This window comes from Bacillus sp. FSL W8-0920, assembly GCF_038593215.1.
In the GTDB taxonomy this organism is placed as follows: domain Bacteria; phylum Bacillota; class Bacilli; order Bacillales; family Bacillaceae; genus Bacillus; species Bacillus pumilus.
The window spans coordinates 2,822,895-2,879,636 of sequence record NZ_CP151974.1 but is presented as its reverse complement, the minus strand read 5'-3'; the positions used below and the strand labels follow the sequence as shown (position 1 = coordinate 2,879,636).

Here is a 56,742-nt window from a genome sequence, read left to right as displayed (position 1 = left end):
ATTCTACTGGGTACATGTTCATCAATTTCCCAACGAAGTAACCAGAACCCACCATTCCAAGAACGACAGCGATACATACACAAACGAATGGAATAGAAATCACTGTTGCTACATCATCAAGTGGAATGTATAGAATCCCTAGACCGACCATAAGCGGCCATGTAAAGCTTCTTGATACAAACTTGTAGAACTGCTGTGAGCCATCTTGCAGATGCTGAGGCATCACGTTTAAGTATTTGATTAAAGCGGCAAGAACAATCATTAAGATTGGACCTGGAATATGAACAAAGCTTTCTAATAAACCACCAAAAATGAACGTTGTACAAGCCACGAGTACACCAGCACCCATTAACCCAAAATCAACTTTTGGATCCATATCAGGCTGTTCAAAAATTTCATTTGCCTCTTTAGATTTTACAAGACGACCATTCCCGTTTAGTTCAGGACGTTTTTCACCAAGCTTCTTCATTGCGCCAGCACAGATAATGGCAATGACGTTCCCAATGACGGCAGCAGGAATTAATTGAGAGATTAATGACTCTGCTGATACACCAAGAATTTGTGAATAAGCAATAGATAATGGCAAAATCCCTTCTCCAACACCACCAGCAATAATCGGAACAATAATAAAGAAGAACGAATGATGCGGTGTGTAACCAACTAAAAGACCAACAAGAATTCCGGCAGTCACAGCTGCAATTGTACCTGCAACAAGAGGAACAAACATACGAATAAGGCCTTGTACTAAAACAGTTCGCTGCATCCCAAGAATACTACCTACTACAAGAGCAGAAATATAGAAGTAAAGGAAGTTCGACGTCTTCATAAGAGACGTAACCGCTTCCAACGAGTTCGGATTCAGAACATGAAAAAAGACCAGGAACGATGGTACGAATAAAGAAAGAATCGCCGGTCCACCAATATCTTTTAATATCGGAATACGTTGTCCTATATCTCCAAGGAAAATCCCCAAAATCATAATAACAGCGAAACCACCAAGCATATTTGCTGGAATTTTATTAAAATAAGCGGCAGTTAAAATAATCGCTGCAAGTACTAAATACACAGGTAAGTCAATAACACCAATTTTCCAAGACATGATCTTACGGAAAACGCTTTTATTATTGTCAGAATCGTCTGTAATCGATTTCAATTGTTGTGTATTAGCCACATAAACACCCCCAAATGCTATTTGTCTCAATTGTAGAAGATTCTGTGACACTCATCTATTTATTAAACTAAATTAAGTGTAATAAAAGTAAAATAAACAGGAGTTTTTATGTTTTTATCATACAAAAATCCCCTGAAGGTAGTTTATCCTTCAGGGGATTGATCATACATCGTTATTATCGTTTTCCTTTTAAATAAGGTGTCCCAAGTGCTTTCGGTGCATCTGCTCGGCCGATGAAGCCAGTGAGTGCTAGGATGGTCAGCACATATGGTGCAATGAGCATATACACGTTCGGTATATCTTGGAAGAGCGGCAGGAGAGAGCCTATAATGCTTAAACTTTGAGCAAATCCAAAGAATAAAGCAGCGCCCATTGCGCCGAATGGGTGCCATTTACCGAAGACAAGTGCAGCTAGTGCGATGAATCCTTGTCCAGTTATGGTCGCATGTGAGAAATCAAGTGCGATGGTTGACGCATAAACAGCTCCGCCAAGACCACCAAACAGTCCACTAATAAAGACACCGATATAGCGCATCCGGTACACTTTGATTCCCATTGTATCAGCAGCCATTGGATGTTCTCCGACTGCACGAAGACGAAGACCAAACGGCATTTTAAATAAAACAAACCAAGCAACAACCGCAAGCGCTAATGCGAGTATGGACGTATAATAAACATCTTTAAAGAAGATATCGCCAATTATCGGAATGTCACTTAAAAGGGGAATATCCCCTTTATAGAAAGGCTCTGTAATTTTATCTGTTTGAGCTTTCCCGTAAATGAGTTTCACGACAAACAGCGTAGCGCCAAGTGCCAGCATGTTAATCGCAACACCACTGACCGTTTGATCTGCACGGAATGTAATGGTCGCAACTGCATGAATGAGAGAGAACAATCCGCCAATCGCCATTCCGACGAGGAGCCCAAGCCACGGGGTCAAGGCCCCGAATGTATCAGCAAAAAACAAGTTAAAGATAATACTGGAAAATGCTCCGACGACCATCAAACCTTCAAGACCGATATTCACAACACCTGATCTTTCTGAAAAGACGCCTCCAAGAGCGGTTAAAATAAGTGGTGCAGCATAGACAAGTGTTGCTGGGACGATGATTTCAAGAATTTGCAGAAATCCCACTTATTTTCCCCCCTTTTTCTTCATTTGGTTCATCACAAGACGGATAATATAGCTTGAGGCGACGAAAAGAATAATGATCGCAATGACAATATCAACGACCTCAGTTGGTACGCCAGATTCAAGTGGCATATTTAAAGCGCCGACCTTCAATCCACCAAGCAGCAGTGCAGCAAGAACAACACCAACAGCAGTATTTCCACCTAATAAAGCGACGGCGATTCCGTCAAAACCTACACCGGTAAACGAGCCTTTAATTGATGCATATTCAAATGTACCAAGACCTTCCATTGCGCCTGCAAGACCTGCAAAAGCACCTGAAATGAGCATCGCATAAATGATATTGCGGCGAACATTCATACCGGCATAATGGGATGCCTGCTGGTTCATTCCAACAGCCCGCAATTCAAAGCCTTTAGAGGTTTTTTGAATAATGACCCACATCACGACCGCAGCTATAATGGCAACAAAAATACCATTATGCATCCGGGAGAAATCGGTGATTTGTTCAAAGAAACCAGAGCGAAGCGAGGCAGTGGCATCGATTTTTTCTGTTTTATCTTTATTATTTGTTAAGACATTTGAAATCAAATAGTTCGTCACATGAAGGGCAATGTAGTTCATCATGATCGTGACAATCACTTCATGAACATAAAAACGAGCCTTTAAAAACCCAGGAATAAAGCCCCATAATGCACCAGCAGCAGCTGCGGTGATGAGTGCAAGTGGCAGATGGATGTACATAGGTGCATGGACAGTTGTACCGATCCATACAGCAGCTACCCAGCCAATGAGCATTTGACCTTCTACACCGATATTAAAGAGACCTGTCCGAAATGCAAAAGCAACAGCAAGCCCTGATAAAATGTAAGGTGTCACTTGTCTGATGGTTTCTCCCATATAATAGGTTTCACCGAAGACGCCATTCCAAAGGGCGCCATAGCCTTCGATGACACTATAACCGCTTGCCAGCATAATAATGGCCCCAACAAAAAGACCAAGTACAATGGCTATAAGCGGAATAAGCAGATTTGTTAAGCGATTAGACATTTGCTTCTTTCCCCACTTCCTGTTGCGTACTTCCAGCCATTAATAGACCAAGCTCTTGCTCTGTTGTTTCTTTTGGATCAACGATGGCAATAATGCTGCCTTCGAATATAACAGCAATCTTATCACTGACATTCATAATTTCATCAAGCTCAAATGAGATGAGGAGGACGGCTTTGCCTGTGTCCCTTTGCTCAATGAGGCGCTTATGAACAAATTCAATCGCACCAACATCAAGTCCACGTGTCGGCTGAGCGGCAATTAATAAATCGGGATTGCGGTCAACTTCACGGCCAATAATGGCTTTTTGCTGATTCCCGCCTGACAGGGCGCGTGCCTCTGTATATTCACTCGGTGTTCTTACGTCATACTCGGCAATGATTTGCTTTGCCTTTTGGTATATATTTTTCATATTCATCAAGCCAAATTTTGAGTATGGACGCTGGTAATACGTTTGTAACGAAATATTCTCTCCTATTGAAAAATCAAGCACTAGTCCGTGTTTATGACGGTCTTGAGGAATGTGTCCAATTCCAGATTCGGTCACCTTACGAGGCGGAAGATTTTGAATGGCTTTTCCGTTTAGCATGATCGTGCCAGATTCTGATTTTTTTAGACCGGTAATGGCTTCAATCAATTCAGATTGACCATTGCCATCGACTCCAGCAATACCAACAATTTCTCCAGCCTTTACTGAGAGGTTGAGATGTTTGACCGCTTCAATTCCTCGTGCGTCTTTTACCGTAAGATCCTGAATTTGAAGTACTTCCTCAGCAGGAGAGGCGTCTTTTTTGTCTGTCTTAAATGAAACTTCACGACCGACCATGAGGCTTGCAAGCTCATCTTTGTTTGTGCTTTCCACATCAAGTGTACGAATGCCTTGGCCTTTTCGGATAATGGTGACGCGGTGACATGCATCCATAATTTCTTTCAGCTTATGGGTAATTAAAATAATGGATTTGCCTTCATTGATTAAGTTTTTCATAATTTGTATGAGTTCTTTAATTTCTTGAGGTGTTAAGACGGCTGTTGGTTCGTCGAAGATCAAAATATCAGCGCCGCGGTAAAGAGTTTTTAAAATTTCTGCACGCTGCTGCATGCCGACAGAGATGTCAGATACTTTTGCGGCAGGGTCTATTTTTAAACCATAGCGGTCAGAAAGCTCTTGTACTTGTTGTATGGCTTGTTCTTTGTCGATCTTTCCAAATTTCTTGGGCTCTTTTCCTAAAATGATGTTTTCAGCGACGGTGAAGGTATCGACAAGCATAAAGTGCTGATGCACCATACCGATGCCTAAATCACTTGCATCATTCGGGCTAGAGATGGTCACAGGTTTTCCGTGAACCTTGATTTCACCTTTTTCAGGCTGGTACAGTCCGAAAAGCACGTTCATGAGCGTTGATTTTCCAGCGCCGTTTTCACCAAGCAGCGCATGAATTTCGCCCTTTTTTAGCTGCAGCGTAATGTTATCGTTTGCTACAATGCCAGGGAATTCTTTGCGTATATTCAACATTTCAATGACATAATCCACAGGTTTAACCGCTCCTTTTTTAGGGTGCTGATGAAGATAAAAACTAGCAAAAGAAAAGCTGCAAAACGAGGCTGCAGCTTTTCTTTTACCACCTTTTACGAATAAAGAGGAGGTAAAGGAGAAACAAGGGGATAAGGCGCGCTTATCCCGATGTTCAAATTAAGCTTTAAAATCTTTTAGTTCATCACGTGTTGCAGGGATTTTAATTTCGCCCTTGATGATTTTTTGTTTCCATTCTTCTACTTTCTTCAATACATCTTTATTAAGGTTGTCCTGAGATGGAGAAATGTCAAGAGCGCCTTCTTTCAGACCATATGTGATCACTTCGCCGCCAGGGAACTTACCTTCTTTTGCTTTCGTTGTTAAGTCTTGTACCGCTTTGTCTACTTTCTTAACCATAGAAGTAAGGGTGACACTTTGTTTTGTTCCAGGTACTTTTCCTTCGTCATACTGGTCTTTATCTACACCGATGACCCAAACTTTGCGGTTAGGATCCGCTTTTTTCAGGTTTTTCGCTTCTGTGAAAACACCAGTTCCAGTGCCGCCAGCAGCATGATAAATGATGTCGACGCCGGATTTGTACATGCTTTCAGCTGTTGCTTTCCCGATGTCTGCCTTATCGAATGCACCAGCATATTTCACTTCAACTTTTGCTTTCGGGTTAGCTGCTTCAACGCCTGCACGGAAACCAACTTCGAATTTTCTGACTAATTCAGAATCAACGCCGCCGACAAAACCAATTTTGTTTGATTTTGTAGAAAGAGCAGCCGCAACACCCACAAGGAATGATCCTTCATTTTCGTTGAACACAATGCTGGCTACGTTGTCTTTTTTCACGACAGCATCAACGATGGCAAAGTGGTTTTTCTTACGCTGATCTGCAATTTCACTAATAGAATCTTGCATTAAGAAACCAATTCCGTAAATCAGGTCGAATTTCTCACGAGCAAGTGTGTTTAAGTTTGTTGTATAGTCAGCGTCTGATTTAGATTGTAAGTAATCAAAGCCGTTTTTACCTTTTTTTAGATTGTTGTCTTTTCCAAATGCTTGTAAACCTTCCCAAGCTGATTGGTTAAACGATTTGTCATCGACACCACCGACATCAGTTACCATTGCAACAGTGAATTGATCTTTATCTTTTTTGCTTTCACCGCTGTTTGAGCCAGAGTTGCCGCATGCTCCAAGGATGGTTCCTGCTGCTACGACTAAGGACAATGCTAGTCCAATTTTGCGCTTCTTCAAAACATAACCCCCTATAAAATTTAAAAGTTTCAGAAAAGTCTCGCGAAAAAAGACCGACCTATCTCTTCTCAACCTTCTGAATAGGGTATTTTATCCTGCTTTCTCCTGAAACTTATGGAGGACAGGAGAGAAGATGTAAGACATCAGACTTATATCTCGTTGAACTAATCAATCATAATTTATCATTTCCAATCGAATAAATAAATAGAAATTTGTTTTATTTTAAAAAAAATGTTAAAAGGCTAAATTCGATGTCTTTTTATGTGCTGAAATATGATATAATGCCGCTTTTGTGATGTGATCTACTACAGTGGAACCACTGATATCAAGGGGTTTGTCACATCGTGTTCCAAAAAAAAACATCTGGCCTCTGTATAAGGTCAGATGTGTCAAATTATAGATATTGCTGAATTAAATTCATATTTGTTGTACTGAGTTTATATTGGAAAACAGGGCGTCCAATTGTCCCGTATGCCATTTCAACATCAACTACTTCGATGTCCTCAAGGAATTTCAAGTATTTTCTAATAGAGACTTGAGAGATTTCTGTATGATTCGCTAGGTCTTCGGTCGTGAAAGCCTGATGACCGAATGATTGAATACTTGTCCAGATGAGTTTGAGTGTGCTTTTGGTCAGGCCTTTTGGCAGAAGGACTTTTTCCGTCTCTGCTTTTTTATGAAAGAGCTTCGCATCTAAATCATTTTGCGAGATGCTGTTCATCGTTTGGTACAAGGCGTGTTTTCGTTTATATTCTGAGAGCGCTGATTGGAAACGTTCAAATTCAAACGGTTTGATCAAATAATCAACAGCCCCGTTTCGCATCGTTTGCTGGATCACGTCGACTTCATTGGCAGCTGAAATGACAATGACATCAACCGAATGATTTTGTTTGCGAATTTCTGATAATAATGCCAGGCCATTTTGTCCAGGCATATAAATATCGAGCAGTACAAGGTGAATGGCTTCTGTTTTTAAGATGTCCAGTGCCTGCTGAAAAGAGGTGGCAATCCCTTTTAATTCAAAGCCGTCGATTTGGGTCAGGTAGCGTTTGTTCAGCTCCCCAACCATTGGGTCGTCTTCTACTATTAACACATTAATCATGTGAATCCTCCTTTTGTTTATACGGAATACGGAGACTAAAGGTCGTTCCTTCTCCTTTTTCACTCGTGACAATCAGATGACCGTTCAATTTTTTGATGCTTTGATCAACGAAGTAGAGACCGAATCCTCTGTCTTCTCCTTTAGTTGAAAAGCCTTGATCAAACATGATGTCTTGTTCTTTTTTTGTGAGACCAACACCTGTGTCTGTAATTTCAATATGAAGCTGCTCCTGAACGTATCGGAATGAGATCGAGATGTTTTTCGTCTCAGTATGAGAAACAGCATCGAGTGCGTTATTTAACAGGTTGCCAATGACGGTAATGAGATCATGCGTCACTGCCGGGTCCTCTGAATTTGGGACTTGTGTGCTGCATATGACTTCTAAGGTCGCGCCTTGTTCCCTGATATAGCTTTGTTTTCCTAGTAAAAATCCTGCTAAAACAGAGTTTTTCACATGGTTGATGATTTCATTTGTTTCCGTCTGCTGATAGATCGCAATATCTTTGATATAAGTGCCAAGGTCATCGTAGTTTTTGAGCTGAACCAATCCTAAAATGACATGAAGCTTGTTCATAAATTCATGTGACTGGGCACGGAGGGCATTTGCATACATTTTGACTCCGCTCAGCTGCTCAGCCAAGTGTTTGACTTCTGTTTTGTCACGGAAGGTGGCGATTGCTCCAACGATCTCGCCCTTTACCGTAATCGGGACTTCGTTAAATACGAGCTCCAGTCCGTTCATTCTCACGTCGCGGTCAAGCAGCGGCTTGCGTGTTTCAATGACTTGCTTTAGACCGCTTGAAGGGAGGAGCACCTGAACATCTTGTTCTCTAGGATCAACCATAATGCCCATAATATGAAAGAGCCGTTTCGCTTCAGCATTGGCGAGCTTGATTTTACCGTGCTGATCGACGGCAAGAATCCCTTCTTTTGTTGATTCTAGCATGGCGCTTCGTTCTTTTAATAATGTAGCAATCTCATCTGGCTCTAGTCCAAACATAATTTTCTTCACTTTTCTTGCCACAATGAGTGCTCCAATGATACCAGAAAGAAGACTGAGCGATATGACGAAGTAGAGTGGAAGTAAGCTTTGATGAATAATCAAGTCAATTTCCTTTAATGTAATCCCTACTGCCACAGCCCCGAGCTGCTTCCCATTTTGATCATAAACCGGAACAAAAGCACGCATGGATCTGCCAAGTGTTCCAGAAGCCGTACTAATATGCTCTTTACCCTGTAATGCTAGTTTTTCATCACCGCCAGCAAACCGCTTCCCGATCTTCTGCGGATTTGGATGGGTTTTGCGAATGCCGTTCATATCCATCACGACAACGAATTCGGTTTTGGTGATTCGCTGAACACTTGTTGTATATTGACGGAGTGCTGAATACGATCGATTTTCTTCTAATGATTTCGCTGTGATCGGAGCCTCTGCGACCATTTTGGCAGTGGAGAGGGCGATGTCACGTTCCTGCTGATGAATGTTTTTAGCTGTTTCTGACCAGATCGTAAAGAAAGTGATACAAAGGGAGATCAGGACAACGATACAAACAAAAATCGTCAGTCGTGTTTGCAATCTTAATGTTTTTTTCACGAGTATACCCCTAACGCACGATTTTTTCGTAATAGTAATACTTTAACGGGAAAATGTAAGTTTGTGAAGGAATGTACGTGCAAAATCACAAATTTGATTTTGCTACCAGTTTACTTTGAAAGCATCTTGTCAATCCGTTTTAAGTGAGCCATAATAAATGTGAGCTTATGAGAAAGGATCTATTTATGAAAAATACATATTTGACTGGATATTTTCCGCTGATTTCGATTTTACTATTCAGCTCTGCTTTTTCGATTTTCACAGTAGGGATAATGACTGATTTCTTGACTCAAGCAGGTATTTTAAAAGGAATGCTGGAATTCTTCTCGGAACAGGGCATCCGGCTTGCTCTTTTTGCTGCTTTTGCACTTGTTTATTTTATGATTTTATCTGCCTTGAAACTGATTGCAGATACGGTGTTAGAGCTGGCGCTACTCTTTTTCGCGAAAGATCCTGAAGGAGAGAACTTAAAGAAAATTCGGATTGCATCCGTTGTTTATTTATTTGCCAGCTTGCTTGCATTTCTGCTGACGCAGCAGCTGATCTTGCTTGTCGGACTATTTGTTTTAGCAGGTCTTGTCTATTTTATCTGGGTTGTGGTCCGCATTTATCAATCGCTTTCTATGCTGAATTTAATTGGATTTATGATGTTTATTTTGCTGTTTTGGGCCACGTTTTTAATCGGCATTTTGTACTTATTTATTAAGCTTTATAACAGTGTTATGGCAAGTCTGCCTTCATAAACAGACAAAGAAAGCATCCTCCGATAGTGGAGGATGCTTTTTTTTATGATAGAAACCGTTTTTGAATATCAGGTGTAGGCATCATACAAGATGTTTTTTGACCGAACCATTTGTAGCGATTTTTCGCTATCCGCTCATAAAACCAATCACGGATAGGTCGCGGAATGGCAAGGAATAAATAACTCCATCTGTAGATTCCTTTTAAATGCCGCGTGGCTTTTAAGATGCCTGTCGACTTCGTATAAAGGGTGCCTTTTTCAATATAAATGAATGAATTAAACTCATCTAAAGGCAAACCGTTTTCTTTTAAAATGCGCTGCCCTGTCTCTGATTGTAATGAAGCAAACATCATTCGCTCATTTGGATCACGCTTAATCACAAACTGAACAGCGCCGCTGCACACGTTGCAGACACCATCAAATAAAATTAAATGGGATGGATGTGTTGAATGCATTGCAATCAAACCTCCTGTTTATCTGGCGTATTGCATCGTATTTTTCCAAATACGTAAGTGCGGACTTGAGCTGTAAATAGATTCAACCGTTCCTCTATCTCTTCCAACCCATACACCCATTGTATATTGATCTGTCAGTCCAACAAACCAAATGTCTTTGTAGTCATTGGATGTTCCTGTTTTACCACCAATGTAAGGGGAACTGAAATTCGCTTTTTTCCCTGTTCCGCTTTTTACAACGGAGGCAAGCAGTTTACGCATGGTGTCATTTGTCCGCTGAGAATACACTTGCTTCGGTGACTCTTTCCACTTGTAAAGTGTCTTGCCGTTTAAGTCTGTCACCTTCGTGATCGAATGATTTTGCGTGTAAGCACCTTGGTTGCCAAAGACGGTATACGCATCTGTTATTTCTAGCGGCGAGAAGCCCTTCGTAAATCCGCCAAGTGCAGAAGGAAGGCGGTAATCATCCGCTACGATATGCTCGAATGAGAATTTCTCTAAATAGCTAAAGCCCTTTTTGACACCGACTGTATCTAGCATTCGGATCGCAGGGGTATTGTAAGAGTTTTTAAAGGCTGTTTCAAGTGTGACGGTTCCATACGTTTTATGATTATAGTTCTGCGGACAGTATCCGCTGCTACAAAACTTGCCGGCACTAATTTTGCTTGAAGCTGTTGCACCGGTTTGGTCGATGTAAGGACCATAGTCTAAAAGCGGCTTAATCGCAGAACCAGGCTGTCTTTGCGCTTGATAGGCGTAGTTGAAATCAAACTTTTTATAGTTCTTCCCGCCAGCAAGTGCGACAATTTGATGCGTTTCATGATTAATGACCGCTGATCCGCCTTCTACACCTTGGTAAGGTAGCTGCGCATTGAGCTGATAGACGGCTCGTTGCTGTAAGGAAGGATCAAGTGCCGTATAAATTTTGACCCCATCCTGAAGCAGGGCACTGACCTTTTCAGATAATTCTTTTTGAATGGCTTTTTTTGCTCCATCTGTTTTCGCCTTCTTCAAGCGTTTTGTAAAGCCTTCCTGATCTGACACAAGATCGGTAAATTCCTCATTGGCGTATGTCACATAGTCAGGGTAAAGGTTTTTCTTTTCACTCAAGGACAGGCTGATTTTTTGTTTGACGGCTTTTTTGTATTGCTTTTTGGTGATGACGCCGTCTTTCTTTAAAATGCCAAGTAGTCGTTCTTGGCGTTTCTTTGTGTGTTTGAATTGCTTCAATGGGTCATACAGTGTTGGGTTGTTTGGAATCGCAGAGATAAATGCCATCTGTGCAAGCGTTAAAGAACTAAGTGGCTTATCAAAATAGTAATTAGCCGCAGAACCGACACCGTAAACACCATTACTGAAATAAATCGTATTTAAATAGCTTTCGAGTATTTCATCTTTCGAGAATTTCCGCTCTAATTCATAGGAATAGAGCAGCTCTGTAAACTTTCGGGTGAACGAACGTTCATGGCTTAAATATAAATTACGAGATAATTGCTGTGTGATCGTACTTGCGCCTTGGCTGATGCCATGGTTTTTCACATTTGAGGCAAGGGCACGAACAACTCCCATAAAGTCAATGCCTTTATGGTCATAAAAGTTACGGTCCTCTGAGCGGAGGAACAGCTCCTTCACATGATCAGGAATTTTATCATACGTGACGAACACTCGGTTTTCATCGTTTGAAACGATCTCTGAGATGAGAGAGCCATCCCGGTCATACATATAACTGTTTTGGGAAAAATCTATCTTTTCCAGCTTGATTTTTTGATCAAGCACTTCGTTCACAGGCTTCACACTTGCAGCTTCTTCCTTTGATAGATAAAAAGTCAGAACAAATAATGGAATGAGGGCAGCAAGTAATAACCAACCAATCATTGCACGAAACATGAGGTCACTCACTTTCTTCAATTTTCTAGCCATATCGTACCATTCTTTTGCGAATACGAGAAGGTTATTTTTAGAAAAGAATGGGCTTGAAGTCTAGTGAATAAGGCTTCTACACAAGAAAAAAGAGTATCTGATGCTGGATCAGACACTCCCTTCTTTTGCCTTCGACTGTGAGCGGACTGCCCATAAAAATAATGCGCCAAATAGAAAAATGCCGGCGGTGACATAAAAGACAGCTGGAATCCCGTAATGACTCGCCACAATGCCGCCAATCACCGGACCGACAACATTCCCAAGAAAACGGAAGCTGACATTGTATCCAAGCACTTCCCCTTGCATAGAGGCAGGTGCTTTGATCCGAATATACGCCGTCGTACATGGAATAATCCCGCCAAGTGCCATCCCGTATAGAAAACGGAAAAGTACTAACATCGCATAGGAATCCGCCATTGCTTGCGGGATGAATAAAATAGAGGAGAGGATGAGAAGGGCAAGCAGCACCTTGTCGTGACCAATTCGATCTCCCAGATCTCCCCATTTTCGTGTAAAGAGCAGGTTGCCAAGTCCAGTTGCAGAGAACGCAAGACCTGCATAAAATGCGAGATTAACAGGACCGTGTAAATCATGAATGTATAAAGCCAAAAGTGGCTGAATGCTAAAGTTCCCTACTTGTGTAATGAACGTTAAAAGCATCGTGACGACAAGCAAAGGCTGTTTGAAAATATGAACGAGCACATCCTTCCGTGAGTAAGAAACGCGCCTCGCTTCTTTTGAACGGATGGGATGTTCTTTCACTCCGAAAATAATCACAATTGCTGACACATAAATGACAGCCGCTGTGAGGAAAAACGTATAAATAAATCCGACGCTGTCTGCCATGAATCCGCCCATTAATGGACCAAACAATCCTCCGGCGACATTACTCATCTGCATCGTTCCAAGGGTTTTACCTGCAGTTGCCTTTTCCGTCTGTGCAGAGATGAGTGCCATTGAAGTCGAGATAAAACCTGTGACAAGCCCCATGAAGAGCCGCAGGGCGAATAGCTGATAAACGGTTTGCACAAGCCCCATTAATAGAATACTTGTTGCGATCCCAATCCCGTTAATGAGCAAAATCTTTTTATAGCCATGCCGATCTCCAATCCGTCCCCAAATCGGAGAAATCAGAAAGGCCGTTAAAAACGTGACGCCAAAGACATAGCCGCTCCATCTTTGGACAAATTCATTTGAATAACTGCTATCAAGAGATTCTATGTAAAGTGATAAAAAAGGGACGATCATTGTAATGCTGGCAGATACAAAAAAGTTCACAAACCACATGATGTACAAGTTTTTCTTCCTGTTTGTGATAGAGACCACCTTCTTTATTTATTTCGTGTTCCTTAATAATTATAAAGGAAACTAAACGATCTTTCATCTGATGAATAGGTTGGGCATAGTGAATCTGCATTATTTTCAAGAAAATGAAGTGATTTCAAGGTCCGTCTTAATATAATGGTATCAGAATGAAAAACTGATGAAAAAGTGAGGTGAGACTGGTGGAACAGAAGACGGTGCTTGTGGTCGATTTTGAATTTACGATGCCTGATGGAAAGTATCATCCGCAAAATTTTTTTCCTGAAATTATTGAAGCTGGGGTAGTGAAAGCGGCAAGTGAAACGATCATAGACACGTTCTCTAGCTACGTCAAACCGAAAAAGTTCCCGAAGCTGACGAAGCGCTGTAAATCGTTCCTCGGTATTACGCAGCAGGATGTAGAGAGCGGAATTTCCTTTGAGGCATTTATCGAGAAGCTTGTGTCGCTAGATGGGGGAGAGGATTGTGAAATTATTACATGGGGCAATATGGACATGAAAGTGCTGAAGCAAAACTGTATGCTCAATCACATTGCCTTTCCTTTTAAGGGGAAGCTGAGGGACCTTGCCTTTGAATATAAAACCTTTTTTGGTGATCGCACACTGACAGGGCTTCGCAAGGCGGCAAAGGAATACGGCAGTGAAGGAGCTGGTAAGCATCATAAAGCACTAGATGATGCCATGACGACTTATCAGCTGTTAACCCTTTTTGAAAAAGACAGAGCCTATGTGGAAAATCCGCAAACAACCAAAATTGGTGAGCTGATCGATTTCTCACATTTTTTTGATTCGGCTGATTAGCGGGCGTCTTCTGGAAAATAATCTTTTTCGAGAGAAGATAGGCATGCTCTTGATTTTTCCGCCCATTTGGATTCATCCGCATGGAGCGCTTGTTTTAATTTTTCTACAGCTTCTTTTAGTGATACTTGATAATCTGGTATAACGCCATCATAAGGCTTCACCATATGATGAGGGATATTCGTCTGTTCACGATAGGCCAAAGCCCGTCTTTCTTGGAAAAAAGGCACGTCTGCTTCTTTTGGGTGATGCAGGTCGCCTTGAGTGGGATGTGTCAGAACGGCTTTTACTTGAACGAGATAGGCCGATGGTTTCACTGCTGTCACTTCCCCAATGTAAACACCTGTTTTATAAAATCCTTTCACAACGTGTCCAATTTGAATGTCTGTCATGTGAAATTCCTCCATTTCCTTCTCGTAGGAAGGTATTTCATTTCTTTTAGCCAATATAGTGAAGTAAACGAGCAAAAGGGGGGAATGGCGAATGTTGTCGTTCATCGCACTCTTTCTACTGTATTTTCCTGAAGATAAAAGGGAGTACATCCCAGCGGCAATCACCACTGTGATTTTCTTTATGGCTGCATTTATTTGCTTTCGTCTGATCGTTCGTGCGTCTAAGAAGCAGGAGCGGATAGATGAAAAAAAGACAAAAAAAATGGATTGATCATTTTCTTCTTGTATCTTCAGGAAACTTCACGGTAACGGTTGTACCAGACTGCAGCGAGCTTTTGAAACGAATGGTTCCATGGTGATTTTCAATGATAGAAAATGTCACGGTCAGCCCAAGTCCAGTCCCTTTATTTTTCAATGTGTAATAGGGTTCGCCAAGCTTTTTCATTTGGCTTTCTGTCATTCCTACACCGTTATCCACGAAAAAAAGGCATATTTTATGATTTTCTTTTGAAGCATAAAGCTCAATTTTCCCTTCGTGTTCTGGGGCTGCTTCAATCGCATTTTTGATTAAATTAATCATGACTTGCTTGATCTTCGTTTCATCACCTTGAATGTATAAGTCAGGTTCAATGGATTGATGAATCGTGACCGATTTGAAATTCGCATAGGATGTCATCAGTGATGCACATTCCTCGAGTAATTTAGATAGGTTGAGAGATTCAATTTGATAATAATTTTGTTTCGCAATGTCAAGATAACTCGTAATAATATCCTGCGCCCTGTCTAACTCGGACAGAACGAGATTTTTATAATCTTTATTGGTTGATGTCTCTTTTGTATTGTCACTAGAAAAGAGCAATTGGATAAAGCCTCTCACCACTGTCAGCGGATTGCGTACTTCATGGGCAACGCTTGCAGCGAGTTCACTTACAATGGTCAGCTTTTCTGATTGGACGAGCTGTGTTCTCATTTGCGCATTTTCTTTCACGAATTCAATGGAATAGATACTTAGCACGAGAAAGAATATGTAGTAAAGAGTTGAGAAAAATAACTCAAGTAACTTCTGCTGCATAATAAAGGCCGGGCTGTATTCCATTAAGCTGACCGCAAATAGTCCAATGTAAATAAAGAATCCTTTGGATAAACCGATAAGCACTCCATACATCAGCTTTTTCAGCTTCGAATATTGACGCCATTTCCGGTAGAACAGAAATGGGATGAAAAAGTAAATCGGTACGACAATGAGTCCAACCCATAAAAAAGAGCCATACATCACGAATTTGACCATGGAACTTATCAAGATGGCGACGATCCCAGCTGTGTAGCCTCCGTATAAAATGGCAAGTACAAGAGGGATGGATTGAAGGCCAGTCTGCAAGTCTAAAATCGAACCAACTGGATACATAATACATAGTGCTGAAGAGATGGATGCGAATACTGTGATGAGCAGTTTATTCGTTTTTGGGAAATGAGCAGGGGTCCGGCTTAGCCATAGCGCGTGATATAAAAAGATTGGAAATAGAATAAAAGATACATGGAGCAGAAAATCCTTGAACATTTCCATTTAAATGCTCTCCTCGTAAATAATAGTAATTCCTCTCATTATATCATTTCATGTACAAAGTAGATATGATAAAAGGAGGGTTTTTTTCTTTAAAAAGAACACCCGTGAGGATGTTCTTTCGATCATATAGGTCTTAATCAGATGATTGCGTAAACGCTTGATGAAGGCGTTTCAATCCTTCTTTGACTGTTGAAGTAGGACAGCCGAGATTCATCCGAATAAAGCCGTCTCCTTCGAGTCCGTACACGTGACCAAGCTCTAGGATCACTTTGCCCTTTTTTAGCAAATTGCGTTTCAATTCCGCTTGACTGAATTGATAATCCCGAATGTCTAGCCACAATAAATAAGAAGCATCTGGTTTCATATAACGCATGTTTGGAAGATGTTCGTCAATATAGTCCATTGCCATTTTCATATTGCTTTCGAGATAAAGAACAAGTGCATCAAGCCACTCGTCGCCATGGCGGTAGGCTGCTTCCATCGCAGGGATCGCAAAAGCATTCAGTTTGGCCAGTCCGTTTCTTTGCATTTCATTGTTGAAAAGGGTTCTTTTTTCTTCATCGGAAATGATAATGGCAGATGCTTGGAGGCCAGCTAAATTAAATGTTTTACTTGGTGCAATGCACGTCACTGTGATATGTGCTATGTCGTCAGAAAGACTAGCAAATGGTACATGCTGCTTTCCGTATAGCATCAAATCAGAATGAATCTCATCTGAAACGACTGTGACACCGTGCTTGATACAGAGGTCTCCAACTTGCTTTAATTCCTCTTTTGACCACGCTCTTCCGGACGGATTATGCGGATGACAGAGGAACATGAGCTTCGCTTCTGGTCTGCTTAATTTTTTCTCTAAATCATCAAAATCCATGACATAGCGGTTGTTTTCTATTTTTAAAGGATTGGTTGAGACTGTTCGTCCATTTCGTTCAATCATTTGATAAAAAGGAGTATACACAGGGGATTGTATGACGACTTCGTCACTTGGTTCTGTATAGGCTTGGACTGCAAAACTAAGTGCCGTGACAATCCCAGGTGTGAAGGTGACAGCTTCTGTCTGGATCGACCATCCATGCCTTCTTTTGAGCCATTCAGCTACTGCCTGCTGCGTATCCTGATCTTGAAAAGCATAGCCAAATACACCGTGATCCAATCGCTTTTTTAATGCATCAAGGACGACCTGCGGCGCTTTAAAATCCATATCGGCTACCCACATTGGCAGCGCATCTGTTGTTAGGAATAAAGACTCTGCTTGATCCCATTTCACTGATTTTGAACCTTTACGTATGATCTGTTCGTCGAAATTCATGAAACCCACCTCTAGCCGTTTTTCAACCATTGTTGGTTGTGCTAAAATAAACATCACAAAATTTATTATAAGCGGTGATACCGATGAAAGATAGTCAAGCTGTAGAAGAGATGATTCAACTCATTAAGGCATGGGACCCTTTTCAATATGGGGAGGACTTTTATGAAACGGAGCCTGCTGACGTCATCAGTGCATTATACGACGCAGAAGACTCTTTATCTTTAGCAAAAGACATTCAAGCCATTTATCATCACTCATTTGAGCAGCTCCTGCCTTTTGAGAGCTGTCAACATATAGCGAATCAGCTTTTCGTCATACGAGACAGCAGCTCCTGCACACGCTAAGACAGGCTGAAATGTCCGATTTGATCAGACACAAAGACCGGATTTTCCTCAGGAACGAGGTGCCCGGTTTTTTTTAATGCGTGCAAGGTCGAGTTTGGCAGATCCTTGTGTAGCCTCTCTCCTATTTGGATGGGGACGATTCGATCTTCCTCACCCCAAATGAGCAGCACGGGTGTCTCCATTTTCTTTAGGACATCCGAGGTCAAATCCCCTTCCCGGTGCCGAATCAAGCGGAAAATCCCTCGGAAAATTTGATCATCAGAAAAAGGCTTTAAATATCCGTCCACCATCTCTTGATCAATGATGGAATGATCATGTACAACAGCCGTTAAATTTTTCATGATGCCTTGCTTCAAGAGCTTTCTTTTAAGATAGAGATAAAAATAAGGAATATATGTGCTGTAAACAACTGATCTCTTTGATTTATTTAAATATCCTGAGCTGCACAAAAGGACCGCCTTTTCAAATAGGTCTGGCCGTTCAGATGTGGCATATAAAGCAATTTGGCCGCCCATCGAATGACCCACAAGGTTCGCATGCTGAATCTGTAAGTAACCAGCTAGCTCGATAATGATCTTTGCCATGTTGCGATAGCTGTAAATAAACGTATTCGACTTCTCGGACTGTCCAAATGGCGGCAGATCGATCGCGATTAAATTGAAGTCTTGTTTCAGAAGCGGGATGAGCTTTCGATAGCTGAAGGTAGAAGAGAAAAGACCATGAATTAAGATCAATGTTTTCTTCCCCTGATTTGGATAGTGCTCGTAATAGATGTCTAAACCGAATTTACTTTTCATATAAGCTGGCTGAACAATGTCCATACTCATCACTCCGATACTTGATACTCTCTGTTAGGTGACTGTATTGTACCCTAAAAAGTGGATTTTAAGCTATGGTTAGCATCTTTTCCCTGCTTAGCATAATGGGAAAAACGTGCTATAATGTTCAGAAGATTTTTTAAAACTAGCTTTTTACAATCTGAGGTGTGAAATCAAATGAAACTAACAGAAAAAGAAACTGAAATATTAGAGATTTTAGATGAAAACAGCCGTGCCGATTTAAATACAATTGCAAAAATGGCAGGCGTGACAACAGAAGAAGCAGAAGCAATTATTCAAAAACTTGAAGATCAAAAAGTCATTATTGATTACTCAACCATGATTGACTGGCGTAAAGTAGATGGTCACGAAGGCGTCACAGCCATGATTGATGTCAAAGTGACACCAAAAAGAGGCGTCGGATTTGATGAAATTGCTGAACGTATTTATCGCTTTCAGGAAGTGGAGTCTGTCTATCTCATGTCAGGTGTTTACGATCTATCTGTTGTGATCCGCGGAAGATCTATGTCTGATATTGCCCGCTTCGTGTCTGAAAAATTATCGACACTTGATTCCGTTGTTTCAACAACTACCCACTTTATTTTGAAGAGATATAAACATGATGGGAAAGTGTTTGAAACAGGAGACGATGACAAAAGAATCGTGGTGTCACCTTAAATGAAAAAGTCTTATTTATCTGAAACGGTACAAAGCATTCAGCCGTCAGGTATTCGGAAATTCTTTGATTTGGCAGCCACAATGGAAGGGGTCATTTCCCTTGGTGTCGGCGAGCCAGATTTCGTGACAGCTTGGAATGTCAGAGAAGCAAGTATTATGTCATTAGAACAAGGGCTTACCTCTTATACGGCGAATGCAGGGTTATTATCTTTGCGAAAAGAATTGAGCAACTATTTATATAAGCGGTTTCACATTGAATACAGTCCTGAAGAAGAACTGATTATCACAGTTGGCGGAAGCCAGGCACTTGATTTGGCGTTTCGTGCGATTTTAAACAGCGGGGATGAAGTGATCATTCCAGAGCCTTGTTTCGTAGCATATGGGGCCCTTACGACACTTGCGGGCGGAGTACCTGTTTATTTAAGTACATCGGCTGAAAAAGATTTCAAAGCAGACTCTACGGATCTTCGCACGAAGCTGACGCCTAAGACAAAAGCGATCCTGCTTTGCTCACCGTCAAATCCAACTGGTTCTGTCTATTCAAAGGAAGAGCTTGAAGATATTGCTCAATTTGCAAAAGAGCATGACCTTCTCATTATCACAGATGAGATTTACGCAGAGCTGACGTACGATGAAGCTTTTACAAGCGTTGCGGCAATTCAAGATATGAAGGAAAGAACGATCCTCATTTCAGGCTTTTCAAAAGGGTTTGCTATGACTGGCTGGCGCTTAGGATATGTGGCAGCACCACCTGTACTGCGCGATGCCATGCTGAAAATACACCAATATTCTATGATGTGCGCGCCCTCAATGGCACAATATGCAGCAGAAGAAGCCTTGAAAAACGGGCTTGAAGATGTAGAGAAAATGAAGAAAAGCTACAGAAGGCGGCGAAATTTGTTTGTCGGCTCTTTGAATGAACTGGGGCTCACATGTCACCAGCCAAACGGCGCATTTTACGCTTTCCCGTCCATTAAAACGACGGGCATGACGTCAGAACAATTTGCTGAGGAGCTGCTCCTAAGTGAAAAAGTAGCCGTAGTCCCTGGTAATGTCTTCGGACCGAGTGGTGAAGGTCATATTCGTTGTTCATATGCTTCGTCTCTTGACCATCTTCAGGAATCACTTTCAAGAATCCAGCGCTTTTTGCAGGAACGACAAGTGAAAGAAGAAGCACCTGCCATCATCAAATAAAAAAAGGCATCAATCCATTAGGACTCATGCCTCTCAAATTAGGGGGGAATACTAGAAAGCATTCTTGTTTTCAGGTATTCCCCCTTTTGAACTGATCTAAACCCAATTAAAAAATATTTTGCGTAAAAGACCGTTCTGTGATATAGTTTTTAATTGCGTATAAACGAATATTAAAACATTTATTTAGGAGTTGTTATCATGGCGACAAAGTTTGAAGTAGGCAGTGTTTACACTGGTAAAGTAACAGGATTACAAGCGTATGGTGCGTTTGTTGCATTAGATGAAGAAACTCAAGGACTTGTGCATATTTCTGAAGTAACACATGGTTTCGTAAAAGACATCAACGAGCATCTTTCAATTGGTGACGAAGTTCAAGTGAAAGTTCTTTCTGTTGATGAAAAAGCTGGTAAAATCAGCCTTTCTATCCGTGCTACACAAGAAGCACCTGAAAGAAAAGAAAGCAAACCAAAGAAACAAAGACCACAGCAAGTGAAAGAAGAAGCTGCTACACCACAAGGTTTCAATACACTTAAAGATAAACTTGAAGAGTGGATTGAGCAATCTAACCGTAAAGATTTGATCAAGAAATAAAAAAAGCACCGCTTCAAACGGTGCCTTTGGCTGCCTCGTATAGGCGGCCTTTTTTATGTCTTTTTGTTTAGCGAACCTCTGGATTCGGCTCGTCACGGCGAACAGCTTCTTCGCTTGGCTTGAACAATAGACCAAGGTTAACAAGACCTGCAATTCCAACAAGACCATAAATAATACGTGATAATGCAGAGCCTTGTCCGCCAAAGATCGCTGCTACTAAGTCAAATTGAAAAAAGCCGATTAGTCCCCAGTTAATAGCACCGATAATCGTGAGCACGAGGGCAATACGCTGAATAGCACTCATCGTGATTCCTCCTTTCGCTACAGCATCAATACATTTATATTTTGCAGATTTTTAGCCAAACTATGCGTAAGAAAATGGATTAAAGCAAATTACTTTACTTTTGGAATGATTGAGGCGCATAATGTAGCGCGAGGAGGAGATCAAATGGATCGATTTACTTATTGGAACCCAACAAAATTAATATTTGGAAAGGGAGAAGTTTCAGCCCTTTCAGATGAACTCAAACACTACGGAAAAAACGTATTACTTGTATATGGTGGAGGCAGTATTAAACGAAACGGCCTTTATGACCAAGTTGTCAGCATCCTAAAAGAATCAGGAGCTGCAATCACTGAACTTGCTGGTGTTGAGCCAAACCCGCGCTTAACAACGGTAAGAAAAGGGGTTGAGCTTTGCAAAGAGAACAACGTTGACTTTATTTTGGCAGTTGGCGGCGGCAGTGTTATTGATGCAACGAAAGCGATCGCAGCCGGAGCCAAGTACGATGGAGATGCTTGGGATATCGTGACGCGTAAGCATGTCCCAATGGAAGCAATTCCGTTCGGTACGGTGTTAACCCTTGCTGCAACAGGTTCTGAAATGAACTCTGGATCAGTGATCACAAACTGGGAAACAAATGAGAAATATGGCTGGGGAAGTCCAGCAGTTTTCCCTAAATTCTCTATTCTTGATCCAGTGAACACGTTCACTGTGCCAAAAAACCATACGATTTATGGCATGGTTGATATGATGTCTCACGTGTTCGAACAATATTTCCATCACACGGAAAATACACCTTACCAAGACCGTATGTGTGAAGGGCTTCTTCGTACGGTCATTGAAACAGCTCCGAAGCTGATCAACGATCTTGAGAACTATGAGCTGCGTGAAACGATCTTATTCACTGGTACCATTGCGCTCAATGGTATGCTGTCAATGGGAGCACGCGGTGACTGGGCATCTCACAACATCGAGCATGCGGTATCTGCTATCTATGATATCCCTCATGCAGGCGGACTTGCGATCTTGTTCCCGAACTGGATGAAGCATGTCATTCAGGAAAACCCAGGCCGCTTTAAACAATTAGCGGTACGCGTATTCGATGTGGACCCTGCGGGCAAAACAGACGAAGAAGTAGGCTTAGAAGGAATCGACAAATTGTCAGCTTTCTGGACAAGTCTTGGCGCACCGAACCGTTTAGCGGACTATGATATCAACGATGAGAAAATTGATTTAATCGCAGATCGTGCAATGGCACGCGGTGAATTTGGTCAATTTAAAAAGCTAAACAAAGAAGATGTCCTAGCTATTTTGAATGCTTCTTTATAATCAAACAATGAAAAGATAATTGCTTTCGAGCAGTTATCTTTTTTTGAGTTCGACGTGTACATATGTTAAAGTAGTCTTTCATGTTTTTGGATATATACGCTGTAAGGAGATGTATCAACAGATGGAAAATTTTATTTATTATAATCCAACGAAATTAATGTTTGGAAAAGGACAACTAGACGGACTAAAAAGCGAACTCGCTCGTTATGGAAAACGAGTGTTACTTGTATATGGTGGAGGCAGCATTAAGAAAAATGGTCTTTATGATAATGTGATCAGCGCGTTAAATGAAGCAGAAGCTGACGTATTTGAGCTGTCAGGTGTTGAACCAAACCCGCGCCTCACCACAGTGAAAAAAGGAATCGACATCTGCCAAAATGAAAAAATTGATTTCCTATTAGCTGTTGGCGGCGGCAGTGTGATCGACTGTACAAAAGCGATTGCAGCCGGAGCGGAATATGACGGAGATGTGTGGGACATTATCTCAAAGAAAACAACCGCTCAAAAAGCATTGCCGTTTGGCACAGTGCTCACACTTGCGGCAACTGGTTCAGAAATGAATCCAGACTCTGTCATCACAAACTGGGAAACAAATGAAAAATATGTGTGGGGCAGTTCAGTCACTCATCCTGCTTTTTCAATTTTAGACCCTGAGCATACTTATTCAGTGCCAGAAAACCAGACGGTGTACGGCATGGTCGATATGATGAGCCACGTCTTCGAGCAATACTTCCATAATGTGAAAAACACGCCTTTACAGGATCGAATGTGTTTTGCTGTTCTTCAAACAGTCATTGAGACAGCACCAAAACTGCTTGAAGACTTACAAAACTATGAGCACCGTGAAACGATCCTTTACGCAGGAACGATCGCTTTAAATGGAACGCTGCAAATGGGTTACTTTGGCGACTGGGCGTCCCATACGATTGAGCATGCAGTATCGGCTGTCTATGACATTCCGCATGCAGGCGGACTTGCGATCCTCTTCCCAAATTGGATGCGTCATACACTCGATCACAATGTGGATCGCTTTAAAAATCTCATGCTAAACATGTTTGACATCGAGACAGAGGGAAAATCTGATCGTGATATCGCATTAGAAGGAATCGACAAGCTGTCAGCCTTCTGGACAAGCCTCGGTGCACCAAGCCGTCTAGCAGATTATGACATTGGTGAAGATCAGCTGGACAAAATTGCCGACATTGCGGCAAAAGAAATGGAATACGGTGGTTTTGGTAACTTTATGAAACTTGATCGTGATGACATTCTTTCTATTTTGAAAGCTTCTTTATAATCCTTCGTGCCGTTTCTCTCTATGAGAAACGGCTTTTTGCTATGGGAGTGACGATCACTTGATTTCAATAGCTAGTTCCGCTAAAGTGAAAGGGATAGAACTAACGTAATGGAGGGCTTACAAGCGATGACACATATTCAATTTGACTACTCAAAAGCGTTACCTTTCTTTCAAGAGCATGAGCTTACATATTTAAAAGATTTTGTGAAGGTGGCCCATCATAATATTCATGAACAAACGGGTACAGGCAGTGATTATTTAGGCTGGGTTGACTTGCCGAAGCAATATGATCGCGAAGAATTTGCCCGCATTAAAAAAAGTGCAGATAAAATTAAGTCAGACTCTGATGTCTTACTTGTTGTCGGAATCGGCGGTTCATATCTCGGCGCACGTGCGGCGATTGAATTTTTGAACCACTCTTTCTATAACACGCTGCCAAAAGGCAAACGCAAGACGCCGCAAATCATCTTTATTGGAAACAACATCAGTTCTTCTTATTTAACTGATGTGATGGATCTATTGGAAGATGCAGATTTCTCTATTAACGTCATTTCAAAATCTGGTACAACAACAGAGCCAGCGATTGCGTTCCGCATCTTTAAAAAGCTCCTCATTGAAAAATACGGTGCCGAAGAAGCAAAAAAACGTATTTATGCAACAACGGACAAGGCACGCGGTGCATTGAAAACATTAGCAACAGAAGAAGGCTACGAATCATTTATCATCCCTGATGATGTAGGTGGACGTTATTCAGTCTTAACAGCAGTGGGTCTATTGCCAATCGCTGTGAGCGGTGCAGACATTGATCAGATGATGGAAGGTGCGGCAAAAGCAAGCGAAGACTTCGCTTCATCTGAGCTTTCTGAGAATGCGGCATACCAATATGCTGTCGTCCGTAATGTCCTTTACAATAAAGGCAGAACGATTGAAATGCTGATTAACTATGAGCCAGGATTGCAATACTTTGCAGAATGGTGGAAACAATTATTCGGTGAAAGTGAAGGGAAAGATGAAAAAGGAATCTACCCTTCATCTGCGAACTTCTCAACAGATCTTCATTCACTTGGTCAATATGTTCAAGAAGGAAGAAGAGACTTGTTTGAAACAATCGTTAATGTAGACAAGCCTCGTCATGAGCTTGTCATCGAAGCAGAAGAACAAGACCTTGATGGCTTGAACTATCTAGCAGGAAAAACGGTTGATTTCGTTAATAAAAAAGCATTTGAAGGAACGATGCTTGCTCATACAGATGGAAAAGTACCGAATTTGATCGTTACAATTCCTGAGATGGATGCTTATACATTCGGATATCTCGTTTACTTCTTTGAGAAAGCATGCGCGATGTCTGGATATCTACTAGGCGTCAATCCATTTGACCAGCCTGGCGTAGAAGCTTATAAAGTGAATATGTTTGCTTTATTAGGAAAACCAGGCTTCGAAGAGAAAAAAGCCGAGCTTGAAAGCCGCCTGAAACAATCGTAAGAATGAAAAGCACACCTTTTAGCGTGATAGAAACCCTTTGAAGTCTAGGAAGGGCGAGCACTGGCGCGGAGCGAATTTAACATTCGTGAGCACCAAGCGCGCAGACCTGACAACGAATGCAAGGGTTTGTCTACACGCTGAGCACACCTTTGAAGGGTGTGCCTTTTTTATTTTCGCACGGTTCCTGTGCAAGCCTCCTTACGCTCTGTACATAGAATAATGAGTAGAGGAGGGTGAAACATGAGAACGAATCATATTTACATTCACGATATTTCTGGCCAGGCAATCGTCAACTTTGGCAATGTCGGACGCATTTGTCCTATGAGTGCTACGAAGGAAACATCAGGGTCCGGCAGTGCGAACGAGACGAATCAATCATCCAATCAAAGCTTATTTGATGCCACTTTTTCAAACAATGTACAAATCACGAGAGATAGATGTATGAATTCCTCTCTTTAACGAAACCTATTAGACAAAAAGGAGGGTTTCGTATGATTCATGTACCATCCAGGCTGACTGGTGAAAGCTTTTCACTTTACCATTTAGAAGAGACGATGAAGCCGCTCGGCTATGTCATTAATGGTAACTGGGATTACGATCACGGATACTTTGATTATAAAATTGATAATCGTGATGGCTATACCTTTCTCAGAGTTCCTTTTACAGCCGAAAAGGGCCAGTTGGATCAGCCAGGCGTTGTGGTGAAACTGGGAGATCCATTTCTCTTAAAGCATGTCTATCAAGATAAGTTAGATGATCATGCGATGGTTGGAAATGTGGGAGCATCCTTTAACCAATTCCAAGAACCAAAAGAGAAAGATGGAGATGTATCAAAAGCTTATACTGAGATTGGCTTTTCGCTCGTCAAGGAATTAGAAGACGCACTGCTTTAAAGGCTGATCAGTTCATCCTCAGGATGAAGCTCATAATCAAAGGGAGGATTCATCATGGGTCCTTCTTTTTTTTGTACACCGACAATGATCACATGATGCTCTAAAAAATGATGGAGCGCTGTTAAGAATGTTTCTCCGGCTAACGAAGCTGGAACCGGTATGATGGTGATCTGTTTATGCAAGGTCATATGACGTTTTTTCTTTAACGCTTTGAACTGTTCCTTTAAAAGAAAATGCTCGACCATTAAATGATTGACTGCATCAGAGGTATGAATGACTTGATTGGCGCCAGCCCGCTCGGCATTTTTCACGTAACGATCTGTTAAAATTTCAATTAAACAGTAGAGTGAAGGGTTTAATCCTTTTGCTGCAAGTAATGTTAAAACACTCTGCATATCAGCTGTCACCTCATTCTCGTGCTGATCTGCGGTAATCATCAGTGCATCTGCACCTGAAATATTGGCTTTGCGAAGTGTGCCATCTTCGGTGCCATGCCCTTTAATAAAATGAACATTCTCTAGAAGCGGCCCTTCCTTCAAGGAATCATCAATTAGAACAATCGGCATAGCTGGATCAATCGTTTGAAACGATTGAAGCAGTTTGTTCGTTTTTTCATTCCAGCCGACGATAATGAGATGTCCTTTTCCTTTAAACGCGACCTTCCCTTCTACATAATGGTGCTGCTTGCTGAACACAGCGGCAGCGAGTGTGGCAAAATAAGCCGTGACAAAGCTTGCCCCGATCAGAATCAGCGCCATACCTGCGATTTGCCCGGGCATGGTTTGCGGCACAAAATCACCGTAGCCGACCGTCGCGACTGTAATGAGAGCCCACCAGATCCCATCAAAGATCGTATGATACTGCTTCGGTTCAAGCAAGACGATTAATTGTCCAAAAAAAAGAAGCAAGAAACAGATGATGATGGCAATGCGAATATACAGTGGCCACCTTAGCCAAGCGATAAAGATACGGTTTGATTTCATCGGACTCTTCCTTTCAGGAGACTGCTAATGTCAGTATGCCCGATTGAGGAAACATTTTTTCATCTTCGTCATGTAGATCCCATATCTTAAAATAAGAGAGAAGAAGGAGGGAATGCGAATGTCGTTCGTTCAAAAGACCGTACTTCTTTTTATCGGCGCTCACTTTTTATCATCAGCTATGATCTTACTTGTGTTTGACTTAAATGCGGTGAATCATTTTATGAATGATTTTTCATGGCTGCACTTTTTTCAAAACCTATACGGAACGGTGACCTTTTATACAGCATGCTTAGGTGTGTTCTTCTTTTTCATTGGCGTAGTGATCCCCCTTAAAAAGACCTAGTGCTTTTTTCTGTACACGTTACATAAAAGTCATTAAAATTGTAAATAAATATATAAAATAAAAAGGAAGCTGATGAGCATGCTGTTTTTTTATTTTTTAACTTTTGCCGCATTGGGATTATCATTTTGGGCACAATTTAAAGTAAAGAATAATTTTGAAAAGTATTCAAAGGTTGAAGCATCCAGTATGAAAACAGGTGCGGAAACCGCTCGACATATTTTAGATCGCAACGGGTTATACGACGTGCCTGTTGAACCGGTAAGAGGAACTTTGACTGATCATTACGACCCGACGCAGCGTGTGGTTCGCTTATCTGAACCTGTGTACTACGGCCACTCCATTTCAGCCATTTCAGTCGCATCACACGAGGTTGGACATGCCTTGCAGCATCAGGAATCCTATGGTGCGCTTGTCTTGAGACATAAGATCTTTCCTGTCGTGAACTTTGCATCTGGTGTTGCCCCGCTTCTTTTCCTTGGTGGAATCTTACTTGGCAGCCTTAACTTAATCGGGCTTGGGATCATTTTGTTCTCAGCGGCTGTGTTCTTTCAGCTTGTGACATTGCCTGTCGAGTTTAATGCAAGTTCTCGTGCGAAAGATATCATTGTTTCAGAAGGAATCATTAGAAGCAGTGAAGAAAGAGGCGTGAACAAGGTGTTAAATGCTGCCGCTCTTACGTACGTCGCAGCAGCCCTTGTCTCCTTGTTTGAATTGCTCCGTTTTGTAATGATCTTCCTAAATGGCCGTAATGATTAATTGATGCCAGAGGAGGTGAGCCCTTACCGTTGTTAGGTAAGGGTTTTTTTGTATATTTTAAACGTATTTTTAGTCATATTACTCATTGCTGCGACAGCGTTTTTTGTTGTCACTGAATTTGCGATTGTGAAAATTAGAGGCTCTAAAATCAATCAGCTGATTGAAAGCGGTGATAAGAGAGCCATTCACGTACAAAAGCTCATATCAAATCTCGATGAATATTTATCCGCCTGTCAACTCGGTATTACCATTACCGCTTTAGGCTTAGGGTGGCTGGGCGAGCCGACGGTGGAGCATTTTCTGCATCCACTGTTTGAGGAGTTGGGGCTTCATTCCGCATTAACCGACATCCTATCGTTTATCATCGCATTTGTGATCATTACGTTTTTACATGTCGTTGTGGGAGAACTGGCGCCTAAAACGATTGCCATTCAAAAGGCAGAGGCGGTCAGCCTTGTGACAGCAAAGCCACTCATCTTTTTCTATAAAGTCATGTACCCGTTTATTAAAGCATTAAATGGATCTGCGCGAGGCATTGTGAAATTATTCGGTTTTCATTCTGTCAAAGAACATGAAGTGGCGATCAGTGAGGAAGAATTGCGTCTCATTTTATCTGAAAGCTATGAAAAGGGTGAGATTAACCAGTCTGAGTACAAATATGTGAATAAAATTTTTGAATTTGATAACCGAGTGGCGAGAGAGATCATGATTCCTCGTACAGAAATTTCAGCCATAGAGATTGAACAGACGCTTGAAGACGTGACACATTATATGTTGAACGAAAGATACACACGCTACCCCGTCATTAAAGAAGACAAAGATCATGTGATTGGTGTCATCAATAGCAAAGATGTGTTTAAGGCGAGCTTTTTAAATCAAGATGTGACGATTGAAGACTTAATGCGTCCAGTGATTCGGGTGATTGAAAGTACGCCTGTTCAAGAATTGCTCATTTTGATGCAAAAGGAGCGAATTCATATGTCTGTGCTCGTAGACGAATATGGAGGAACAGCCGGACTTGTCACAGTAGAGGACATATTAGAGGAAATCGTGGGCGAAATTCGAGATGAATATGATCAGGATGAAACACCTCATATCGTCAAAAAAGGTGACTTCCACTATGTAATGGATGGGAAAGCCTTGATTGATGAAGTAAATGATTTATTGGATTTAGCCATTGAGAATGATGATGTTGATACAATTGCTGGCTGGATGATGACACATAAATTTGATATTGAGATTGGAGATACGATTGAAGCAGAAGGCTGTGAATTTACCATCATAGATGCAGAAGACCATCATATTCGGACCATTGACATCAAAAAGGTCCACTTTTCCTAAAAACCTCGTAACACTTGACGAGGTTTTTTTACTTGGTAAACTTTAGGTGAGATAATGCCTTCTACCGATAAACAGTGATTGACTTCACATAAAAAGGGTATGGTTTGATAGAAATGACAAAAAGGAGCCGCTCATATGAAAAAAATTAATGTACAAACAAATAGACGCGATGAGATGATCGACGTGACGAATGAGGTCCATCAATATATCAAGGAAACAGGTATTCAAAACGGAACCGTCATTGTCTACTGTCCTCATACGACAGCAGGGATGACCATTAATGAAAATGCGGACCCAGATGTGAAACGAGATATGCTCCGCCGGCTTGACGAAGTCTTTCCGTGGGAACATCCGAAGGACCGCCATATGGAAGGAAATACAGCCGCACATATGAAAGCGAGCTTTATGGGTGCTACGCAGCATATTCTCATTAATCATGGTGATCCTGTCCTTGGCACATGGCAGGGAATTTATTTCTGTGAGTTTGACGGGCCGAGACATCGCCATTTTTATATACAGGTATCATCAAACGAGTAAGAGATGGGGGAAATAAATGGGGGATATCACGAAATTACTGCAAATCAAATATGGTATTATTCAAGCGCCAATGGCAGGAGGTGCCGTGACACCTCAGCTGGCAGCCGCTGTTTCGCAATGCGGAGGACTTGGCAGTTTGGCAAGTGGATATGTGCAGCCTGACCATTTGAGGCAGCAGATCAGACAGGTCAAACAACTGACAACTCGCCTGTTTCAGGTCAATGTATTTGTACCAGAGCCAATTCCTGAAGTCAAAAAAGAGGATGTGGCATTTTGGGAGAAGAGACTGCCAGCACGACCAGTAGCCGATAGACTGCCGAGCGAAGAGGAATTGTGGAATGATTTTGAACAGAAAATCAACATTCTTTTGGATGAGGACGTACCGGTCGTTTCCTTTACCTTCGCTTGTCCAAACGAACAAACGATACATCGCTTAAAACAAAAGGGGATCTTTTTAATTGGAACCGCCACAACAAAAGAGGAAGCACTGCTTTTAGAGGAAAAAGGGATGGATGCCATTGTTCTGCAAGGAAGTGAAGCAGGGGGTCACCGAGGTACCTTTTTACCTGCAAAAGGAGATGCCCTGATGGGACTCTTTAGCCTGATCTCTGACGTCAAGCCGCTCTGTCATGTGCCATTGATCGCCGCAGGCGGGATTACAGATCGAGCAGGTGTGGAAGCCGCTCTAGCACTTGGAGCGGATGCGGTGCAAATCGGCACACGATTTTTAGCCAGTCAGGAAAGTGCTGCGGCAGACATATACAAAAAGGCGATTTTACAGGCAGCAAGCAGTGAAACAAAGATCACGAAGCTTTTTTCTGGAAAAAGAGCAAGAGGTATTGTGAATCAGTGGATGGAGGAAGAAAGACAGAATGAAGATAGGGTTCTTCCTTATCCGGTTCAGCATGTATGGACGACACCGATGCGAAAAGCAGCTGCGGCGGCGGGAAACCCTGATCAAATGGCTCTTTGGGCAGGACAGGGCGTTGGCCGTATTCACTCGATTTTAACCGTTGAGGAGATCATGTATGAACTGACGCACATATAAAATCATGTTGGGTGGTGTGAAAGGGTGGACATCTTAAAACATTCATACCGAAAAAAAGGACAAATTGAATTTTGGTTTGATGAATTTCCGCACTCTCCTGCCGTTCTTACGCCCATTCGTCATTACTATTTTGTTCGTTATGTAAAATGGAGCCGGCACGATCCGCCGGTCACAAGTAAAGACTTAGAAAAAATGGAGATCCTTGCGAACACGATGCTTGGCACGCTGCAAGATTATCGAAAGCGCAAGGCATATAAAAGCCCCTTGTCATAACCACTAGACAAGAGGCTTTTTTTAGCTGCCGAACATTTGCCTGAGATAAATCACATCCATCCGGGTGGTCTGCGGCAATAGATAAGCAGATTGAACAGCACCTGGCCGCCTTCTCTTATTCAATTTGTCGATAATTTCTGCCGCTGTTAAAATCCCAAGTCCATGTCCGTAATATTGATCTTCTCCTAAGTAAATCACATTTTCCCCACGCCACTGTGACTGCTGATAGCTAAATTCTGGATTCTCGAAATATAAGCAATCCCCATAGATAAAGTCATTCCCGCGCTCTGTATAAATCGACAATGTATCATAATGCCAGTCATACAGAGTTAGACTGCGAAGCCTTCGGTTAAACTTCTCGTCTCCTACCGTTTGCAAGACGCCCATATAAAACACGATGACAATGGCGGTGGCACATTCAAATGCATATTGTGAGCCATTTTCAAAAATGTCTTTAATGCCTCTAGATGGTTCGACTTGATAGCGCAGCTCTAGTGCTCCTGCTTCAGATACGCGCCAAAAGGCGTCATTTGCACGAGACCTTTGAAAGATGGCAAATGAGGCACCACTTTTATGCAAATCTCTTGCAGCATTCATAATGTTCGATCTCAATGTAACCTCAAATAACAAATCAGATGCTTGCCTATAGCGGAACGTATCATTTGAGGCTTGTAACTGCATCAAAATGATCCGCTTTTGTCCCTCTAGCTGAAATGAAGCCAGCTGCTCATTTGTCACTGGCTGTCCTGAAAGGATAATCATATGAAAAGCGCCCCCTTTTGTATTAGCGTATGCAGGGTGCTTGGGCAAGGAATCAATTTGTGTAAATAAACAAAAAAGCATCCTTTTTATTTGAAAAACATGAAAATAATATGAAGCTGTCCGATATATAACATATCGTTTAAAAGGAGGAAAAACATGAAAAATGCAATAAAATGGTTGAAAAAACCATCGATTTCTAAGAGACTGATTATTTCATTCACTCTCGTCCTTGTCTTGCCAATTATTACACTCAGTACGATTTCATATCAGATTGCCAAAGAAGAATTAGATCATGAAATCATGTACGGAGCAAAAGCAAGAGTCAATGAACTGAATGACATGATCCAGCAAAAGCTGATGAATAAGGAAAACGCAGTAAAACTCTTTACTGAAACAGCTACTGCTGCAGACTTTAAAAAGAACAACCAGGACAAGCTGTATGAGCATTTTGAGATATACAGCAAAATCAATGAAGATGATGTGGTTGGGTTTTATGCAGCAAGTAAAAAGCGTGACTTCATTCAGTTTCCTAAAGTAGATATGCCAAAAGGCTATGATCCAACAACGCGCGATTGGTATCAACTGGCTATGCAGGATGATAGTGGTAATCCAGTTGTCACCAATCCATACATTTCTGCCACAACAAACGGCATGGTTGTCACGATTGCCCAGCGCCTGAAGGACGGGGCGGGAGTGATCGGAATCGACATTGATGTGCAAGACATTGTCGATAAAATAAAAGAGATTAAAATTGGACGAGAAGGATACCCAATTATTGCGAATAAAAACAAGCAAATTGTGGCCCATCTAGAAGAAAAATCAGGATCTAAGGTTACTGAAAATATTTCATCTATCCTTTACAGCGGAAAAGAAGGAACATCAACTTATGAGAATAAAGGAGAACAAAAACGCCTCGTTTTTGTGACAAATGATTTAACAGGTTGGAAAATTGCTGGAACGATGTTTGTATCAGAAACAGAAGAAGCAGCACAGCCAGTTTGGAATTCTGCCATTATTCTTTTAATTTCTTCTTTTATCCTTGGCGGTATTGCGATCTTCTTTATCGTTCGCTCCATCACAATTGGACTTCGAAAGCTTGTTGATTTCTCAGAAAAGGTGAGTGATGGTGATTTAACCGAAACCCTTGAAACCAAATCGAAGGATGAAATTGGAGATCTCACAAGAAGCTTTAGCAAAATGAGTGAATCCCTTCGTGACGTCATTCGAGCGGTACAGCAATCTGTCGACAATGTGGCTTCCGCTTCCGAGGAGCTGACGGCAAGTGCCAGCCAAACAAGTCAAGCAACTGAGCATATCACGATGTCGATTGAACAATTTTCAAATGGAAATGAAGCACAAAACGAGAAAGTCGAATCTAGTACGAATCAGCTTGTGGCAATGAATGAAGGATTACAAGGCATGTCACAAACGTCATCAGAAGTGGCTACTGTCTCACTTCAATCGACAGAGGCAGCTGGTCAAGGCGGCCGAATAGTTGAAAGCACAGCGAGCCAAATGAAACATATTGATACATCTGTACAAGAAGCAGAACAAGTCATGAAGCAATTAGAATATAAGTCTAAAGATATTACGAGCATTTTAAATGTCATTAACGGCATTGCAGATCAAACGAATCTTCTTGCGTTAAATGCAGCCATCGAAGCAGCAAGAGCAGGCGAATCAGGACGCGGCTTCTCTGTCGTGGCAGAAGAAGTGAGAAAATTAGCTGTCCAATCGGCAGACTCAGCGAAAGAAATAGAAAAGCTCATTCAAGAAATTGTGTTAGAAATTGCTAAATCTCAAGATATGTTCAAAACGGTCAATCGAGAAGTACATGCAGGACTTGGTATGACAGAAGAAGCAAAAGAAAGCTTCCAGAACATTTATGAGGCGGCAGAAGGAATGTCGAAAAAACTGACGCAATTAAACGATACAGCCATTGATCTATCGAGCGGTTCGAAGCTAGTTTCACAAGCTATGCAGGAGATGCGTCAAGTCTCTAGAGAAAGTGCTGCAAACATTCAGGACATTGCGGCTTCTGCTGAAGAGCAACTGGCCTCTATGGAAGAAATATCATCTTCTTCAGTGACACTTTCTAACATGGCAGAGGAACTAAAAGAGCTCACAAGTCAATTTAAAATTGATTAAATAATGATGAAAAAATACCCAGAATTGTCTGGGTATTTTTTTTATATTTTAAACATCGTTTTCAGCCTGTAAAAATAAACCTTTCATCCGATAATAACTTTAGAGAAGTAAAGGGGGAAAGAGAAAATGGGGAAAATGATTCAATGGTTAAAAAAACCATCCATTTCAAAAAAATTAATTATTGCCTTTTTGGTAGTCCTTATCCTGCCAACCACTGCACTGACAATTAGTGCGTTTTTTACATCAAAGACAGAGCTAGACAAACAGATTATGGGCAGTGCGATGAGTCAAGTCAATGCATTTGATACTTTAATCAATGAGAATATAGGAAACAAAGCAGATGCTGTGGCTCTGTTTACAGACTCACTCAAAGCGTCTAATCTTCAAGAAAAAAATAGAAATGCGACCATCAAAGAATTGCAGCAATTTGGAAAAATTAATGAAAAAGATGTTTCTGCTATCTATGCAGGCTCCGAAAAGGGATTGTTTATGCAATATCCAGTTCAAAAGATGCCTGATGGCTACGATCCAAGAGAGCGTCCATGGTATCAAGAAGCGCTCAATGCAGAGAACGGTAAACAAGTCATCACAAAACCATACGTAGCAGCCTCCACAGGCAAAATGGTCATCACGATTACTCAAAAAATGAAAGATGGGTCAGGTGTTATTGGACTTGATATGGAAATTGACACCCTGATTCAAAAGTTAAAAGAAATCAAAATTGGGCAAAAAGGCTATGCCTTCATCATGGAGAAAGATAAAACAGTTTTAGCAGATCCGACCCAAAAGCCAGGAAGTCAGGTCAATGAGAATCTAGCAAATATTATTTATCAAAACAAAGAAGGAAACGGCAGCTACACACTCAAAGGAATAGATAAAAAGGTTGCGTATGTGACCAACGAATTAACCGGCTGGAAAATCGGTGGAACGATGCTCGTATCAGAAGTAGAAGATGCAGCAAAGCCCGTTTTCAATACAGCCCTTATTGTGTTCAGTGTGACACTTATCGTAGCAGGTACCCTCATCTTCTTTATCGTCCGCTCTATATCTAAAAGATTATCCAACCTTGCCCGTTTCTCGAAAAAAGTCAGCGAAGGTGATTTGCGCGATAAGCTTCAGATCCAATCAGATGACGAAATTGGCCAAGTTGGGAAAGGCTTTAATACAATGATTGACTCATTAAGAACCCTCATTGGTGCCGTCCAAACCTCAGTCGAAAATGTCGCTTCTTCATCAGAAGAACTGACCGCCAGCGCAGGGCAAACAAGTAAAGCAACAGAGCATATTACACTAGCCATTGAACAATTTTCCAATGGAAATGAAAGTCAAAATGACAAAGTCGAATCCAGCTCAGAAGAGTTAGATGAAATGAACCGTGGCCTTCAGCACATGAATGAGTCGGCTGAATCCATTACTGCTTCATCGATCAAATCAACAGATATCGCAGGGGAAGGCGGACAGCTTGTCGAAAAAACCGCTTCTCAAATGAATGTCATTGATCAGTCCGTGAAAAAAGCAGAGAATGTCATCAGCGCTCTTGAAAGTAAATCAAAAGACATTACACAAATTCTAGGTGTCATCAATGGTATCGCCGACCAAACGAATCTACTTGCGCTAAATGCAGCAATTGAGGCAGCAAGAGCTGGGGAATCTGGCAGAGGCTTCTCCGTTGTAGCAGAAGAAGTAAGAAAACTGGCTGTTCAATCAGCCAATTCGGCGAAAGAAATCGAGAATTTGATTAAAGAAATCGTTCAAGACATCGATGTATCACAGGAAGTATTCACTGCAGTGAATCGAGAAGTTCAATCAGGCCTAAGCTTCACTGAACAAACAAGAGTCAGCTTCCACAATATTTTCGAAATGACAAAAGAAATTTCTGACCAGCTTCAAACCATGAATCAAACAGTTGTCCAGCTTTCAAATGGCTCTGCACATGTGTCAGAGGCTGTCCGTGAGATTGCAGACGTCTCACGTGAAAGCTCCGCAAACATTCAAGACATTGCGGCTTCAGCGGAAGAACAGCTCGCATCTATGGAAGAAATCAGCTCCTCCTCTGCTACGCTTTCATCAATGGCAGAAGAATTGCGTGATTTGATCAGCAAATTTAAAGTCGAATAGACAAAATGAAAAGAGCCCTTCAGTTAAAGGGCTCTTTTTCAATCAAATAAATCAAAAGAAATAGGTAAATTTACTCATTTTAATTAGATTTCGAACATTACCCCTTGAAAAATAATTCATATTACCTAAGAATAGAAGGGAAATACCACAAATCATAATTCAAAAGGAGTAGAGTCATGAAAAAAATCAACTTTTTTAAGCATTTTACAATGTCCAAGAAATTAATTACTGCATTCTTAGCGATTCTCCTAGTGCCAATTCTCGTATTGGCAGCATTTTCTTATGAAGTGGCATCAAAGTCTCTCAATAATGAGATTATGTCTAGTGCTGCAAATGGTGTTCAGCAATTAAACGAACTCATTAATAAAGATGTACAGCCTAAAATTGATATCGTTTCTTATTTATCGAAATCGGTGAAAAAGAGTGAATTGACTTCTAAAAATAAGGATTTACTCAAGGTGAAATTAAAGCAATTATCGGAAACAGACGAAGATGTTGTGGAAGTATTCATTGCAGATCAAAATGGTAAACTAACCGAATATTCCGAGATTCATAAAGGGAGTGAAGCGAGTGCAAAAAACGAACCGTGGTTTCAACAATCGATGAGAGATGAGAAACTCATCATTTCAGATCCTTTTGCCGACAAGTCATCAGATGACCTGCTCATCAGAATATCAGAACAGCTAGCAGATGGTTCTGGTGTGATTGGAATCAATGTGCGCTTGAACACGATCGTGAAAGATACAAACAGCATCAAAATAGGCAAAGAAGGCTATGCGTTTGTCGCGACTTCAGATCAGCATTATATTGCCCATAAAACAGACAAGCCTGGGGCGAAATTGACAGGTGATTTCATCACGAAATTGTATGCTAAAAAACAAGGCAGTTTCAAATATGAATACAATGGACAGCCGAAGCAAATGTTCTTTGACACAAATGAAGCAACAGGCTGGAAGCTTGCTGGAACCATGTATGTGGACGAAGTCAAAGAAGCTGCACAGCCAGTGCTCGACTTAACAATGATCATACTGGCAGTTGCGATTGCCATAGGCGGAATCGCGATTTATTTTATTATTAAATCGATCCGAAAGCCACTGATAGCGCTCTCTGAATCGGCTGAGAAAATCAGTCAGGGTGATCTGACCCAGCACATTGAAGTTCGTACGCACGATGAAATCGGCAAGCTTGCGCAGAGCTTTAACGAGATGTCAGCTAAGCTGAAACAAGTCATTCAAGCTGTTCAAAATTCCATCGAAAATGTGGCCGCCTCTTCTGAAGAATTAACAGCAAGTGCGGGACAGACCGCTCAAGCGACTGAGCATATCACATCATCTATTGAACAGTTCTCAAACAGCAATGAACATCAAAATGATATGATCGAAAAAAGCTCAGTCCAGTTGAACGAAATGGATCGCAGCTTATCCCATATGGTCGATACGACCTCTCATATGATGGAATCGTCGATTGATTCGAGCAAAACGGCTCAGGCCGGTGGAGAACTTGTTCAAAAAACAGCAGGGCAAATGCAAACCATCGAGCAGGCAGTGAAAGAAGCAGAGCTTGTGATTCAAGGCTTAGAGCAGAAATCAAAAGATATTACGAACATTCTGGGTGTCATTAACGGCATTGCCGACCAGACCAATCTCCTAGCTTTAAATGCTGCGATAGAAGCCGCTCGGGCAGGAGAAGCAGGCAGAGGTTTCTCTGTTGTTGCAGAAGAAGTTCGTAAGCTGGCAGAGCAATCCGGAAGCTCTTCAAAGGAAATTGAAAGCTTGACGAACGAGATTGTAGAGGAAATTAAAAAATCACAGAACATGTTTAAACAAGTAGCAGGTGAAGTACAATCTGGATTAGACATTACAGATGAAACGAAAATCAGCTTTGAAAAAATTACCGATAAAACATCAGAAATGACAGAACAAATGAAACAAATGAACGGAACGGCTAAAGAACTCTCGCATGGCTCAAATGATATTTCACATGCGGTGAATCAAATTAAAGAGCTTTCACGAGAAAGCTCCGCAGGCTTCCAAGATATCGCAGCATCCGCAGAAGAACAGCTGGCATCTATGGAAGAGATCAGTTCCTCCTCTGCTACGTTATCTCAGATGGCAGAAGAGCTAAGAGAGCTCATTAAACAATTTAAAATATAAGAATATAGGGAAGCACCTGACGTTTTGGCGTCAGGTGTTTTTTCCATTCAATACATATAATTTGGGTATTTTGGTCTTATTTAGACTTTAATAAGTTAAAAAAGTAAAGAACATAGTAGTACTTCCGATATATATACTATCTTACGAAAAGGAGTTTTCTTTTTTATGAAATTCATACAGTATTTCAGGAAGCCATCTATTTCAAAAAAGCTCGTATTCTCTTTCTTATTTATTCTCTTATGCCCAATCATTGTGTTGGCATTCTCTTCATATCATACGGCGAGTACTTCTTTGAATGATCAAATCATGCAAAGTGCAAAGGAGAACGTCGAGCAGCTAGATAAAAATATTACGAAGGTTGTGAAAGTGAAAACAGACGCAGCCGATTTCTTTAGCAAATGGATCACGGAGAAAAAGCTTAAGCAAAAAGGCACGACAGCTATTCAAGGACGGTTTGAGCAGTTCATGAGTATGAATGATGACACAGAAGGCATTTTTGTCGCTTCAAGTGATGGCAAAGTGTTTTCAAGATATCCTAATAAAAAAATGCCTGCTGACTATGTCGCAACGGAGCGGGATTGGTATAAAGACGGCTGGGAGAAAAACGGAGAGCTGTCTGTTTCAGCACCGTATCCAACAGCTTCCACAGGTACGCTTGTGGTCACCATCTCTAAAAAGTTAGAAGACGGATCAGGAGTCATTGCAATGAACCTAGACATTGCGAATCTAGTAAAAGAATCAAATAGCATAAACATTGGGAAACAAGGCTATGCCTTTATCGGAAGTCCGGATCGTACCTTTGTTGCCCATCCTACGAAAAAAGCGGGAACAAAATTATCTGGTGAATGGCTAGAAAAGCTTTATTCACAAGATGAAGGTTCTATGAGTTATATGTTTGAAGGAAAAGAAAAGCAAATGGAATTCACCACAAACAAAGCGACTGGCTGGAAAATTGTCGGTACGATGTTTGTGACAGAAGTAGAAGAAGCTGCACAGCCAGTCTTTAACATGGCCGCTATCATTTTAGCTGGCGCGCTCATCATTGGCGGGATTCTGATCTTCTTGATCATCCGTTCCATTACAAAACCACTATCTATACTTGTCTCTTCTTCAAAGAAAATCAGTGAGGGAGATTTAACAGAAAAAATTGATGTCCGGTCAAAAGATGAAATTGGACAGCTAGGCACAAGCTTTAATGAAATGAGTGAATCATTAAGAGATGTCATCCAAGCTGTACAAACATCTGTAGAAAACGTGGCTTCTTCATCTGAAGAACTGACAGCAAGCGCAGGTCAAACAACAAAAGCAACCGAACATATTACATCATCTATTGAAACATTCTCAAACGGCAACGAAAATCAAAGCGAAATGGTGGAGCAAAGTGCGGCTCATTTAAAACAAATGAATGAAGGTCTGAACGAGGTCGCAGAAACATCTGATGTCATCGCAGCATCATCTATTCAATCAAGAACAGTCGCGGAATCAGGCGGACAGCTTGTGGAGCAAACCGTTGGCCAAATGAAGACGATCGACCATTCAGTGAAAGAAGCTGAAGGGGTGATCAACGGGCTAGAGCATAAATCAAAAGACATCACAAACATCCTAGGCGTGATTAACGGCATTGCGGATCAAACGAATTTACTTGCACTCAATGCAGCTATTGAAGCAGCACGTGCAGGTGAGTCAGGCAGAGGCTTCTCTGTTGTCGCAGAGGAAGTACGTAAACTTGCAGTTCAATCATCAGATTCAGCAAAAGAGATTGAAAAGCTTGTGAAAGAAATTGTATCTGAAATCGAAACATCTCAAAATATGTTCAAATCAGTGAATGAAGAAGTGAAGAATGGTCTTTCCATTACAGATCAAACGAAAGAAAGCTTCTCACAAATTAATCAGCAAACAGCGGAAATCGCTACAAGAATGAATGAAATGAATACAACAGTACGCGAGCTTTCAAAAGGATCTGAGCAAATTTCTAAAGCAGTGAATGAAATTGCAGATGTATCACGAGAGAGTTCAGCAAGCATCCAAGATATCGCTGCATCTGCTGAAGAGCAGCTTGCTTCTATGGAAGAGATTAGTTCTTCCTCTACGACTCTTTCCCAAATGGCGGAAGAATTACGTGATTTAATTAAAAAATTCAAGATCAGTGAATAAGATCAAGTGGTTCTCCTCAAGGGGAACCGCTTTTCTTTTTAAGCGGTCATCTCGTACAATAGAGGAAATTGAAAGAATAGGAGAGATGTTATGCGTTTATCAAATAAGAAGGTCATTGCGTTTGTCAGTGATGATTTTGAAGATTTAGAGCTATGGTATCCGGTTCTGCGTTTACGAGAAGAAGGGGCAGCTGTGCATCTTGTAGGAGAAAAAGCAAATCATGAGTACACTGGGAAGTATGGTGTGCCGGCTGTATCTGATGCGGATTTTTATTCCATTCAAGCGGAAGAATATGATGCTGTGCTTGTCCCTGGAGGATGGGCACCAGATAAACTGCGCCGTTATCCAGAAGTGTTAAACATTGTCCGTACGTTTGATGAAAAGGCGAAACCAATCGGACAAATTTGCCATGCTGGCTGGGTGCTCATTTCAGCAGGCATCCTGCAAGGCAAAAAAGTAACGAGCACACCTGGTATTAAAGATGATATGACAAATGCTGGAGCAGACTGGTTTGATGAAGCAGTCGTCACAGATGGTCACCTCGTCTCGAGCAGACGTCCACCGGATCTTCCTCCCTATGTGAAAGCATTTGCGGATGTGTTAGCGGCAACATAAACTATTGATCCAAAATAAAAAAAGGGCGAATTTGCACATCATGTTCGCCCTTTGTTCATCATTTCATGCCCATTCATTTTATCTATCGGCAGGAAACCTCACGCCCATTTGTTTTCTCGCCTCGTCCATGACGGACATGGTTTGAACAGATAAGGCAAATGTATTGACCGGAGACTGCCTCATTCCTTGCTGAATACACTCAATAAAATGACAGATTTCATAATACATGGCTGGCTGATCATCTTCGAGAGAGATGTCGGTATGGTGTCCTTGCCGATCATGGATCGTGATATGCGAAGGACGGTGGAATTGATCAATCACCATCGTCGCATCCTCTCCTTGAATTTCCGCAGATAAATGAGACGTTGAAATTTTAGAATGAAAAAGAAGTGCTTGATGCCCGTCATATTGCATAAGGACAGAGCCGCTCCCATCTACACCAGAAGAAAGCTTATAGCCTCTCGCGGTGATTTGATTCGGCAGACCAAATAAATAGAGCGCCGGGTAGACGAGATACACACCGATATCCATTAAAGAACCATTGGATAATTCAGGCTTAAAAGCATTTGGAATCTCGCCATTTCGGTAGGCATCGTATCTTGAGGAATATTTACAGTAATGAGCGACCACTTGCCGAATGGGTCCAAGCTGATCAAGGTGCTGTTTGATTTGAAGGAAGTTGGGCAGAAATGTCGTTTTCATCGCTTCCATCAAACACACTTGATGTTTCTTCGCTGCAGCAATCATTTCTTCTACTTCTTTTCGGTGAGAGGCAAATGGTTTTTCGCATAATACGTGCTTTTGGTGCTCCATCATCAACATGGCCTGCTCTTTATGAAGGGCATTTGGACTCGCAATATACACGGCATCAAACGCATCACTTTCCGCCATTTGATGTAAGTTCGTAAAAACTGTATCAATACCGTATTTTTCGGCAAATGCCTGGCCTTTTTCAGCGGACCGTGAATAGACGGCTGTACATGTAAAATCAGCTACTCCTTCACCGGCCTGTAAGAATCGATCTGTAATCCAGTTCGTTCCGATGACAGCAAATCGAATCATGTCGTTCCCTCCTTCTACTTTCTCTGATTATACATCCTTTGAAAGCGTTTGTATGAAAGAACATTCTTTTTATTGAAAAGCGGATGAAACCTTTATATAGGCTGATGCGTCTTACATAAAGGATATAAATGTACGAGAAGTGGGTAGTTTCTTCCTTCATTCGGGTAATACTCTGATAGAAGGGAGAGGAGGAAACGACCATGAAGCGCGTCCTGCATATAGGAAGTACATACGTCTTTGCGCTTTTATTCATAGCAGCCGGTATTTTTCATGTGATAGAGCCGAGTGGCTTTGCCCGTATGATGCCAGGCTGGCCATTTCCATATGGTATGGTCTATGCGACGGCATGCCTAGAATGGCTGCTGGCTGTCTTGCTGCTTTTGCCAAATGTCAGGATCGCAGCAGCAAAAATCATTGCTGTCTATCTTGTCCTCATTTTCCCTGCAAACTTATTTGCTGCACGAGAGGGAATTCCATTTCCGGGTCAAGAAAGCACAGAGCAGTCTTTGCTATGGATAAGACTGATAGGACAGCCCATTCTGATTGTATGGGTGATGTCCATTGCGAAATGGGAAAAAAAGCTGAAACAATGACCACCATATCATGATCAGGTAGTGTACAATTTATTCATAAAATAGCCCGAGTTTGGAGGAACGATATGAATTCTATGCAAATGTGGAGCAGTCGATTTAGAAAATTTTTTCTTGATAACAAGTTTGTTCTCTTTTTACTCGTCCTGCTATTAATTGGATTGAATATCCTTGTTTTCATGAAAACATCCTTTATTTTCACACCGCTCATTGTACTCGTCAAAACCATCGCCTTACCGATTATTTTAACGGGGGTCGTGTATTATTTATTAAATCCAATTGTCAATTTGTTAGAGAAGTTTAGAGTCAAACGGATCTTTTCGATTTTGCTTTTATATATTGTCATTATTGGCATTATTACAGTGACGATTGTGTCTATTATTCCGTTTTTACAAGCGCAAATGATGAGTCTGTTTCATAACCTTCCGAAATATGTTGATACGGTAGAAGATCAGATTAGACAACTAACGGGAAGCAACTTCATTAATCAAGCGCAAAAAGCGATGAATTTTAACGTTTCTGAATTGGTGAGCAAAGCGTCAAGTCAAGCGACGAAAATTTTGGAAAGTACCTTTACCGGAGTGGGGACATTCCTAGGGGCGCTTACTGAAGTCATCATTTCAATCGTGACCGTTCCGTTCATTCTGTTTTATTTATTAAAAGACGGCAAAAAATTGCCTGACTATTTCCTGAAATTTATTCCGAATAAGTTTAGAGAACATACACATATCGTGCTTCACGAAATGAACCATCGCCTGAGCTCTTATATTCTCGGCCAGATCATTGTCAGCTTCTGTATCGGTTTTCTTCTCTTAATTGGATACATGATTATCGGGTTAGACTATGCCTTACTGCTGGCCATCATTGCTGCTTGTACAAGTATCGTGCCTTACCTTGGTCCAACGATTGCCATTACACCAGCGATTGTGATTGCCCTTGTCACGTCACCAATTATGCTGTTAAAATTGATCATTGTTTGGACGGTTGTCCAGCTGATTGAAGGGAAATTCATTTCTCCACAGGTCATGGGGAAAAATCTTCACATCCATCCAATCACCATCATTTTTGTTCTTTTAACAGCCGGTAAACTGTTCAGCGTGGTCGGCATCATTGTCGCTATTCCGACGTACGCCGTGCTGAAAGTCATCACGACTCACTTATTTGATTGGTTTAAAATGCGATCCAATTTGTATAAAGAAGAAAAGGTTTGATGTCATAATCTTTTTTGAAAAAAATATAGTATCATAAAGACGAGCTTTCGAAATAGGAAGCTTGTCTTTATGTGGACATAGATGGTTGCCTGTTCAAAAGATCAGAATTGAAAGGAAAGAAAATCATGAATCTATGGGATTTATTCGTGGCACTGGTTTTAGGAATTGTCGAAGGATTAACAGAGTATGCACCTGTCTCGTCTACAGGTCACATGATCATTGTCGATGATCTATGGTTAAAATCAAAGGAAATCATTACGCCAGAGGCGGCAAACACATTTAAAGTCGTGATTCAGTTAGGCTCTATTTTAGCTGTCATGATTGTGTTCAAGGATCGAATTTTGAACTTGTTAGGCTTAAAGAAAAATATCACTGAAGAACAAAAGCGCAGCGGGCATAAACTGACCATTGCTCAAATTGCAGTAGGACTCGTCCCAGCCGTCATTTTAGGATTCTTATTTGAAGATTATATTGATAAATACTTGTTTGACGTGAGAACAGTTGCTGTCGGTTTGATTTTAGGCGCAGTGCTGATGCTTGTCGCTGACTGGATCAATAAACGTAAAACAGAAACAAGCTCTGTCGATAACATGACGTATAAACAGGCGCTTTATATCGGACTGTTTCAATGTTTGGCGTTATGGCCAGGCTTCTCGCGCTCAGGTTCGACGATCGCAGGCGGGGTTATTCTTGGTTTGAATCACCGTGCGGCAGCTGACTTTACATTTATCATGGCGATGCCGATTATGGCGGGGGCAAGCTTGTTAACACTGGTGAAAAATGCCGAATATTTAACAACAGACATGCTGCCATTCTTTATCGTCGGCTTTGTGAGTGCATTTGTTGTGGCTCTCTTCGTTGTTCGATTCTTCCTAAAACTGATCAATAAAATCAAACTGGTGCCTTTTGCAATATATCGAATAATCCTAGGTGTGATTTTATTTATCCTATTCATGTAATGCTGAAAACTACTCTTATTAAAGAGTAGTTTTTTGTTGTTTCAACTATTTTAAACAGTAAAATCACCCTCTTATTTGGTAGAAAAAGAAGTATTTTCATAAATTAGTGTTTAAGAGACTGGAGAAGGGGTAGTACATAAACATACCAATTAAAGGAGGAGTTAGAAATAATGAGAAAAACAAGCAAATTCTTTGTTAGTTCTGTGATCGCTACGTCAATGGTTGCTGCCCCTCTATCTCTTACGACTTTTGGTCAAACGGCTGAAGCTGCAACGACAACAGGTGTTGATGGAAGTGTCTCTATTGATCCAGTAGCCATTGCCGATAAAATTGAACAAGCAGTAAAATCATCTCAAAATCGTGATGGATTCGTTAAAAATGCGGCGTACAGCGCCTTCTATGAAGCAGGTCAAAACTATAACGTCGTTGTCCAAAACTTAAGCCAAGACCATGACTTTAGCGGACTGAACAATGTGGTTTACTATGATAGTGTTGAATATGATGGTATTACGTTTGGTATTTGGGTATTTGAAGATGGGACGTTCGTCAATAATGGTGACGGCGGCTATATTAACTGGACATTTGTCGGCAGCTTTGACCGTGAGGAAGGAAGCGGCACTGTCGACTTCCATAAAAGATTCTAATCTTATTGTTAAAAGTCTGCCGATTCACCGGCAGACTTTTTTTATAACGCACATTCTTCTATGTCAAAACCTAAATCTTCAATGATGTGATGATCCATTTGGACTTGCTGACCTTTTGTTGTTAAATAATCGCCTACGAAAATGGAATTTGCCGCATAAAGGGCAAGCGGCTGAAGCGTCCGTAAATTGAACTCTCTGCCTCCAGATACTCGAATTTCCTTGGTTGGATTGACAAACCTCATGAGTGCCAACACTTTCAATGCTTTGACCGGATGTGTTCGTTCTTGATGCTCAAGTGGTGTTCCCTCAATTGCATGAAGAAAGTTGACTGGAATGGAATCCGCATCAATGGCTCTGAGCGCAAAAGCCATTTCAACAATTTGCTGGTTGGTTTCACCCATTCCAATGATAACCCCTGAGCAAGGTGACATGCCCGACTGTTTGACCTCCTCAAGGGTCGACAAGCGGTCATGATATGTATGAGTTGTCGTAATGTGAATATGATGATCTTGATGTGTATTGATATTGTGATTGTACCGATGAACCCCTGCTTCCTTCAGCCGCTTCGCTTTGTCTTCATTTAATAACCCAAGACATGCACACACCTTCAAAGGCATGGTCTCTGTGATCTCTTTTACTGCTGCCGTCACCTCATCTAATTCTCTGTGAGAAGGTGCTCTGCCGCTCGCGACAATACAATAAGTCCCCGCTTTTCTCTTGAGCGCCTCACGCGCGCCAGCCACAATCGTTTTTTGATCAAGCATTGTATATCGTTCAACCGATGCTTTAGAAATGATCGACTGTGAACAATAACCACAGTTTTCAGGACAATAACCGCTTTTTGCGTTAAGAATCATATTTAATTTCACCTTATTTTGAAAAAAATGAAATCGTACTTGATAGGCTGCATGCATGATAGATAATAATTCTCTATCGTCAGCTTCAAGAATATCTAAACCTTCTTGCAGCGTGATCCGTTCATTTTTCAGCGCTTTCTCTGCTATCGCTTCCCAAGACAAAGATATGTGTTTTATCATCATAAGCTCCTCTCATTATGTTAACTTATTTTTATTAAAAGTTAACATAATGGATAGTCGTTGGCAAGCATTGGATAAATGAAGTCTACAAAAATACTTGAAGACACACAAAAAGGCGATGATCATGAAGTCATCGCCTTTTTATATGTAAAGCCTTATAGCTTATCGAACAGTAATATAGTTAATCACAAGCTCGCCTAGTGAATTATAGTAAGAAACTGTGACAGAACCACGTTGTACGGCACGAATCCAAGTGAAGTTCGGAGCTGTTTGATCTAATTGAATGGCATATGTTGCGCCTGACACAGAAATTTGACTTGCTGGAAGAGAGACGGCGATTGAAGAACCTACAGTAAGCGTACGGTTCACTGTAATCACTTTATTCATAATAGGAGCTTTTGCTATAACTGGTTCTTTTGGCTGTGCAGCTGCATGTGCACCTTCAGTTTGGAAGAACGTAAGAGCACCTAAAGCAGCTAAAGACAATGTACAAGCTTTCATTAATTTTTTCATCGTAACACTCCTTTTTTTGGTATATACATATATTAATAATAATAGTATTATATGTCAATTAAAATATGTGGAAAAAAGAGTATTTATGGTGAAAATTGTCACATATTATTCATGAGCCTTGTCTTTTTTAGGGGAAAAAGAGGCATAAAAAAAGCTGGGCGTATCCCAGCAATGTAAAGCTTTATGAAAAGAGATGCTCAATCGTCGTCTCGCTGTTTTGGCTGACGGCCTTTTTGCTTCTCTTTTTCTTTAATGTAGTGAATAAAATCGATGGTTTGTCTTCGTGCTTCTTCGGAAAAATCGGAGGCAGCCTTAAACGCAATTTGCAAATCAGGATCGTCTGCAAGGTCGGCATCAGTTCCGCCTTTGTCCTTACCTGTGAGAAGATAGTCCGTTGAAACCCCGTATAACTCGGCGATTTTCACAATCATTTCACCGTCGGGCTTTCTCAAGCCATATTCCCAATTTGCATAAGTGGACATCGCCTTTAATCCGAGTTTTTTAGCAACCGTTGACTTGCTCCATCCATGCTTCTCTCTTAATTCAGTTAAAATCTTCCCAGTCAAATTATCCATTGGAAACACCTTTTTTCATGTTATGAGTAAATTTTATCATGTATTACACGGAAAAGATAAATAATTACACAAAAAGAATAAAAAATGATTGACTTACTCGTTTTGTGTATATTATCATAATGAATATAACTTACACATATTGAGTAAGAGGTGAAAAGATGAAACTTGAAAATTTACGAGAAGAACGCATTTTACAAGGAAAAACACAAACCTATATGGCGAAAAAATTAGGGTATAAGTATACGAGCGGCTATGCAAATATAGAAATGGGCAGAACGAAGCCCAGCTTAGAAATAGCAAAGCATATTGCAGATTTGCTGAATAGGGGTGTTCAAGAGCTTTTTTTTGACCAAAAGTTACACGAAATGAGTAATTCTTTAAAGGAAGAGCACTTCTTTGAAAAGGGGAGACGAACAAAATGAATATTGAACATCCATTGGTAGCGCAGATGAATGACTTTGGATATCCAAAAAGCTATTGGTCATATGACATGACACGTTATGGGTATCAAGTCGAGATTGAAGAGAGTCTGGAGGGATTTGAAGAAGATGAAACATCAGATGACGTTTGATGCGAGAATGGAAGCGCAGCTCTGTTTAGTTCAAGCCGGCGGCTGGATGACCTTTCATCACCAGAAACCGGTGTTTGTTTTTTCCACATCAGAAGACAAGCAAACATACATGACCCTCTTGGCGGAAAAGCTCGCTGAAGCAAAAAAGGAGGAAGCAAGACGACATGAAACGATGGAAGAAAATCATGGAAATCCTCAAATGCTTGCTCAAAGCGAGTAAAAACGAACAAGACATTCGTCAGTGGGAAAAGGATGACGGGAGATCATAACATGGTCATCCATTTCATCATTGAGACAGAGTTATTGTTCACAAAAGATACATTGATAAAAAGAATACGAGCAGCTGCAAAAGCGCAATGCCCGCAGAAAATAAAAGACGCACTATCACTCGAGATTCGTTTATTTGACGACATGCCGCTTGACATAGCTGATTGTCAAATCAAGCGTACACACGCAGAGAAAGGTTTGATACGCCCAGTGAACGTCAGCATCTTTCAGCCACGACTACACCATATTCAAGAAGCACTTCATTCTATTGCGGATAGGGCCCCTCTACAGATCGTTGATTTAAGAGTTTCCCAGTTTTATAGTATGCGTCCAAGAATTGAAATCATTTTAAATACGATAGGTGATGGCACGAAGTCCTCACCAATTAAGGAGACAAGCATATGAACGAGCCAAAACAATTATTCATTCAAGAAAACCAGACATTTGTCGGTGAGATGGAAACAGGAAAAATTCAAGTCATCGTGTTAGATGGGAATGTAGGAACAGCTTATCAGATAGATGTACCTGAACATGGAAAAACCATTATCCAAACGGCAAAAGGTCATTTTGCAAGAGTAGATCACGAGATTGGTTTTAAAATCAGCTAGATCACTGAACAGATCACACAACATCATACGTCCAAGACGGAAAGCCTGCGGACACTGATCAAGACCCTATGAAAAGGGGACTGATTGGTGTCCGTTTTTTATTTTCTTAAAAAAGGGAGAGAGCCAATATGCAAGATTTACTCATTGAATACAAACGAGCATTAAAGGATGCTAGAAAACAATATGAACCATTTAAAGAAAAAGACGAACATCAGCTGTCCGTTCAAGACAAGCATGATAAAAAAATGATCGCCAGTATGGTGAGCGATCTCGAATACGTAGTAGAGTGGCTTCAAATTGGAAGAGAGCCAGGCGCACGCAGAGGATTAGACAGACGTTCAGTCTATCAGCGCACCATTCTAGCAAATCCAGAAGTGTTAGAGGCTTTATCACATGAATATACAATCATCCAAGAAAATGAAAAAGAATTCAGTGAGCGGGACAAGAAACGAATTGATGAAGCCTTGTCCGTTTTAACGGACCGAGAAAAGGACGTATTTTTCATGCACACAACGCAAGGATTATCGTTTAGCGAGATTGCGATCATGCTGGATGTGAAGAAAGGAACTGTCCAAAAACATATGGAGAGAGCTCGGACAAAGATGGCCAAAAAAGTACAAGAACGCCTATTCGAAGTAGCTGAATAGGCGTTTTTTCTTTTACAAAATAAATGGAGCAACACTTGTCTTACAGTTGCCACCTAGAGTTAGAAAGACCAAACGGATGTTTGCTAGCCCTACACAAATGATTCCTTCACAGGAAATCGTTCGAATTAAAAGGAGGCGGCAGGTGAATGTAAATGAAAGATAAACGGATAGAAGCCAAGCAAGATTATATGAAAGGGATGACGTACCAGCAAATTGCTGATCATTACAATGTCTCGATCCATACCGTGAAATCTTGGAAAAGACGATACGGATGGCAAAGGCAAAAAGGTTCGTCAAAGCAGGCACACTCGATCTTCAATCAGTTTCTTTCAGATGAAACAATTGAAATCATGGAGAAAATGGGCGGGCGTACATCGCTTGATTTAATCTGGGATCAAATTCAAATTCAATATGCTGCCATTATTCGGGCGCAGCGAATCATGTATGTGTCAGATCAAGATGACATGATCAAAGAGCTGAAAAAGGCAGCATACATGCCTTCTTCATTAGAAGAAACAGTAGAAGGCATTCAGCCAGAACAAGAAATCAGCACAGAAGAATATTCGTTTCAATTTTCATGGGATCGGCATGCCACCTTTTTAAATGCCCAATCCCGTGCAATGGGAGAGCTCAGGCGTCTCATTAAACAGTTTGAAGAGCTTGCACATGCGAAGGATGAACGAAGATTAAGGCTAAAGCAAATTGAACTGACCATCGAAAAAACAAAAAAAGCAGTGCGCGAAGAAAAAGAGGAAGATCTTCACATCATGATCAAGCGAAAAGAGGATAACTCATGACGCCATTGATTGAAAAAGAAGTCAATCCTCACTTTGAACACTTTCTATTCGATTGGAATCAAAAGTTTCAATTTTTAGTAGGCGGCTACGGCTCCTCGAAAAGCTATCACATTGCGTTAAAACTCATTTTAAAGCTGCTGGAAGAAAAACGGACAGCACTTGTCATTCGAGAAGTATATGATACGCACCGCGAATCAACATTTTCTCTCTTACAAGAGATCGTAAGCGATCTTGGCATCGATCATGTGGTGAAGTGCCGCAGTTCGCCGCTTGCCTTGACGTTTCGAAATGGCAGCAGCATCTTATTCAAAGGGCTGGACAAGCCTGAGAAATTGAAATCGATTAACAACATCTCGATGATTTGGATTGAGGAGTGTTCAGAGGTTTCTTATGAAGGCTTTAAAGAGCTGCTTGGAAGGCTGAGGCACCCGTCCTTACCGCTTTATATGATGTTATCGACCAATCCTGTTGGTCAAGATAATTGGACGTACAGACATTTCTTTCGAGATGAACAGTTGAAGCGATTTGTCCTAGATGACGAAACCTTATACAAAAAACGCACCGTTGTGATCAAGGATACGTACTATCATCACTCCACAGCGGAAGATAACCTATTTCTCCCTAAAAGCTATGTGGAGCAGCTGGATGAGCTGAAAGAATACGACCCAGACCTCTATCGAATTGCGAGGAAGGGCTATTTCGGCATCAACGGCACAAAGGTTTTTCCTCAATTTGAGGTGAGAAGCCATTCTGATGTATTAGAAGCCATTCAGCAGATTGACCGGCCGCTAAAACGAGCAGGCATGGATTTTGGATTTGTTGAATCATACAATGCGCTCATTCGATTAGCCGTCGACCATGAAAAAAAGTACTTATATATTTACTGGGAATATTACGACCGCGGGAAAACAGATGATGAAACAGCTGTTGACCTAAAAGAGTTCATTGAATCAAAGGAACTCATCAAAGCCGATGCAGCCGAGCCTAAAACCATTCACTATTTTCGGCAGCGTGGATTTCAAATGGTGGCAGCACATAAGTTCCAAGGCTCTCGTTTGCAGTATACGAAAAAGATCAAACGGTTTAAAAAAATCATTTGCTCTGATGCTTGTCCGTACACAATCTATGAACTTCAATCACTGACCTATAAGGCAGATAAGGATGGACGTTTAGAGGAAGATGCATTTCAAATCGATCCGCACACATTATCAGCGATCTGGTATGCGCTGGATGATTATGAAGTGACGGATTTGAAACAGACCGCCTCAGAGCGTGTCCGTCCAAACAGAGAGAGGAGGTCCATACAATGAAACAATTGAAAGCAACGATTATGAAGGCAAACATGTCTGATCATACAAAACAAATGTATGCAGATGAATTTTCCTATGAAAAAGATGACATTGTTCCCCCGCCTTACAACATCAATGAATTAAAAAGCATGGCAGAATATTCAACCATTCTTCAGCAATGTATTGATGCGTACAAAACGAATATTTTGGGTTTTGGGTTTGGGGTGGAATATGCCTTTGACTTTAATGCAGAAGGTGTAAAACCGGCGAAAAAGAAAGCCGCAGAAAAGGAATGGACAAGACTTGAAGAGTTTACGAAGTACATGAACTATGATGAGTCCGCTGATGTGATTCTTGGCTATGTCCTCGAAGACCGAGAGAAAACGGGCAATGGCTTTTTAGAGGTGCTGAGAGATGGACAAGGAAAGCCGGCCGGAATCGAGTATTTAGATGCGCTCCATATCCGCATTTGCAAGCTTAGTGAGCCAGTCGACGTTGAATTCAGTTACACAGAAAATGGCGAATTAAGAACAATGAATCGAAAGAAACGATTCCGCAAATATGTGCAGGTGATCAACGAAAAGAAAGTTTTCTTCAAGGAGTATGGTGATCCGCGCATTTTGCACTGTGAAACAGGCAAGTACGATGACACCACACCAGAGCCGCTTCGCGCAACAGAAGTAATTCATTTTAAAATTGGCAGCGGAACGTATGGGATTCCCCGCTGGATTGGCAACATCGTCAATATGTACGGAGCACGCAAGGCAGAGGAGCTGAACTATCTTTATTTTAAACAAGGACGGCATGTACCAGGTGCCATCATTGTCGAAAATGGGATGCTGTCAGAATCCTCTTATCAGCAGCTTCAAGATTATATGGACGATATTGAAGGATCTGATCATGCACATAAATTTCTATTGCTTGAAGTTGAAGGTCTGCCGACAGAAAAAGGGCTAACGGGAGAAGAAGATGTCTCAAATGTCAAAGTAAACTTCAAATCTCTAGCCGAGATCCTGCAAGAAGATGCGCTTTTTTTAGAATACGATGAAAAAACAAGAAACAAAATCCGCTCTGCGTTTCGCCTTCCGCCAATTTACACAGGTGAGTCTCAAGACTATAACAAAGCGACAGCAGATACAGCGCGTAAAACAACAGAAGAGCAAGTATTTCAGCCGGAAAGGCATCTCATCACAGGAAAACTCAATACTCTTTTCCTGCCGGATCTTGAAATTTGGCATGTCCGTTTTCTATTAAATGGTCCTGATTTTAGAGATCCATTAGAGATTGCCAAAGTACTGACACCATTTATTCAGGCGGGGGCAGTGTCACCTAACGATTTGCGCGATTTAGCAGGAAGAATCCTCGGAAAAACGCTAGAGGAATGGCCTGAGGAACTGTATCACCGCCCTTTAGAAAGCCGCATGAAATCAGCTGAAGAAAAGCCTCAACCAGAGCCGGACCAGCTGACGAAATAAACAGAAGCGGGTGCGCTTTTTTGAAAGGGGGTGAACATATGCCAAGAGAACTAAAAAACGCTAAAATTACGCATGTTTCCTACGTGGACAAAGCAGCGAACAAGAAGAAATTCTTTTTGATGAAAGCAAAGAAAAAGCGGCCTGACTTTCAAAAGGAGGTCAGTGTCCTGACAAAGGCAGAAGATGCTCATCGCCTCGTGTACGGTGTCGTGTATGAGCCGAATACACCTGATGCACATCAAGACTTTATGACAGCCAAGGAAATTGAAAGAGCGGCACACGGCTTTATGAAGGATGCCCGTCATATTGATAAGCAGCATGATTTTCAAGATGGTGTTGGCGAAGTGGTTGAATCATATATTGCTCCGGCTGATGTTGAAGTGGGCGGGGAGCTGATTCGCAAAGGATCTTGGGTGCTTGTGACAAAGGCTTCCCAAGAGATTTGGGATCAAATTCAAAAAGGCCACATTACAGGCTATTCAATGGCCGGAACGGCGGACATCGTCGCCATAGAAGAACAAGATCAGCTTCTATCTCAAGACACAAATGAGAGAGGGCTTTTTTCTTTGCTGAAAAATTTCTTTTTAAAAGAGGAAGGTGCAAACATGTCACAACCATTTTGGAATATTTTAGACCATCTGCTGGAAACCTTACAGTCAAGTGATGGTGATGAGGCGGATGTAAGAGCTACCTTAGAACAGCTCATTCCAATCATGCAGGACATCCTGAAGACAGAGGATGTACTTCAAACGATTGGTGAAAGGCCAGCAGACGTACAAAAAGAAGAGGCCGCTTTGACGACGGATCAAGTGCGAGAGCTCGAAAAGGCAAAAAAGGCCATCGAAAACGTCTTGCAGCAGGCTGAAAAGCAGGAAACAGAACAAACAGGGGAAGAACCTGTCCAAAAAGTGCTCGAACAAGTCGTTGCACCGATTCGTCATCAGCTCTCTTCCTTAGAGAAATCAGCCAGCAGAGAAAAAGCAGCGATGCAGGAAGTGCTTCAGGAGCAGCTTTTGCCTATTTCAGAGCGGATTCACATGCTTGAAAAGGCAAGGGGCATATCAAAACAAACAATCCACGATACACAAAACGACACGACAAAACCCATATGGGATGGCTTACTATAAGCCGAAATAAGGAGGAAACAGTGTGAGAAATCAAGAGTTGATTCGTAAGGCCGAAATGACACTTGCCAGCTTAAAAACCGGCGGTCTCATGAACGCAACCCAATCCAACATATTCATTAGAATGATGCAAAACACACCAACCGTTTTAAATGATGCACGCATCATTCCGATGGAAAGTGATTCACAAAAAATCGAAAAAATCGGCTTTGGCCAGCGTATTTTGCGCCCGGCAGAGGAAGGCAAAGCGCTTGATGCGAAAGACCGTGTTGTCCCAGCGACAAGCACTGTCCAGCTAAATGCAAAAGAGGTCATTGCAGAAATTCATATGACCTACGACAGCATTGAAAACAATATTGAAAAAGACGGAATTCAGCAGACGATTATGCAAATGCTTGCTGAACGAGCGGCAGTTGATATTGAAGAGCTCATCGTCAATGGGGATACGACTTCAGCAGATCCGTTTTTAGCCCAAATGGATGGCGTCAGAAAACAAGCGGTATCTCATATTGTAGATGCAAATGGAGCGGAAATTAGCCGCCAAATGTTTAAACAAGCCTATAAAGCGATGCCGTCAAAATATTTACGTGTACCTCAGGATTTCCGTTTCTACACATCCCCAAGTTTAGAGGTGGAATGGAAGGATCAAGTAGCAAACCGTCAGACAACTCTCGGAGATGCGGTTATTCAAGGCGGACTTTCTTCTGCATTCGGTGTGCCAGTCAAAGGCCTTGCCAATATGCAGCCATATGACGAAGCGGGAACAGACGTATCAGATATTTTGCTGACACACCCTAAAAATATTATCGTAGGTTTTTCTCGTCATATTCGAATTGAAGTAGAAAAAGATATTCGCAGACGTAAATTTATTATTGTCCTAACAGCGAAGCTAGACAGCAAATTTGAGGAAGAGGATGCTGTAGCAAAAGTGATGAAAGTGAAAGAGTAGGTGACATCAGGCCATGATTATTTCTCCTGAAGAACTGCAAGCCTATTCTGTATTTGAGCGTGTGAAAAATCGATCTGTAGAAAGACTGACAGCAGATATTATCGAAGCAGAAGCTGCGGTATTTCAAATCGTAGGTCATGATTTCTCAAGCGAAAAATATCAGCCCCTCCCTGAAAAAGCAAGAATCGCATTATTAAAAATGGCCCAATATTTTGCCATGCTGAATGATGATGAATCTATGATGAAAGGCTTTACGTCAGAAAAAATGGGTGATTATTCATATGCGAAGGCAGCTGATCAAGTGAAAGGCAAACCTTATGTATATGCCCTGCTTGTCGATTACATTGAACCATCATTTACTGGGGGCAGTACCAAATTAAAGGTGAGATCATTATGAGTTATCAATCTCTCTTAACAGATCGCTGTGATCTTTTTCACCTTGAACATCAGGAGGCTTCCCGAGGAAAATTCGGGATTCCAGCTGATGACTTACAAATGACTCTTTCCTATCCTGATGCGCCTAGCCTGACAGATCTGGCTTGTTATGTCATAGAAAAGAATCAGTCGCTTGTGCAAGAAGAGCCGAATATAGTGATTTATCAGTCCTATCTTGTCCATTTCCCTTTAGCAAGTGATATTCGCCTGCATGACAAAATGGTGTGGAACGGCGTCTCACTTAAGTTACAGCAGCCCAAAAAAGTGAAAAATCATCACATTGAAGTGATGGCAGTCAGGAAGGAAAATCTATGAAAATTGATGGACTTGACCGGCTGCTTTCACAGCTGGAAACAGCGTGTGCCGGCGGCTTAAAAGCAGAATATCAAGATTGGCTAGAGGACATGGGTCTAGAGCTTTTGGACATCATTCAGGATGAGTTAATCAAGGAGAATGCTGTCGATACAGGTCGGCTTCTAAGCTCCTTTACGCAAGGAGACAAGGAGAATCATTTTCTCATGTCAAAAGGTG

Annotated in this window: 62 protein-coding genes (2 of these 62 running past the window's edge); 41 read left to right on the top strand and 21 right to left on the bottom strand. The window is 41.4% G+C overall.

Annotated features, from left to right (window positions below; all coding sequences use genetic code 11):
* The 7 genes from NSS78_RS14710 to malK form a co-directional block, all read right to left on the bottom strand.
* Positions 1-1,171: the 5' portion of a 2-hydroxycarboxylate transporter family protein gene (locus NSS78_RS14710; protein ID WP_003213451.1), read on the bottom strand. 167 nt of this gene lie to the left of the window's left edge; 1,171 of the gene's 1,338 nt are visible here — the first part of the coding sequence; it begins with the start codon at positions 1,169-1,171; the stop codon falls past the left edge of the window.
* A gap of 175 nt (positions 1,172-1,346) precedes the next feature.
* Positions 1,347-2,306, bottom strand: coding sequence for an ABC transporter permease (locus NSS78_RS14705; RefSeq protein WP_003213713.1), 960 nt, complete (start codon positions 2,304-2,306; stop codon positions 1,347-1,349).
* Positions 2,307-3,353: an ABC transporter permease gene (locus tag NSS78_RS14700; RefSeq protein WP_003212654.1), complete on the bottom strand. Its 1,047-nt coding sequence runs from the start codon at positions 3,351-3,353 to the stop codon at positions 2,307-2,309.
* Positions 3,346-4,881: an ABC transporter ATP-binding protein gene (locus NSS78_RS14695; RefSeq protein ID WP_003213375.1), complete on the bottom strand. Its 1,536-nt coding sequence runs from the start codon at positions 4,879-4,881 to the stop codon at positions 3,346-3,348. The genes NSS78_RS14700 and NSS78_RS14695 overlap by 8 nt, the downstream gene beginning before the upstream one ends.
* A gap of 159 nt (positions 4,882-5,040) precedes the next feature.
* On the bottom strand, positions 5,041-6,123 hold the full coding sequence (locus NSS78_RS14690) for a BMP family protein (protein ID WP_044140813.1): 1,083 nt from the start codon (positions 6,121-6,123) through the stop codon (positions 5,041-5,043).
* A gap of 394 nt (positions 6,124-6,517) precedes the next feature.
* Entirely contained in the window at positions 6,518-7,225 is a 708-nt protein-coding gene (locus NSS78_RS14685) for a response regulator (protein ID WP_003213073.1), read from the bottom strand.
* The gene (gene malK, locus NSS78_RS14680; protein WP_050944037.1) at positions 7,218-8,819 is read right to left on the bottom strand and encodes a malate sensor histidine kinase MalK; all 1,602 of its coding nucleotides are present in this window, start codon (positions 8,817-8,819) and stop codon (positions 7,218-7,220) included. Before malK ends, NSS78_RS14685 begins: the two co-directional genes overlap by 8 nt.
* A gap of 185 nt (positions 8,820-9,004) precedes the next feature.
* Here malK and NSS78_RS14675 point away from each other — a divergent pair, with 185 nt between their 5' ends.
* Positions 9,005-9,562, top strand: a complete 558-nt coding sequence (locus NSS78_RS14675; protein ID WP_003212871.1) for a YufK family protein — start codon at positions 9,005-9,007, stop codon at positions 9,560-9,562.
* Between the two features lie 43 nt (positions 9,563-9,605).
* Here the strand turns inward: NSS78_RS14675 and NSS78_RS14670 are convergent, their stop codons facing one another.
* The 3 genes from NSS78_RS14670 to NSS78_RS14660 form a co-directional block, all read right to left on the bottom strand.
* Positions 9,606-10,016: a thiol-disulfide oxidoreductase DCC family protein gene (locus NSS78_RS14670; protein ID WP_003213597.1), complete on the bottom strand. Its 411-nt coding sequence runs from the start codon at positions 10,014-10,016 to the stop codon at positions 9,606-9,608.
* Between the two features lie 18 nt (positions 10,017-10,034).
* Positions 10,035-11,936 carry a transglycosylase domain-containing protein gene (locus tag NSS78_RS14665; protein ID WP_050944036.1) on the bottom strand — a complete coding sequence of 634 codons (1,902 nt, stop codon included), beginning with the start codon at positions 11,934-11,936 and terminating at the stop codon, positions 10,035-10,037.
* A 108-nt stretch (positions 11,937-12,044) separates the two neighbouring features.
* The gene (locus NSS78_RS14660) at positions 12,045-13,223 is read right to left on the bottom strand and encodes an MFS transporter (RefSeq protein WP_309216248.1); all 1,179 of its coding nucleotides are present in this window, start codon (positions 13,221-13,223) and stop codon (positions 12,045-12,047) included.
* Positions 13,224-13,441: 218 nt separating this feature from the next.
* On the opposite strand from NSS78_RS14660, the gene kapD reads away from it, so the two are divergent.
* Complete coding sequence (gene kapD, locus NSS78_RS14655) at positions 13,442-14,059, top strand: 3'-5' exonuclease KapD (protein ID WP_003213730.1); 618 nt, start codon at positions 13,442-13,444, stop codon at positions 14,057-14,059.
* Here the strand turns inward: kapD and NSS78_RS14650 are convergent.
* A complete protein-coding gene (locus NSS78_RS14650; protein WP_284907292.1) occupies positions 14,056-14,448 on the bottom strand; it encodes a kinase-associated lipoprotein B in 393 nt (130 codons plus the stop codon). The two genes, kapD and NSS78_RS14650, sit on opposite strands and share 4 nt — an antisense overlap.
* A 91-nt stretch (positions 14,449-14,539) precedes the next feature.
* Between NSS78_RS14650 and NSS78_RS14645 the strand changes: the two genes are divergently transcribed.
* Entirely contained in the window at positions 14,540-14,719 is a 180-nt protein-coding gene (locus NSS78_RS14645) for a hypothetical protein (protein ID WP_003213469.1), read from the top strand.
* On the opposite strand, the gene NSS78_RS14640 is transcribed toward NSS78_RS14645, so the two are convergent.
* Both NSS78_RS14640 and NSS78_RS14635 read right to left on the bottom strand, forming a co-directional pair.
* The gene (locus tag NSS78_RS14640; RefSeq protein ID WP_095117872.1) at positions 14,720-16,012 is read right to left on the bottom strand and encodes a sensor histidine kinase; all 1,293 of its coding nucleotides are present in this window, start codon (positions 16,010-16,012) and stop codon (positions 14,720-14,722) included.
* A gap of 133 nt (positions 16,013-16,145) precedes the next feature.
* Positions 16,146-17,321, bottom strand: coding sequence for a MalY/PatB family protein (locus NSS78_RS14635; protein ID WP_309215902.1), 1,176 nt, complete (start codon positions 17,319-17,321; stop codon positions 16,146-16,148).
* A gap of 83 nt (positions 17,322-17,404) precedes the next feature.
* On the opposite strand from NSS78_RS14635, the gene NSS78_RS14630 reads away from it, so the two are divergent.
* Positions 17,405-17,665: a YugE family protein gene (locus NSS78_RS14630; protein WP_003213422.1), complete on the top strand. Its 261-nt coding sequence runs from the start codon at positions 17,405-17,407 to the stop codon at positions 17,663-17,665.
* Here the strand turns inward: NSS78_RS14630 and NSS78_RS14625 are convergent.
* Complete coding sequence (locus tag NSS78_RS14625) at positions 17,662-18,486, bottom strand: alpha/beta hydrolase (RefSeq protein ID WP_342468150.1); 825 nt, start codon at positions 18,484-18,486, stop codon at positions 17,662-17,664. The genes NSS78_RS14630 and NSS78_RS14625 overlap by 4 nt on opposite strands.
* A gap of 174 nt (positions 18,487-18,660) precedes the next feature.
* On the opposite strand from NSS78_RS14625, the gene NSS78_RS14620 reads away from it, so the two are divergent.
* The 3 genes from NSS78_RS14620 to yugI all read left to right on the top strand — a co-directional run bounded on the left by NSS78_RS14620 (position 18,661) and on the right by yugI (position 20,946).
* Positions 18,661-19,161, top strand: coding sequence for an Lrp/AsnC family transcriptional regulator (locus NSS78_RS14620; RefSeq protein WP_003213765.1), 501 nt, complete (start codon positions 18,661-18,663; stop codon positions 19,159-19,161).
* Entirely contained in the window at positions 19,162-20,355 is a 1,194-nt protein-coding gene (locus NSS78_RS14615) for an aminotransferase (RefSeq protein ID WP_327839898.1), read from the top strand. It abuts the gene before it with no gap.
* Positions 20,356-20,553: 198 nt separating this feature from the next.
* Positions 20,554-20,946 carry a S1 domain-containing post-transcriptional regulator GSP13 gene (yugI, locus tag NSS78_RS14610; protein ID WP_003213420.1) on the top strand — a complete coding sequence of 131 codons (393 nt, stop codon included), beginning with the start codon at positions 20,554-20,556 and terminating at the stop codon, positions 20,944-20,946.
* A gap of 67 nt (positions 20,947-21,013) precedes the next feature.
* Here yugI and NSS78_RS14605 read toward each other — a convergent pair whose 3' ends face one another.
* On the bottom strand, positions 21,014-21,250 hold the full coding sequence (locus tag NSS78_RS14605) for a DUF378 domain-containing protein (protein ID WP_003212952.1): 237 nt from the start codon (positions 21,248-21,250) through the stop codon (positions 21,014-21,016).
* A 144-nt stretch (positions 21,251-21,394) separates the two neighbouring features.
* Here NSS78_RS14605 and NSS78_RS14600 point away from each other — a divergent pair, with 144 nt between their 5' ends.
* The 5 genes from NSS78_RS14600 to NSS78_RS14580 all read left to right on the top strand — a co-directional run bounded on the left by NSS78_RS14600 (position 21,395) and on the right by NSS78_RS14580 (position 26,227).
* Positions 21,395-22,558 (top strand): iron-containing alcohol dehydrogenase, encoded by a 1,164-nt coding sequence (locus NSS78_RS14600; protein WP_050944032.1) that lies wholly within the window; start codon positions 21,395-21,397, stop codon positions 22,556-22,558.
* Positions 22,559-22,679: 121 nt separating this feature from the next.
* Positions 22,680-23,852, top strand: a complete 1,173-nt coding sequence (locus NSS78_RS14595) for an iron-containing alcohol dehydrogenase (RefSeq protein ID WP_050944031.1) — start codon at positions 22,680-22,682, stop codon at positions 23,850-23,852.
* Between the two features lie 126 nt (positions 23,853-23,978).
* Positions 23,979-25,334, top strand: coding sequence for a glucose-6-phosphate isomerase (locus tag NSS78_RS14590; RefSeq protein ID WP_012011080.1), 1,356 nt, complete (start codon positions 23,979-23,981; stop codon positions 25,332-25,334).
* Positions 25,335-25,574: 240 nt separating this feature from the next.
* A complete protein-coding gene (locus NSS78_RS14585) occupies positions 25,575-25,793 on the top strand; it encodes a spore germination protein (protein ID WP_003213169.1) in 219 nt (72 codons plus the stop codon).
* Positions 25,794-25,825: 32 nt separating this feature from the next.
* Entirely contained in the window at positions 25,826-26,227 is a 402-nt protein-coding gene (locus NSS78_RS14580; protein ID WP_003212880.1) for a YugN-like family protein, read from the top strand.
* Here the strand turns inward: NSS78_RS14580 and NSS78_RS14575 are convergent.
* A complete protein-coding gene (locus NSS78_RS14575) occupies positions 26,224-27,210 on the bottom strand; it encodes a potassium channel family protein (protein ID WP_137054473.1) in 987 nt (328 codons plus the stop codon). The genes NSS78_RS14580 and NSS78_RS14575 overlap by 4 nt on opposite strands.
* Positions 27,211-27,328: 118 nt before the next feature.
* Here NSS78_RS14575 and NSS78_RS14570 point away from each other — a divergent pair, with 118 nt between their 5' ends.
* The 6 genes from NSS78_RS14570 to NSS78_RS14545 all read left to right on the top strand — a co-directional run bounded on the left by NSS78_RS14570 (position 27,329) and on the right by NSS78_RS14545 (position 31,508).
* Positions 27,329-27,553 (top strand): hypothetical protein, encoded by a 225-nt coding sequence (locus NSS78_RS14570; protein ID WP_003213467.1) that lies wholly within the window; start codon positions 27,329-27,331, stop codon positions 27,551-27,553.
* Positions 27,554-27,634: 81 nt separating this feature from the next.
* Positions 27,635-28,309 (top strand): zinc metallopeptidase, encoded by a 675-nt coding sequence (locus NSS78_RS14565; RefSeq protein ID WP_041816317.1) that lies wholly within the window; start codon positions 27,635-27,637, stop codon positions 28,307-28,309.
* A gap of 48 nt (positions 28,310-28,357) precedes the next feature.
* Positions 28,358-29,650: a hemolysin family protein gene (locus tag NSS78_RS14560; RefSeq protein WP_044140793.1), complete on the top strand. Its 1,293-nt coding sequence runs from the start codon at positions 28,358-28,360 to the stop codon at positions 29,648-29,650.
* A gap of 135 nt (positions 29,651-29,785) precedes the next feature.
* On the top strand, positions 29,786-30,187 hold the full coding sequence (locus NSS78_RS14555; RefSeq protein ID WP_212045479.1) for a secondary thiamine-phosphate synthase enzyme YjbQ: 402 nt from the start codon (positions 29,786-29,788) through the stop codon (positions 30,185-30,187).
* 16 nt (positions 30,188-30,203) lie between these two features.
* The gene (locus NSS78_RS14550; RefSeq protein ID WP_212045478.1) at positions 30,204-31,235 is read left to right on the top strand and encodes a nitronate monooxygenase; all 1,032 of its coding nucleotides are present in this window, start codon (positions 30,204-30,206) and stop codon (positions 31,233-31,235) included.
* Positions 31,236-31,259: 24 nt separating this feature from the next.
* Entirely contained in the window at positions 31,260-31,508 is a 249-nt protein-coding gene (locus NSS78_RS14545) for a hypothetical protein (protein ID WP_095117870.1), read from the top strand.
* A 21-nt stretch (positions 31,509-31,529) separates the two neighbouring features.
* Here NSS78_RS14545 and NSS78_RS14540 read toward each other — a convergent pair whose 3' ends face one another.
* The gene (locus NSS78_RS14540) at positions 31,530-32,270 is read right to left on the bottom strand and encodes a protein-glutamine gamma-glutamyltransferase (RefSeq protein WP_044140789.1); all 741 of its coding nucleotides are present in this window, start codon (positions 32,268-32,270) and stop codon (positions 31,530-31,532) included.
* Between the two features lie 156 nt (positions 32,271-32,426).
* On the opposite strand from NSS78_RS14540, the gene NSS78_RS14535 reads away from it, so the two are divergent.
* The 5 genes from NSS78_RS14535 to NSS78_RS14515 all read left to right on the top strand — a co-directional run bounded on the left by NSS78_RS14535 (position 32,427) and on the right by NSS78_RS14515 (position 41,458).
* Positions 32,427-34,418 (top strand): methyl-accepting chemotaxis protein, encoded by a 1,992-nt coding sequence (locus NSS78_RS14535; protein WP_212045477.1) that lies wholly within the window; start codon positions 32,427-32,429, stop codon positions 34,416-34,418.
* Positions 34,419-34,544: 126 nt separating this feature from the next.
* A complete protein-coding gene (locus NSS78_RS14530) occupies positions 34,545-36,536 on the top strand; it encodes a methyl-accepting chemotaxis protein (RefSeq protein WP_050944024.1) in 1,992 nt (663 codons plus the stop codon).
* A 176-nt stretch (positions 36,537-36,712) separates the two neighbouring features.
* Positions 36,713-38,689, top strand: a complete 1,977-nt coding sequence (locus NSS78_RS14525) for a methyl-accepting chemotaxis protein (RefSeq protein ID WP_212045476.1) — start codon at positions 36,713-36,715, stop codon at positions 38,687-38,689.
* A 165-nt stretch (positions 38,690-38,854) separates the two neighbouring features.
* Complete coding sequence (locus tag NSS78_RS14520; protein ID WP_212045475.1) at positions 38,855-40,843, top strand: methyl-accepting chemotaxis protein; 1,989 nt, start codon at positions 38,855-38,857, stop codon at positions 40,841-40,843.
* 90 nt (positions 40,844-40,933) lie between these two features.
* Entirely contained in the window at positions 40,934-41,458 is a 525-nt protein-coding gene (locus NSS78_RS14515) for a type 1 glutamine amidotransferase domain-containing protein (RefSeq protein ID WP_309215898.1), read from the top strand.
* 78 nt (positions 41,459-41,536) lie between these two features.
* On the opposite strand, the gene NSS78_RS14510 is transcribed toward NSS78_RS14515, so the two are convergent.
* Positions 41,537-42,520: a Gfo/Idh/MocA family oxidoreductase gene (locus tag NSS78_RS14510; RefSeq protein WP_003213546.1), complete on the bottom strand. Its 984-nt coding sequence runs from the start codon at positions 42,518-42,520 to the stop codon at positions 41,537-41,539.
* Between the two features lie 200 nt (positions 42,521-42,720).
* Between NSS78_RS14510 and NSS78_RS14505 the strand changes: the two genes are divergently transcribed.
* The 4 genes from NSS78_RS14505 (at position 42,721) to NSS78_RS14490 (ending at position 45,924) form a co-directional block, all read left to right on the top strand.
* Positions 42,721-43,113, top strand: coding sequence for a DoxX family protein (locus NSS78_RS14505; RefSeq protein WP_050944019.1), 393 nt, complete (start codon positions 42,721-42,723; stop codon positions 43,111-43,113).
* Positions 43,114-43,178: 65 nt separating this feature from the next.
* Positions 43,179-44,321, top strand: a complete 1,143-nt coding sequence (locus NSS78_RS14500; RefSeq protein WP_050944018.1) for an AI-2E family transporter — start codon at positions 43,179-43,181, stop codon at positions 44,319-44,321.
* A 125-nt stretch (positions 44,322-44,446) separates the two neighbouring features.
* Positions 44,447-45,280 carry an undecaprenyl-diphosphate phosphatase gene (locus NSS78_RS14495; RefSeq protein WP_050944681.1) on the top strand — a complete coding sequence of 278 codons (834 nt, stop codon included), beginning with the start codon at positions 44,447-44,449 and terminating at the stop codon, positions 45,278-45,280.
* Positions 45,281-45,450: 170 nt separating this feature from the next.
* The gene (locus NSS78_RS14490) at positions 45,451-45,924 is read left to right on the top strand and encodes a hypothetical protein (RefSeq protein WP_003212767.1); all 474 of its coding nucleotides are present in this window, start codon (positions 45,451-45,453) and stop codon (positions 45,922-45,924) included.
* Positions 45,925-45,965: 41 nt separating this feature from the next.
* Here the strand turns inward: NSS78_RS14490 and bioB are convergent, their stop codons facing one another.
* The 3 genes from bioB to NSS78_RS14475 form a co-directional block, all read right to left on the bottom strand.
* Positions 45,966-46,961 carry a biotin synthase BioB gene (bioB, locus tag NSS78_RS14485; RefSeq protein ID WP_309215895.1) on the bottom strand — a complete coding sequence of 332 codons (996 nt, stop codon included), beginning with the start codon at positions 46,959-46,961 and terminating at the stop codon, positions 45,966-45,968.
* A gap of 162 nt (positions 46,962-47,123) precedes the next feature.
* A complete protein-coding gene (locus tag NSS78_RS14480) occupies positions 47,124-47,474 on the bottom strand; it encodes a hypothetical protein (protein WP_003213146.1) in 351 nt (116 codons plus the stop codon).
* Between the two features lie 197 nt (positions 47,475-47,671).
* The gene (locus tag NSS78_RS14475) at positions 47,672-48,049 is read right to left on the bottom strand and encodes a helix-turn-helix transcriptional regulator (protein ID WP_003213241.1); all 378 of its coding nucleotides are present in this window, start codon (positions 48,047-48,049) and stop codon (positions 47,672-47,674) included.
* A gap of 158 nt (positions 48,050-48,207) precedes the next feature.
* Between NSS78_RS14475 and NSS78_RS14470 the strand changes: the two genes are divergently transcribed.
* From NSS78_RS14470 to NSS78_RS14405, 14 genes are all read left to right on the top strand, one after another.
* Positions 48,208-48,471 (top strand): helix-turn-helix transcriptional regulator, encoded by a 264-nt coding sequence (locus NSS78_RS14470; RefSeq protein WP_106029241.1) that lies wholly within the window; start codon positions 48,208-48,210, stop codon positions 48,469-48,471.
* Positions 48,468-48,620, top strand: a complete 153-nt coding sequence (locus tag NSS78_RS14465; RefSeq protein ID WP_310425878.1) for a hypothetical protein — start codon at positions 48,468-48,470, stop codon at positions 48,618-48,620. Before NSS78_RS14470 ends, NSS78_RS14465 begins: the two co-directional genes overlap by 4 nt.
* Positions 48,598-48,840 (top strand): hypothetical protein, encoded by a 243-nt coding sequence (locus NSS78_RS14460; protein WP_342468149.1) that lies wholly within the window; start codon positions 48,598-48,600, stop codon positions 48,838-48,840. The genes NSS78_RS14465 and NSS78_RS14460 overlap by 23 nt, the downstream gene beginning before the upstream one ends.
* Before the next feature lie 50 nt (positions 48,841-48,890).
* Positions 48,891-49,292, top strand: a complete 402-nt coding sequence (locus NSS78_RS14455; RefSeq protein WP_309215894.1) for a holliday junction resolvase — start codon at positions 48,891-48,893, stop codon at positions 49,290-49,292.
* On the top strand, positions 49,289-49,495 hold the full coding sequence (locus tag NSS78_RS14450) for an XtrA/YqaO family protein (protein WP_012011053.1): 207 nt from the start codon (positions 49,289-49,291) through the stop codon (positions 49,493-49,495). The genes NSS78_RS14455 and NSS78_RS14450 overlap by 4 nt, the downstream gene beginning before the upstream one ends.
* Before the next feature lie 128 nt (positions 49,496-49,623).
* Complete coding sequence (locus NSS78_RS14445) at positions 49,624-50,142, top strand: sigma-70 family RNA polymerase sigma factor (RefSeq protein ID WP_226803951.1); 519 nt, start codon at positions 49,624-49,626, stop codon at positions 50,140-50,142.
* 152 nt (positions 50,143-50,294) lie between these two features.
* Positions 50,295-50,939, top strand: a complete 645-nt coding sequence (gene terS / locus NSS78_RS14440) for a phage terminase small subunit (protein ID WP_003213198.1) — start codon at positions 50,295-50,297, stop codon at positions 50,937-50,939.
* Between the two features lie 8 nt (positions 50,940-50,947).
* A complete protein-coding gene (locus tag NSS78_RS14435) occupies positions 50,948-52,249 on the top strand; it encodes a PBSX family phage terminase large subunit (RefSeq protein ID WP_161802746.1) in 1,302 nt (433 codons plus the stop codon).
* Positions 52,246-53,703 (top strand): phage portal protein, encoded by a 1,458-nt coding sequence (locus NSS78_RS14430; protein WP_044140773.1) that lies wholly within the window; start codon positions 52,246-52,248, stop codon positions 53,701-53,703. Before NSS78_RS14435 ends, NSS78_RS14430 begins: the two co-directional genes overlap by 4 nt.
* A 38-nt stretch (positions 53,704-53,741) precedes the next feature.
* Positions 53,742-54,830, top strand: a complete 1,089-nt coding sequence (locus NSS78_RS14425) for an XkdF-like putative serine protease domain-containing protein (RefSeq protein WP_339160407.1) — start codon at positions 53,742-53,744, stop codon at positions 54,828-54,830.
* Between the two features lie 22 nt (positions 54,831-54,852).
* The gene (locus tag NSS78_RS14420; RefSeq protein ID WP_137054486.1) at positions 54,853-55,776 is read left to right on the top strand and encodes a phage major capsid protein; all 924 of its coding nucleotides are present in this window, start codon (positions 54,853-54,855) and stop codon (positions 55,774-55,776) included.
* A gap of 13 nt (positions 55,777-55,789) precedes the next feature.
* Positions 55,790-56,173, top strand: coding sequence for a DUF3199 family protein (locus tag NSS78_RS14415; protein ID WP_050944009.1), 384 nt, complete (start codon positions 55,790-55,792; stop codon positions 56,171-56,173).
* Entirely contained in the window at positions 56,170-56,526 is a 357-nt protein-coding gene (locus NSS78_RS14410) for a YqbH/XkdH family protein (protein ID WP_339160406.1), read from the top strand. Before NSS78_RS14415 ends, NSS78_RS14410 begins: the two co-directional genes overlap by 4 nt.
* Positions 56,523-56,742, top strand: partial view of an HK97 gp10 family phage protein gene (locus NSS78_RS14405; protein WP_050944008.1) — the start only. 278 nt of this gene lie beyond the right edge of the window; the window shows 220 of its 498 coding nt (coding positions 1-220); it begins with the start codon at positions 56,523-56,525; the stop codon falls past the right edge of the window. Before NSS78_RS14410 ends, NSS78_RS14405 begins: the two co-directional genes overlap by 4 nt.

What these genes read in the sequence shown, in the direction of transcription:
- NSS78_RS14410 (WP_339160406.1), top strand. Translation starts at nt 56,170, where the DNA reads ATGAGTTATCAATCTCTCTTAACAGATCGCTGTGATCTTTTTCACCTT.
- NSS78_RS14460 (WP_342468149.1), top strand. Translation starts at nt 48,598, where the DNA reads ATGAAACATCAGATGACGTTTGATGCGAGAATGGAAGCGCAGCTCTGT.
- NSS78_RS14555 (WP_212045479.1), top strand. Translation starts at nt 29,786, where the DNA reads ATGAAAAAAATTAATGTACAAACAAATAGACGCGATGAGATGATCGAC.
- NSS78_RS14575 (WP_137054473.1), bottom strand. Translation starts at nt 27,210, where the DNA reads ATGAAATCAAACCGTATCTTTATCGCTTGGCTAAGGTGGCCACTGTAT.
- NSS78_RS14525 (WP_212045476.1), top strand. Translation starts at nt 36,713, where the DNA reads ATGAAAAAAATCAACTTTTTTAAGCATTTTACAATGTCCAAGAAATTA.
- NSS78_RS14595 (WP_050944031.1), top strand. Translation starts at nt 22,680, where the DNA reads ATGGAAAATTTTATTTATTATAATCCAACGAAATTAATGTTTGGAAAA.
- NSS78_RS14520 (WP_212045475.1), top strand. Translation starts at nt 38,855, where the DNA reads ATGAAATTCATACAGTATTTCAGGAAGCCATCTATTTCAAAAAAGCTC.
- NSS78_RS14535 (WP_212045477.1), top strand. Translation starts at nt 32,427, where the DNA reads ATGAAAAATGCAATAAAATGGTTGAAAAAACCATCGATTTCTAAGAGA.
- NSS78_RS14415 (WP_050944009.1), top strand. Translation starts at nt 55,790, where the DNA reads ATGATTATTTCTCCTGAAGAACTGCAAGCCTATTCTGTATTTGAGCGT.
- NSS78_RS14585 (WP_003213169.1), top strand. Translation starts at nt 25,575, where the DNA reads ATGAGAACGAATCATATTTACATTCACGATATTTCTGGCCAGGCAATC.
- NSS78_RS14425 (WP_339160407.1), top strand. Translation starts at nt 53,742, where the DNA reads ATGCCAAGAGAACTAAAAAACGCTAAAATTACGCATGTTTCCTACGTG.
- NSS78_RS14505 (WP_050944019.1), top strand. Translation starts at nt 42,721, where the DNA reads ATGAAGCGCGTCCTGCATATAGGAAGTACATACGTCTTTGCGCTTTTA.
- bioB (WP_309215895.1), bottom strand. Translation starts at nt 46,961, where the DNA reads ATGATAAAACACATATCTTTGTCTTGGGAAGCGATAGCAGAGAAAGCG.
- NSS78_RS14675 (WP_003212871.1), top strand. Translation starts at nt 9,005, where the DNA reads ATGAAAAATACATATTTGACTGGATATTTTCCGCTGATTTCGATTTTA.
- NSS78_RS14500 (WP_050944018.1), top strand. Translation starts at nt 43,179, where the DNA reads ATGAATTCTATGCAAATGTGGAGCAGTCGATTTAGAAAATTTTTTCTT.
- NSS78_RS14480 (WP_003213146.1), bottom strand. Translation starts at nt 47,474, where the DNA reads ATGAAAAAATTAATGAAAGCTTGTACATTGTCTTTAGCTGCTTTAGGT.
- NSS78_RS14445 (WP_226803951.1), top strand. Translation starts at nt 49,624, where the DNA reads ATGCAAGATTTACTCATTGAATACAAACGAGCATTAAAGGATGCTAGA.
- NSS78_RS14580 (WP_003212880.1), top strand. Translation starts at nt 25,826, where the DNA reads ATGATTCATGTACCATCCAGGCTGACTGGTGAAAGCTTTTCACTTTAC.
- NSS78_RS14635 (WP_309215902.1), bottom strand. Translation starts at nt 17,321, where the DNA reads ATGAATTTCGACGAACAGATCATACGTAAAGGTTCAAAATCAGTGAAA.
- NSS78_RS14640 (WP_095117872.1), bottom strand. Translation starts at nt 16,012, where the DNA reads ATGGAAATGTTCAAGGATTTTCTGCTCCATGTATCTTTTATTCTATTT.
- NSS78_RS14590 (WP_012011080.1), top strand. Translation starts at nt 23,979, where the DNA reads ATGACACATATTCAATTTGACTACTCAAAAGCGTTACCTTTCTTTCAA.
- NSS78_RS14700 (WP_003212654.1), bottom strand. Translation starts at nt 3,353, where the DNA reads ATGTCTAATCGCTTAACAAATCTGCTTATTCCGCTTATAGCCATTGTA.
- NSS78_RS14550 (WP_212045478.1), top strand. Translation starts at nt 30,204, where the DNA reads ATGGGGGATATCACGAAATTACTGCAAATCAAATATGGTATTATTCAA.
- NSS78_RS14495 (WP_050944681.1), top strand. Translation starts at nt 44,447, where the DNA reads ATGAATCTATGGGATTTATTCGTGGCACTGGTTTTAGGAATTGTCGAA.
- NSS78_RS14660 (WP_309216248.1), bottom strand. Translation starts at nt 13,223, where the DNA reads ATGTGGTTTGTGAACTTTTTTGTATCTGCCAGCATTACAATGATCGTC.
- terS (WP_003213198.1), top strand. Translation starts at nt 50,295, where the DNA reads ATGAAAGATAAACGGATAGAAGCCAAGCAAGATTATATGAAAGGGATG.
- NSS78_RS14455 (WP_309215894.1), top strand. Translation starts at nt 48,891, where the DNA reads ATGGTCATCCATTTCATCATTGAGACAGAGTTATTGTTCACAAAAGAT.
- NSS78_RS14465 (WP_310425878.1), top strand. Translation starts at nt 48,468, where the DNA reads ATGAATATTGAACATCCATTGGTAGCGCAGATGAATGACTTTGGATAT.
- NSS78_RS14570 (WP_003213467.1), top strand. Translation starts at nt 27,329, where the DNA reads ATGTCGTTCGTTCAAAAGACCGTACTTCTTTTTATCGGCGCTCACTTT.
- NSS78_RS14665 (WP_050944036.1), bottom strand. Translation starts at nt 11,936, where the DNA reads ATGGCTAGAAAATTGAAGAAAGTGAGTGACCTCATGTTTCGTGCAATG.
- NSS78_RS14625 (WP_342468150.1), bottom strand. Translation starts at nt 18,486, where the DNA reads ATGGACATTGTTCAGCCAGCTTATATGAAAAGTAAATTCGGTTTAGAC.
- yugI (WP_003213420.1), top strand. Translation starts at nt 20,554, where the DNA reads ATGGCGACAAAGTTTGAAGTAGGCAGTGTTTACACTGGTAAAGTAACA.
- NSS78_RS14600 (WP_050944032.1), top strand. Translation starts at nt 21,395, where the DNA reads ATGGATCGATTTACTTATTGGAACCCAACAAAATTAATATTTGGAAAG.
- NSS78_RS14450 (WP_012011053.1), top strand. Translation starts at nt 49,289, where the DNA reads ATGAACGAGCCAAAACAATTATTCATTCAAGAAAACCAGACATTTGTC.
- NSS78_RS14650 (WP_284907292.1), bottom strand. Translation starts at nt 14,448, where the DNA reads ATGACAGACATTCAAATTGGACACGTTGTGAAAGGATTTTATAAAACA.
- NSS78_RS14470 (WP_106029241.1), top strand. Translation starts at nt 48,208, where the DNA reads ATGAAACTTGAAAATTTACGAGAAGAACGCATTTTACAAGGAAAAACA.
- NSS78_RS14515 (WP_309215898.1), top strand. Translation starts at nt 40,934, where the DNA reads ATGCGTTTATCAAATAAGAAGGTCATTGCGTTTGTCAGTGATGATTTT.
- NSS78_RS14670 (WP_003213597.1), bottom strand. Translation starts at nt 10,016, where the DNA reads ATGCATTCAACACATCCATCCCATTTAATTTTATTTGATGGTGTCTGC.
- NSS78_RS14630 (WP_003213422.1), top strand. Translation starts at nt 17,405, where the DNA reads ATGAAAGATAGTCAAGCTGTAGAAGAGATGATTCAACTCATTAAGGCA.
- NSS78_RS14605 (WP_003212952.1), bottom strand. Translation starts at nt 21,250, where the DNA reads ATGAGTGCTATTCAGCGTATTGCCCTCGTGCTCACGATTATCGGTGCT.
- NSS78_RS14510 (WP_003213546.1), bottom strand. Translation starts at nt 42,520, where the DNA reads ATGATTCGATTTGCTGTCATCGGAACGAACTGGATTACAGATCGATTC.
- NSS78_RS14615 (WP_327839898.1), top strand. Translation starts at nt 19,162, where the DNA reads ATGAAAAAGTCTTATTTATCTGAAACGGTACAAAGCATTCAGCCGTCA.
- NSS78_RS14430 (WP_044140773.1), top strand. Translation starts at nt 52,246, where the DNA reads ATGAAACAATTGAAAGCAACGATTATGAAGGCAAACATGTCTGATCAT.
- NSS78_RS14530 (WP_050944024.1), top strand. Translation starts at nt 34,545, where the DNA reads ATGGGGAAAATGATTCAATGGTTAAAAAAACCATCCATTTCAAAAAAA.
- NSS78_RS14645 (WP_003213469.1), top strand. Translation starts at nt 14,540, where the DNA reads ATGTTGTCGTTCATCGCACTCTTTCTACTGTATTTTCCTGAAGATAAA.
- NSS78_RS14490 (WP_003212767.1), top strand. Translation starts at nt 45,451, where the DNA reads ATGAGAAAAACAAGCAAATTCTTTGTTAGTTCTGTGATCGCTACGTCA.
- NSS78_RS14475 (WP_003213241.1), bottom strand. Translation starts at nt 48,049, where the DNA reads ATGGATAATTTGACTGGGAAGATTTTAACTGAATTAAGAGAGAAGCAT.
- NSS78_RS14685 (WP_003213073.1), bottom strand. Translation starts at nt 7,225, where the DNA reads ATGATTAATGTGTTAATAGTAGAAGACGACCCAATGGTTGGGGAGCTG.
- NSS78_RS14620 (WP_003213765.1), top strand. Translation starts at nt 18,661, where the DNA reads ATGAAACTAACAGAAAAAGAAACTGAAATATTAGAGATTTTAGATGAA.
- NSS78_RS14540 (WP_044140789.1), bottom strand. Translation starts at nt 32,270, where the DNA reads ATGATTATCCTTTCAGGACAGCCAGTGACAAATGAGCAGCTGGCTTCA.